This window comes from Acidovorax sp., from assembly GCF_046294525.1.
In the GTDB taxonomy this organism is placed as follows: Bacteria; Pseudomonadota; Gammaproteobacteria; order Burkholderiales; family Burkholderiaceae_C; genus Acidovorax.
The window spans coordinates 108,498-163,441 of the sequence record NZ_JBKBKQ010000007.1; the positions used below are offsets into that span (position 1 = coordinate 108,498).

53 protein-coding genes and 1 riboswitch (2 of these 54 cut by a window edge) are annotated in these 54,944 nt (G+C 65.7%); of the genes, 29 read left to right on the forward strand and 24 right to left on the reverse strand.

Annotated features, from left to right (window positions below; all coding sequences use genetic code 11):
- The 4 genes from ACK4HJ_RS09520 to ACK4HJ_RS09535 all read right to left on the reverse strand — a co-directional run.
- Positions 1 to 1,296, reverse strand: the 5' portion of a protein-coding gene (locus tag ACK4HJ_RS09520; RefSeq protein WP_409830396.1) for a phosphoenolpyruvate carboxykinase (GTP). 576 nt of this gene lie to the left of the window's left edge; the window shows 1,296 of its 1,872 coding nt (coding positions 1-1,296); its start codon is at positions 1,294 to 1,296; its stop codon lies beyond the left edge, outside the window.
- Between the two features lie 270 nt (positions 1,297 to 1,566).
- Positions 1,567 to 2,274: a 7-cyano-7-deazaguanine synthase QueC gene (queC, locus tag ACK4HJ_RS09525; protein WP_409830398.1), complete on the reverse strand. Its 708-nt coding sequence runs from the start codon at positions 2,272 to 2,274 to the stop codon at positions 1,567 to 1,569.
- 104 nt (positions 2,275 to 2,378) lie between these two features.
- Positions 2,379 to 2,525 (reverse strand): hypothetical protein, encoded by a 147-nt coding sequence (locus ACK4HJ_RS09530; RefSeq protein WP_409830401.1) that lies wholly within the window; start codon positions 2,523 to 2,525, stop codon positions 2,379 to 2,381.
- A gap of 127 nt (positions 2,526 to 2,652) precedes the next feature.
- Positions 2,653 to 3,852: a threonine ammonia-lyase gene (locus ACK4HJ_RS09535; protein WP_409830403.1), complete on the reverse strand. Its 1,200-nt coding sequence runs from the start codon at positions 3,850 to 3,852 to the stop codon at positions 2,653 to 2,655.
- Between the two features lie 364 nt (positions 3,853 to 4,216).
- On the opposite strand from ACK4HJ_RS09535, the gene ACK4HJ_RS09540 reads away from it, so the two are divergent.
- Entirely contained in the window at positions 4,217 to 5,422 is a 1,206-nt protein-coding gene (locus ACK4HJ_RS09540) for a serine hydrolase (protein WP_409830405.1), read from the forward strand.
- Positions 5,352 to 6,434, forward strand: a complete 1,083-nt coding sequence (locus tag ACK4HJ_RS09545; RefSeq protein ID WP_409830407.1) for a serine hydrolase — start codon at positions 5,352 to 5,354, stop codon at positions 6,432 to 6,434. The genes ACK4HJ_RS09540 and ACK4HJ_RS09545 overlap by 71 nt, the downstream gene beginning before the upstream one ends.
- A 59-nt stretch (positions 6,435 to 6,493) precedes the next feature.
- On the opposite strand, the gene ACK4HJ_RS09550 is transcribed toward ACK4HJ_RS09545, so the two are convergent.
- From ACK4HJ_RS09550 to ACK4HJ_RS09565, 4 genes are all read right to left on the reverse strand, one after another.
- Positions 6,494 to 7,351 (reverse strand): hypothetical protein, encoded by an 858-nt coding sequence (locus ACK4HJ_RS09550; RefSeq protein ID WP_409830409.1) that lies wholly within the window; start codon positions 7,349 to 7,351, stop codon positions 6,494 to 6,496.
- 115 nt (positions 7,352 to 7,466) lie between these two features.
- Complete coding sequence (gene recQ, locus ACK4HJ_RS09555; RefSeq protein WP_409830412.1) at positions 7,467 to 9,380, reverse strand: DNA helicase RecQ; 1,914 nt, start codon at positions 9,378 to 9,380, stop codon at positions 7,467 to 7,469.
- Between the two features lie 253 nt (positions 9,381 to 9,633).
- Positions 9,634 to 9,984 (reverse strand): RNA recognition motif domain-containing protein, encoded by a 351-nt coding sequence (locus tag ACK4HJ_RS09560; RefSeq protein ID WP_409830414.1) that lies wholly within the window; start codon positions 9,982 to 9,984, stop codon positions 9,634 to 9,636.
- A gap of 133 nt (positions 9,985 to 10,117) precedes the next feature.
- Positions 10,118 to 10,330: a hypothetical protein gene (locus tag ACK4HJ_RS09565; protein WP_409830417.1), complete on the reverse strand. Its 213-nt coding sequence runs from the start codon at positions 10,328 to 10,330 to the stop codon at positions 10,118 to 10,120.
- A gap of 342 nt (positions 10,331 to 10,672) precedes the next feature.
- On the opposite strand from ACK4HJ_RS09565, the gene ACK4HJ_RS09570 reads away from it, so the two are divergent.
- The 4 genes from ACK4HJ_RS09570 to ACK4HJ_RS09585 all read left to right on the forward strand — a co-directional run bounded on the left by ACK4HJ_RS09570 (position 10,673) and on the right by ACK4HJ_RS09585 (position 15,706).
- Entirely contained in the window at positions 10,673 to 11,737 is a 1,065-nt protein-coding gene (locus tag ACK4HJ_RS09570; RefSeq protein ID WP_409830419.1) for a homocysteine S-methyltransferase family protein, read from the forward strand.
- A 186-nt stretch (positions 11,738 to 11,923) separates the two neighbouring features.
- Positions 11,924 to 12,871 (forward strand): tRNA 2-thiocytidine(32) synthetase TtcA, encoded by a 948-nt coding sequence (ttcA, locus tag ACK4HJ_RS09575; protein ID WP_409830423.1) that lies wholly within the window; start codon positions 11,924 to 11,926, stop codon positions 12,869 to 12,871.
- Positions 12,872 to 12,907: 36 nt separating this feature from the next.
- Positions 12,908 to 14,344, forward strand: coding sequence for a tRNA 5-hydroxyuridine modification protein YegQ (gene yegQ / locus ACK4HJ_RS09580; protein WP_409830426.1), 1,437 nt, complete (start codon positions 12,908 to 12,910; stop codon positions 14,342 to 14,344).
- 234 nt (positions 14,345 to 14,578) lie between these two features.
- Positions 14,579 to 15,706, forward strand: a complete 1,128-nt coding sequence (locus ACK4HJ_RS09585) for a hypothetical protein (protein WP_409830429.1) — start codon at positions 14,579 to 14,581, stop codon at positions 15,704 to 15,706.
- 132 nt (positions 15,707 to 15,838) lie between these two features.
- Here the strand turns inward: ACK4HJ_RS09585 and ACK4HJ_RS09590 are convergent, their stop codons facing one another.
- From ACK4HJ_RS09590 to ACK4HJ_RS09605, 4 genes are all read right to left on the reverse strand, one after another.
- Positions 15,839 to 17,158 (reverse strand): Glu/Leu/Phe/Val family dehydrogenase, encoded by a 1,320-nt coding sequence (locus tag ACK4HJ_RS09590; protein WP_409830432.1) that lies wholly within the window; start codon positions 17,156 to 17,158, stop codon positions 15,839 to 15,841.
- A gap of 217 nt (positions 17,159 to 17,375) precedes the next feature.
- Complete coding sequence (locus ACK4HJ_RS09595) at positions 17,376 to 18,221, reverse strand: PPK2 family polyphosphate kinase (RefSeq protein ID WP_252662116.1); 846 nt, start codon at positions 18,219 to 18,221, stop codon at positions 17,376 to 17,378.
- Positions 18,222 to 18,260: 39 nt separating this feature from the next.
- Complete coding sequence (locus tag ACK4HJ_RS09600; RefSeq protein ID WP_409830435.1) at positions 18,261 to 18,662, reverse strand: GFA family protein; 402 nt, start codon at positions 18,660 to 18,662, stop codon at positions 18,261 to 18,263.
- Positions 18,663 to 18,775: 113 nt separating this feature from the next.
- A complete protein-coding gene (locus ACK4HJ_RS09605) occupies positions 18,776 to 19,756 on the reverse strand; it encodes a helix-turn-helix domain-containing protein (protein WP_409830438.1) in 981 nt (326 codons plus the stop codon).
- Between the two features lie 118 nt (positions 19,757 to 19,874).
- Here ACK4HJ_RS09605 and ACK4HJ_RS09610 point away from each other — a divergent pair, with 118 nt between their 5' ends.
- Positions 19,875 to 20,690, forward strand: coding sequence for an MBL fold metallo-hydrolase (locus ACK4HJ_RS09610; protein ID WP_409830441.1), 816 nt, complete (start codon positions 19,875 to 19,877; stop codon positions 20,688 to 20,690).
- Positions 20,691 to 20,761: 71 nt separating this feature from the next.
- On the opposite strand, the gene ACK4HJ_RS09615 is transcribed toward ACK4HJ_RS09610, so the two are convergent.
- On the reverse strand, positions 20,762 to 21,703 hold the full coding sequence (locus ACK4HJ_RS09615) for a LysR family transcriptional regulator (protein WP_409830443.1): 942 nt from the start codon (positions 21,701 to 21,703) through the stop codon (positions 20,762 to 20,764).
- Between the two features lie 74 nt (positions 21,704 to 21,777).
- Here ACK4HJ_RS09615 and ACK4HJ_RS09620 point away from each other — a divergent pair, with 74 nt between their 5' ends.
- From ACK4HJ_RS09620 to metH, 3 genes are all read left to right on the forward strand, one after another.
- Positions 21,778 to 22,233, forward strand: coding sequence for a PACE efflux transporter (locus ACK4HJ_RS09620; protein WP_409830446.1), 456 nt, complete (start codon positions 21,778 to 21,780; stop codon positions 22,231 to 22,233).
- A gap of 163 nt (positions 22,234 to 22,396) precedes the next feature.
- Positions 22,397 to 23,083: a hypothetical protein gene (locus ACK4HJ_RS09625; protein WP_409830533.1), complete on the forward strand. Its 687-nt coding sequence runs from the start codon at positions 22,397 to 22,399 to the stop codon at positions 23,081 to 23,083.
- An 18-nt stretch (positions 23,084 to 23,101) separates the two neighbouring features.
- Positions 23,102 to 23,201: riboswitch (S-adenosyl-L-homocysteine riboswitch) on the forward strand.
- A 29-nt stretch (positions 23,202 to 23,230) separates the two neighbouring features.
- A complete protein-coding gene (gene metH, locus ACK4HJ_RS09630) occupies positions 23,231 to 25,969 on the forward strand; it encodes a methionine synthase (protein ID WP_409830449.1) in 2,739 nt (912 codons plus the stop codon).
- Positions 25,970 to 26,042: 73 nt separating this feature from the next.
- Here metH and ACK4HJ_RS09635 read toward each other — a convergent pair whose 3' ends face one another.
- Positions 26,043 to 26,444, reverse strand: coding sequence for a Rid family hydrolase (locus ACK4HJ_RS09635; protein ID WP_409830452.1), 402 nt, complete (start codon positions 26,442 to 26,444; stop codon positions 26,043 to 26,045).
- 158 nt (positions 26,445 to 26,602) lie between these two features.
- Here ACK4HJ_RS09635 and ACK4HJ_RS09640 point away from each other — a divergent pair, with 158 nt between their 5' ends.
- The 3 genes from ACK4HJ_RS09640 (at position 26,603) to ACK4HJ_RS09650 (ending at position 28,508) form a co-directional block, all read left to right on the forward strand.
- Positions 26,603 to 27,514, forward strand: a complete 912-nt coding sequence (locus ACK4HJ_RS09640; RefSeq protein WP_409830455.1) for a LysR family transcriptional regulator — start codon at positions 26,603 to 26,605, stop codon at positions 27,512 to 27,514.
- Positions 27,515 to 27,596: 82 nt separating this feature from the next.
- Complete coding sequence (locus ACK4HJ_RS09645) at positions 27,597 to 28,067, forward strand: penicillin-insensitive murein endopeptidase (RefSeq protein ID WP_409830457.1); 471 nt, start codon at positions 27,597 to 27,599, stop codon at positions 28,065 to 28,067.
- A 66-nt stretch (positions 28,068 to 28,133) separates the two neighbouring features.
- On the forward strand, positions 28,134 to 28,508 hold the full coding sequence (locus tag ACK4HJ_RS09650) for a hypothetical protein (protein WP_409830460.1): 375 nt from the start codon (positions 28,134 to 28,136) through the stop codon (positions 28,506 to 28,508).
- Positions 28,509 to 28,549: 41 nt separating this feature from the next.
- Here the strand turns inward: ACK4HJ_RS09650 and ACK4HJ_RS09655 are convergent, their stop codons facing one another.
- Positions 28,550 to 28,942, reverse strand: a complete 393-nt coding sequence (locus tag ACK4HJ_RS09655; protein WP_409830462.1) for a VOC family protein — start codon at positions 28,940 to 28,942, stop codon at positions 28,550 to 28,552.
- A gap of 216 nt (positions 28,943 to 29,158) precedes the next feature.
- Between ACK4HJ_RS09655 and ACK4HJ_RS09660 the strand changes: the two genes are divergently transcribed.
- On the forward strand, positions 29,159 to 30,238 hold the full coding sequence (locus tag ACK4HJ_RS09660; RefSeq protein ID WP_409830464.1) for a serine hydrolase domain-containing protein: 1,080 nt from the start codon (positions 29,159 to 29,161) through the stop codon (positions 30,236 to 30,238).
- A gap of 180 nt (positions 30,239 to 30,418) precedes the next feature.
- Here the strand turns inward: ACK4HJ_RS09660 and ACK4HJ_RS09665 are convergent, their stop codons facing one another.
- Together ACK4HJ_RS09665 and ACK4HJ_RS09670 are read right to left on the reverse strand one after the other, a co-directional pair.
- Positions 30,419 to 30,982 carry a shikimate kinase gene (locus tag ACK4HJ_RS09665; RefSeq protein WP_409830536.1) on the reverse strand — a complete coding sequence of 188 codons (564 nt, stop codon included), beginning with the start codon at positions 30,980 to 30,982 and terminating at the stop codon, positions 30,419 to 30,421.
- Between the two features lie 260 nt (positions 30,983 to 31,242).
- On the reverse strand, positions 31,243 to 32,409 hold the full coding sequence (locus ACK4HJ_RS09670; RefSeq protein WP_409830467.1) for a serine hydrolase domain-containing protein: 1,167 nt from the start codon (positions 32,407 to 32,409) through the stop codon (positions 31,243 to 31,245).
- A 424-nt stretch (positions 32,410 to 32,833) separates the two neighbouring features.
- Between ACK4HJ_RS09670 and ACK4HJ_RS09675 the strand changes: the two genes are divergently transcribed.
- The 5 genes from ACK4HJ_RS09675 (at position 32,834) to ACK4HJ_RS09695 (ending at position 37,437) form a co-directional block, all read left to right on the forward strand.
- Positions 32,834 to 33,697, forward strand: coding sequence for a branched-chain amino acid ABC transporter permease (locus tag ACK4HJ_RS09675; RefSeq protein WP_409830469.1), 864 nt, complete (start codon positions 32,834 to 32,836; stop codon positions 33,695 to 33,697).
- The gene (locus tag ACK4HJ_RS09680) at positions 33,697 to 34,740 is read left to right on the forward strand and encodes a branched-chain amino acid ABC transporter permease (protein WP_409830471.1); all 1,044 of its coding nucleotides are present in this window, start codon (positions 33,697 to 33,699) and stop codon (positions 34,738 to 34,740) included. Before ACK4HJ_RS09675 ends, ACK4HJ_RS09680 begins: the two co-directional genes overlap by 1 nt.
- The gene (locus ACK4HJ_RS09685) at positions 34,733 to 35,497 is read left to right on the forward strand and encodes an ABC transporter ATP-binding protein (protein WP_409830472.1); all 765 of its coding nucleotides are present in this window, start codon (positions 34,733 to 34,735) and stop codon (positions 35,495 to 35,497) included. The genes ACK4HJ_RS09680 and ACK4HJ_RS09685 overlap by 8 nt, the downstream gene beginning before the upstream one ends.
- A complete protein-coding gene (locus tag ACK4HJ_RS09690) occupies positions 35,484 to 36,191 on the forward strand; it encodes an ABC transporter ATP-binding protein (protein ID WP_409830475.1) in 708 nt (235 codons plus the stop codon). Before ACK4HJ_RS09685 ends, ACK4HJ_RS09690 begins: the two co-directional genes overlap by 14 nt.
- 67 nt (positions 36,192 to 36,258) lie before the next feature.
- Positions 36,259 to 37,437, forward strand: coding sequence for an ABC transporter substrate-binding protein (locus ACK4HJ_RS09695; protein ID WP_409830477.1), 1,179 nt, complete (start codon positions 36,259 to 36,261; stop codon positions 37,435 to 37,437).
- Positions 37,438 to 37,657: 220 nt separating this feature from the next.
- On the opposite strand, the gene ACK4HJ_RS09700 is transcribed toward ACK4HJ_RS09695, so the two are convergent.
- The 3 genes from ACK4HJ_RS09700 to ACK4HJ_RS09710 all read right to left on the reverse strand — a co-directional run bounded on the left by ACK4HJ_RS09700 (position 37,658) and on the right by ACK4HJ_RS09710 (position 41,218).
- Entirely contained in the window at positions 37,658 to 39,334 is a 1,677-nt protein-coding gene (locus ACK4HJ_RS09700) for a long-chain fatty acid--CoA ligase (protein WP_409830480.1), read from the reverse strand.
- Positions 39,335 to 39,508: 174 nt separating this feature from the next.
- Positions 39,509 to 40,282: an SDR family oxidoreductase gene (locus tag ACK4HJ_RS09705; protein WP_409830483.1), complete on the reverse strand. Its 774-nt coding sequence runs from the start codon at positions 40,280 to 40,282 to the stop codon at positions 39,509 to 39,511.
- A 126-nt stretch (positions 40,283 to 40,408) separates the two neighbouring features.
- Positions 40,409 to 41,218 (reverse strand): IclR family transcriptional regulator, encoded by an 810-nt coding sequence (locus ACK4HJ_RS09710; RefSeq protein ID WP_409830539.1) that lies wholly within the window; start codon positions 41,216 to 41,218, stop codon positions 40,409 to 40,411.
- A gap of 206 nt (positions 41,219 to 41,424) precedes the next feature.
- Here ACK4HJ_RS09710 and ACK4HJ_RS09715 point away from each other — a divergent pair, with 206 nt between their 5' ends.
- Both ACK4HJ_RS09715 and ACK4HJ_RS09720 read left to right on the forward strand, forming a co-directional pair.
- Positions 41,425 to 42,375 carry a YihY/virulence factor BrkB family protein gene (locus tag ACK4HJ_RS09715; RefSeq protein ID WP_409830486.1) on the forward strand — a complete coding sequence of 317 codons (951 nt, stop codon included), beginning with the start codon at positions 41,425 to 41,427 and terminating at the stop codon, positions 42,373 to 42,375.
- Between the two features lie 119 nt (positions 42,376 to 42,494).
- Positions 42,495 to 43,289, forward strand: coding sequence for a glycine zipper 2TM domain-containing protein (locus ACK4HJ_RS09720; protein WP_409830489.1), 795 nt, complete (start codon positions 42,495 to 42,497; stop codon positions 43,287 to 43,289).
- 66 nt (positions 43,290 to 43,355) lie between these two features.
- On the opposite strand, the gene ACK4HJ_RS09725 is transcribed toward ACK4HJ_RS09720, so the two are convergent.
- The 4 genes from ACK4HJ_RS09725 to fdxA form a co-directional block, all read right to left on the reverse strand.
- On the reverse strand, positions 43,356 to 44,543 hold the full coding sequence (locus ACK4HJ_RS09725) for an amidohydrolase family protein (protein ID WP_409830491.1): 1,188 nt from the start codon (positions 44,541 to 44,543) through the stop codon (positions 43,356 to 43,358).
- 68 nt (positions 44,544 to 44,611) lie between these two features.
- Positions 44,612 to 45,331: a TetR/AcrR family transcriptional regulator gene (locus ACK4HJ_RS09730; RefSeq protein WP_409830494.1), complete on the reverse strand. Its 720-nt coding sequence runs from the start codon at positions 45,329 to 45,331 to the stop codon at positions 44,612 to 44,614.
- Between the two features lie 51 nt (positions 45,332 to 45,382).
- Positions 45,383 to 46,159, reverse strand: coding sequence for a ferredoxin--NADP reductase (locus ACK4HJ_RS09735; protein WP_055398734.1), 777 nt, complete (start codon positions 46,157 to 46,159; stop codon positions 45,383 to 45,385).
- 65 nt (positions 46,160 to 46,224) lie between these two features.
- A complete protein-coding gene (fdxA, locus tag ACK4HJ_RS09740; RefSeq protein WP_409830497.1) occupies positions 46,225 to 46,554 on the reverse strand; it encodes a ferredoxin FdxA in 330 nt (109 codons plus the stop codon).
- Between the two features lie 175 nt (positions 46,555 to 46,729).
- Here fdxA and ACK4HJ_RS09745 point away from each other — a divergent pair, with 175 nt between their 5' ends.
- The 8 genes from ACK4HJ_RS09745 to ACK4HJ_RS09780 form a co-directional block, all read left to right on the forward strand.
- Entirely contained in the window at positions 46,730 to 48,349 is a 1,620-nt protein-coding gene (locus ACK4HJ_RS09745) for a 6-hydroxynicotinate reductase (RefSeq protein WP_409830500.1), read from the forward strand.
- An 11-nt stretch (positions 48,350 to 48,360) separates the two neighbouring features.
- Complete coding sequence (locus ACK4HJ_RS09750) at positions 48,361 to 49,281, forward strand: UPF0280 family protein (RefSeq protein WP_409830503.1); 921 nt, start codon at positions 48,361 to 48,363, stop codon at positions 49,279 to 49,281.
- Positions 49,282 to 49,303: 22 nt separating this feature from the next.
- Positions 49,304 to 49,945, forward strand: a complete 642-nt coding sequence (locus tag ACK4HJ_RS09755; RefSeq protein ID WP_110960508.1) for an amino acid synthesis family protein — start codon at positions 49,304 to 49,306, stop codon at positions 49,943 to 49,945.
- 56 nt (positions 49,946 to 50,001) lie between these two features.
- Positions 50,002 to 50,586 carry an amino acid synthesis family protein gene (locus tag ACK4HJ_RS09760; protein WP_409830506.1) on the forward strand — a complete coding sequence of 195 codons (585 nt, stop codon included), beginning with the start codon at positions 50,002 to 50,004 and terminating at the stop codon, positions 50,584 to 50,586.
- Between the two features lie 79 nt (positions 50,587 to 50,665).
- Positions 50,666 to 51,877, forward strand: coding sequence for an ABC transporter substrate-binding protein (locus ACK4HJ_RS09765; RefSeq protein WP_409830509.1), 1,212 nt, complete (start codon positions 50,666 to 50,668; stop codon positions 51,875 to 51,877).
- Positions 51,878 to 52,043: 166 nt separating this feature from the next.
- Positions 52,044 to 53,951, forward strand: coding sequence for an ABC transporter permease (locus tag ACK4HJ_RS09770; protein ID WP_409830510.1), 1,908 nt, complete (start codon positions 52,044 to 52,046; stop codon positions 53,949 to 53,951).
- A complete protein-coding gene (locus tag ACK4HJ_RS09775) occupies positions 53,948 to 54,730 on the forward strand; it encodes an ABC transporter ATP-binding protein (protein ID WP_409830513.1) in 783 nt (260 codons plus the stop codon). Before ACK4HJ_RS09770 ends, ACK4HJ_RS09775 begins: the two co-directional genes overlap by 4 nt.
- A gap of 2 nt (positions 54,731 to 54,732) precedes the next feature.
- Positions 54,733 to 54,944, forward strand: partial view of an ABC transporter ATP-binding protein gene (locus tag ACK4HJ_RS09780; protein ID WP_409830542.1) — the 5' portion only. Its footprint extends 532 nt past the window's final position; the window shows 212 of its 744 coding nt (coding positions 1-212); the start codon lies at positions 54,733 to 54,735; the stop codon falls past the right edge of the window.

Sequence of the window (54,944 nt, forward strand, 5' to 3'; positions counted from 1 at the left end):
GCCGAAGATGAAGGCATCGATCGCCACGCCGTTGGCATCGTCCCACTGGGCATCGAGCGCCGGGTTGTTGGTCGCGGCCACGGTGAAGCGCGAGTTGGGGTGGGCGGCCTTGGCGCCGGTTTCCTTGGCGATCTGGGGCGTCCAGTCCTTGCCTTGCCAATCGATCAAATGGTCGGGCAGCTTGCCGGTGTCTTTTTCCATGCCTTCCCACCACACGTCGCCGTCGTCCGTCAGGGCGACGTTGGTGAAGATCACATCGCGGTCCAGGCTGCGCATGCAGTTGGGGTTGGTGTGCATGTTGGTGCCGGGGGCCACGCCGAAGTAGCCCGCCTCGGGGTTGATGGCGACCATCTTGCCGTCGGCCGTGGGCTTGATCCAGGCGATGTCGTCACCGATGGTGGTGATCTTCCAGCCCGCAAAGCCTGCCTCGGGCGGCACCAGCATCGAGAAGTTGGTCTTGCCGCAGGCGCTGGGGAAGGCAGCGGCCACGTGGTACTTCTTGCCTTGGGGGTTGGTCACGCCCAGGATGAGCATGTGCTCGGCCAGCCAGCCCTGGTCGCGGCCCATGGTGGAGGCGATGCGCAGTGCCAGGCACTTCTTGCCCAGCAGCGCGTTGCCGCCGTAGCCGGAGCCATAGGACCAGATTTCGCGCGTTTCGGGGTAGTGCACGATGTACTTCACCTTGGGGTTACAAGGCCAGCTCGTCGTGTCCTTTTCACCTTCGGCCAGGGGCGCGCCCACGGTGTGCATGCAAGGCACGAACTCGCCTTCCACGCCCAGCACGTCGTACACGGCCTTGCCCATGCGGGTCATCAGGCGCTGGTTCACGGCCACGTAGGCGCTGTCGGTCAGCTCCACGCCGATGTGCGCGATGTGGCTGCCCAGCGGGCCCATGCTGAAGGGCACCACATACATGGTGCGGCCCTTCATGCAGCCGTCAAACAGGGGCTGCAGCGTGGCGCGCATCTCGGCGGGGGCCATCCAATTGTTGGTGGGGCCGGCGTCTTCCTTCTTGGCGGAGCAGATGTAGGTGCGGTCTTCCACGCGGGCCACGTCCGACGGGTCGGACCAGGCCAGGAAGCTACCGGGGCGCTTAGCGGGGTTGAGCTTCTTAAAAGTGCCGGCATCGACCAGCTGCTGGCACAGGCGGTCGTACTCTTCCTTGGTGCCATCGCACCAGTAGATGCTGTCGGGCTTGCACAGGGCGGCCATGTCGGCCACCCAGGCGAGCAGCTTGGCGTTTTTGACGTACGACGGGGCGTTGAGATTCAGGCCCTGCATGGTGGGTGCGTTCATCGGGGAGCTTCCTAAGTTGAAAAAACGTTTTTTCAAAAGAAGCAGACAGATCCCGGTGGATCGCGGCGAGGCCTGGCGCAGATGCGGTGCTGAGCGCTGCCTTTGAAAAAACGGCTTTCGTGCTCAGTCGGCGGGCGGACGCGTGTCTCAGCCCACGGGTGGAGGGCTAGTTCCACGGATTCCGCGGGTCGGCTGGGATGGCAATTTTATGAATCCACCGTCCGCTTGTCTGTCAGACGCGGGGAAAATCTATGCAAACAAAGCATGACTTTATGCTTGCATGTCACCCACCCAGCACTCGTATCCCGTCTTGCGCAATTCGCACGCGGGGCAGGTGCCGCATCCATAGCCCCAGGCATGGAGCGTGTCGCGCACGCCGTGGTAACAGGTGTGGGAGTCTTTGACGATCAGCTCCACCAGCGGCTGGCCACCCAGGTTGCGGGCCAGCTCCCAGGTGGCCGCCTTGTCCAGCCACATCAGCGGCGTTTCTATCGTAAAGCGCTGGCCCATGCCCAGCGATACGGCCACCTGCAGGGCCTTGAGCGTGTCGTCCCGGCAGTCGGGGTAGCCCGAGAAATCGGTCTCGCACATGCCACCCACCAGCGTGTGCAGCCCGCGCCGGTAGCCCACGGCGGCAGCCAGCTGAAAAAACAGCAGGTTGCGGCCCGGTACGAAGGTGTTGGGCAGGCCGGCGGCCGTCATCTGGATTTCGGTGTCGCTGGTCAGCGCGGTGTCGCTGATGCGCCCCAGCACGCCCAGGTCCAGCATGTGGTCGGGGCCCAGGCGGTCGCTCCAGGCAGGAAAACGGGCGCGCAGCGCGGCCAGCACGGTGTCGCGCGCTTGCAGCTCGACATGGTGCCGCTGGCCGTAGTCAAAGCCGATGGTCTCCACGTGCGCAAAGTGCGTGAGCGCCCAGGCGAGGCAGGTGGTGGAGTCCTGGCCGCCGGAGAAAAGAACGAGGGCATGTCCGGATCGCATGGGGAGAGTCCTTGGAACGTGACGGAAGTGGGCAAACGAAAAAGCCCCGCAGTGCGGGGCTTTGGAGGCGAAGCGTACCGGGTGGGGCCGCCTGCTCGGGCCGGTCAGGCCATGTACACGGCAATGAATGCCAGCAGGAACATCATGATGCAGCCCACCACGGGCAGCACGATGGGCATGAGGGGCACCACGTTTTCCACGGCGTCGGGGACGTGGGTTTCGGAGGTGTGAGAGGTGCTGTGGTCGGACATGGGTGGCTCCAGAAGCTCAAAACTTGCGCGATTCTAGCTGCGGCCGGTGTTGGGCACCACCAATGGCCCCAGCCGTGGGGACCTTTGGTGTGCAGGGGAGGCGCAGGTAAAGCCGCTGCGGAGCCGCTCAGATCAGCACCGTCTCCATGCCGGCCGCGCGCAGCTGCTGCAGCACTTCGTCCACATGCGCCTTGCTGCGCGTTTGCAGCACCAGTTCGATCTCCACGTTCTGCGCGGCCAGCATGGTGAAGGCGCGCTGGTGGTGCACCTCTTCGATGTTGGCACCCGCGTCGGCCACGGTGGCCGTGATGCGCGCCAGCACGCCAGGCACATCGCGTGCGCTGACCTTGATGCGCGCCAGGCGTCCCGAGCGCACCATGCCCCGCTCGATGATCGCGGCCAGCAGCAGCGGGTCGATGTTGCCGCCGCACAGCACAAGCCCCACGCGCTTGCCCTTGAAGCGTTCGGGGTAGCGCACCAGCGCCGCCAGGCCAGCAGCCCCTGCGCCTTCGACCAGTGTCTTTTCAATTTCCAGCAGCATCAGCACGGCCTGCTCGATGTCGCCCTCGTCCACCAGAACCAGGTCGTCCACCAGGCGCTTGATGACTTCCTGCGTGATTTTGCCGGGCGTGCCCACGGCAATGCCCTCGGCTATTGTTGATGTGCCCTGCGGGTGGTGCGTGCCCTTCACCGCATTGACCATGGCCGGAAAGCGCGCGGTTTGCACGCCCACGATCTCGATGCCGGGCTGAAGCGCCTTGGCGGCGGTGGCCACGCCCGAGATCAACCCGCCGCCGCCCACGGCGATCACCAGCGTGTCCAGGTCGGGTACGGCCTGCAGCATCTCAAGGCCAAGCGTGCCCTGGCCTGCGGCCACACCTTCGTCGTCATACGGGTGCACAAAGGTCAGGCCCTGCGCGTCGGCAAGCGCGTACGCGTGGGCGCGGGCTTCTTCCAGAGTGTCGCCATGCAGCACCACTTCGGCGCCAAAGCCGCGGGTGCGCTCCACCTTCACGGCGGGGGTGAAGCGCGGCATCACGATCACCGCGCGCAGGCCCAGGCGCTGCGCGTGGTAGGCCACGCCCTGGGCATGGTTGCCCGCGCTCATGGCCACCACGCCCCGGGCGCGCTCCTCGTCCGACAGCAGCGCGAGCCGGTTGCAGGCGCCGCGCTCCTTAAAAGACGCGGTGAATTGCAGGTTCTCGAATTTGAGAAACACCTGCGCGCCCACGATTTGCGAAAGCGTTTTGGATTCAACGCACGGAGTGTCCAGCACGTGGCCTTGTAGGCGGGTGGCGGCGTCGCGGATGTCTTGGAGGGTCAGCATGGCGCGATTGTGGCGCAGCCCCGGTTCGGTCGGGTTCTCTGCAAGGGCATTCAGCATCAAATATAGCTCCTGCGCTTATCTGCTAAGCGCTGGCAGCTATCACACTAGGAGCAATAGGCATCTTTCCTCTACCGTAGCGCCGCACAGCCAGTCCTTCGGGGTGGCGCGTTGGAGGCGACTTCATGCGGGCAGCCGTGGCACTCTGATCCCGCAGCGTGCCTCTGTCCTACGCACCGCTAGCCATCGCGGCGCTACGGTGATGGGCGTGCTGTATGTCTCCATACCTTCTCTTTCGCTCAGCCCCCACAGGGCCGGCCCTGCATCTGTACAGCCCGTACGACGAGCGCTTCTCGGCCCCTCGCGCGTGAAACGCGCAGGCGTCGCGCTGGCGCTGGGCTTGTCCCTGGGCTGGGCCAGCGGCCCGGGCAGTGCCCGCACGCAAGGCCCTGCGGGGCCCACTGCGCCAGAGGCCATGGCCTTGCCGCCGGGCTCTGTCACACCACCGCCCACCTCGCCCGTGTGGGCCGAGCTGCTGCAGGTCGAATTGGCCCGGCTGGCCACGCGGCACACCGCTGGCGTGGGCGTCTTCGTGCGCGACCTGGACACCGGCGCCACCGTGTCCCACCGCGCGGAAGAACGCTGGTACCTGGCCTCCATGGTGAAAGTGCCGGTGGCCCTGACCGTGCTGCGCGCGGTGGAGCGGGGAGATTTCACGCTCAACACCACGCTGCGCCTGCGCGCGGCCGACTACGTGGACGGCGCCGGGCCCACCAACGCGCGGCCCGTGGGAGCGGCGCTGAGCGTGGGCTTCCTGCTGGAGCAGATGATCGTCCACAGCGACAACACCGCCAGTGACATGCTCATCGACCTGGTGGGCGTGCGCGCCGTCAACGCGCTGGTGCAAGAGCTGGTGCCGCAGGGACTGGAGCGCATCACTACGCTGGCCGATGTGCGCCGGCAGGCCTATGGCTACCTCACGCCCGAGGCCGCGCACCTGTCGGGGCAGGACTTTCTGGTGATCAAGCAGCAGCGCAGCGACGCAGACCGGCTGCGCGCACTGTCGCGCCTGCTGCGTGTGCCTGCTTCAGCCTTCCAGCGCGCCAGCGTGGCCGATGCGTTCGAGGCCTACTACGCCAGCGGGCTCAACTCCGGCCGGCTCGATGCCTATGCCGATCTGCTGCAGGCGCTGGTGGACGGCCGCGTGCTGAACGCCGAGCACACCCGCTACCTGTTGCAGGTGATGGAACGCGTGCAGACCGGCCAGGCCCGTATCCGCGCCGGGCTGCCCCCGCACGCCCGGTTTGCGCACAAGACCGGCACCCAGCGCGCGCGCACCTGCGACGCGGGCCTCGTCACCGTGCCACGCCTGGGGCGCGACCAGCGTGTGCTGGTGGTGGCCTGCACGCGCGGCGAACTCTCCACCACGCGTTCTGACGCCGCCCTGCGCGACGTGGGCACGGCCTTGTGTACCTCCGGTTTGCTCACCCACGGAAACCCCCATGACCCCCAGTGCCACCCTCCACCTGATGCTGCGCACGGTCTGCCTCGCGCTGTGCCTGGCGACCGCTAGCTTTGCCGTCCGGGCCGACACCCAATGGCGCGACACGCTGCGCAGCCAGATCGAGCGCATCGACCAGGCCACGCCCGGCCAGCTGGGCGTTTACGTCAAGCGCCTGGACAGCGGCGAGGCGCTGGCCTACCAGGCCGACCGGTCCTGGTACCTGGGCTCGTCGGCCAAACTGCCCATCGCCATTGCCGTGTTGCAGGAGGTGGAAGCCGGCAAGCTCCGCCTGACGCAAAAGGTCAGCGTGCAGGACACGGACAAGATCGACGGGTCGGGCAACGTGGTGTGGCAGCAGAGCGGCACGGCCTACGGCGTGGACGACCTGCTCAAACGCATGCTGATGGAAAGTGACAACACTGCCGCCAACATGCTCATCCGCACGATCGGCGAAGACACCCTGAACCACCGTGCCCGCCACTACCTGGGCCCCAAAGATTTTACGCGGATCACCAGCTTTGTGCAGGTGCGCAAGGAGGTGTACGGCGAGCTGCACCCTGCAGCCCGCACACTCAGCAACCAGCAGCTGGTGGAGCTGGCGGCCGCCCCGCTGGGGCCCCAGCGCGTGGACAAACTTGTGCGCATGCTCGACATCGACAAAACCGCACTGCGCGTCAAAACGATGGAAGACGCCTACGCCCGCTACTACGCGCGCCAGCTCAACAGCGCCCCGCTGACTGCTTACGGGGACATGCTGGAGCGCCTGGTCACCGGCCGCATGGTGACGCCGCAGCACCTGCAACGACTGTTCAAAGACCTCAAGTACGACAGCTACGACGCCTACCGCCTCGAAAAAGGCCTGCCCCGCAGCGCACGCTTCATCCACAAGACCGGCACCCAGCTCGGCCGCGCCTGCCACATGGGAGTCATCAACCCCCAGGACGGCGGTCGCGCTGCCATCGTGGTGGCAGTGTGTGCAGAAGACCTGGACGAGCACGGCGATGCGCCAAGGGCATTCGAGCAGGTGGGGCGGGCGATTGCGCAGACGGCGCTGCAGAACGTGGCCGGAAGCCCCAAATAGGCAAACTGCAGCCCGCGCCCAGCGGGCTGCGAAGCTTCGCTCGGGCGAGGCGGTCTAACTTATTGGGCCGCTGCGGCCTCGCGGGCGATCGCGTCCAAAGTCTGCTCCAGCAAGCTCAGATTGGTGGCGGCCTGCTCTCCTTCCTTGAACACAATGCCCGTACCCACCGTCGCAGGCGTCGTCAACCGCCGTACTGTCACTAGTTGGTTGGTGTACGAGCCGTTCGCGTTCAGCAGATAGCCTTCGCCCTCATTGACGCTGTAGACAAACTGGTATCCGCGCTGCACCTGGCCTTGGGAGTTGATCCTGACGCAGAGCACGGTACCGGCAAGACCGCCGCTAACCTGGTGCTCGCATCCAAACAAACCGTCCGAAGTGGCCATCAGCCCATTGCCGGTGCTGGTTGAGCCTCCACTCTGTGTCAGGTTGATGACCTCCGAAGTGAGCCCCAGTGAGCCCATCGATGTGAGGTTCCAGATCCCGCGCAGGCTGGACGCTACGAAGGCGTAGCCGAAGTTGAACCGCGAAATTGCCTTCTCAGATTCGCCCGGCAGAGTCACAAAGCCGGTGACACCGCTGGTGAACCGGAACCTGGCGATGCCTGCATTGCCGGCCTCCTGGCCCGACTGCGCACCACTCCCCAAAAAGCGCCCGCCCGCATAGCGGATCAGCGGGGCAGAAACCTGGTCGTTGGCCAACCTGCCGGTGGCCAGATAAAACGTCGGGTGCCCATTGCTTTCGTACGCATACATCTGCATGACGAAGACATCGTTCTGCACATCAATGGCGAGGCCGCGGCCGGGTTTGCCATCCAGTTCCGAGGTAACCACCCACGTTCCGGTCTGGGGCACGAACGCATGGGCCACACCGGCCGCCGCGAACGCGAAAGCCGTTACCAATAACTTCTGAAAACGCATTTGAAATACCTCCCTCATGAATGGTCCGCGGAATGTATCCGAGGCCTCGTGGGATGTAACCATTTATTTCGCACCCAATGTTGATTTACAGACTTGCGTGCGCTGCACAAGATCGTCATTTGGCGTCGCCCGATCGCGTGCACACCCTCAGCACCTCGGTCCCGTACGCTTCCAATTTCTTGGCGCCCATGCCAGTAATGCCCTGCAGGTCGTCCAGCGACTGTGGCGCGCGCTCGGCAATGGCGGCCAGCGTGGCGTCGTGAAAGATCACGTAGGCCGGCAGGTTGTGCTCGCGTGCCACCTCTGCGCGCCAGGCCTTGAGGTTAATAAAGCGCACCTGCGCATCCGGGCCCAGATTGGCAGCGGCTGCCGGCGGGGCGCTGCCGGTGCCCTTGCGGGTGCGGGCGCGCTTGGCCGGTGCAGCGGCGGTCGATTCGCGCAGCTGCACCGGCGCTTCGCCGCGCAGCACGGGGCGTGAGCCTTCGGTGAGGCTCAGCGTGTCAAAGCTGTGGCCGCTTTCCAGCATCACCTTGTGCAGGCCGACCGCGCCGGTGGCCAGCAGCTGGCGCAGCACACCCCGCAGCTGCGCTTCGGAATAGTCCTTGCCCACGCCAAAGGTGGAGATCTTGTCGTGGCCGAACTGCTTGACCTTCTCTGTGTCCTTGCCGCGCACGATGTCCATGATGTGGCCCGTGCCAAAGCTCAGCCCGCTGGCCTGCTGCACGCGGTAGATGGTGGACAGCAGCTTGCGTGCAGCGTCCGTGCCGTCCCATACGGCGGGCGGGTTGATGCAGTTGTCGCAGTTGCCGCAGGGGGTGGACTGTTCGCCAAAGTAGGCCAGCAGCCGCACGCGCCGGCAATCGGTGGCCTCGGCCAGGGCCAGCAGCGCGTCGAGCTTGCCGCGCAGCGCAGCCTTGAACTCCTCGCCCGCGGGGCTCTCGTCGATCATGCGGCGCTGGTTCACCACGTCGGCCAGGCCGTAGGCCATCCAGGCATCGGCGTTCAGCCCGTCGCGGCCCGCGCGGCCCGTCTCCTGGTAGTAGCCCTCGATGTTCTTGGGCATGTCCACATGCGCCACAAAGCGCACATCGGGCTTGTCGATGCCCATGCCGAACGCGATGGTGGCCACCATCACGATGCCTTCCTCGCGCAGGAAGCGGTCCTGGTTGTGCTGCCGCACCTTGGTGTCCAGCCCCGCGTGGTAGGGCAGGGCGGTGAGGCCCGCGTCGCACAAGGTGGCGGCAAGTTCCTCCACCCGCTTGCGCGACTGGCAGTACACCACGCCCGCCTCGCCCGCGTGCTCACGTTCGATGAAGCGCAGCAGCTGCGTAGTCACATCCTTCTTTTCTTCGATGTGGTAGCGAATGTTGGGCCGGTCGAAGCTGCTGATGAACAGCCGCGCGTCTTCCAGCTGCAGCCGCTCGATGATGTCTGCGCGCGTCAGTGCATCGGCCGTGGCCGTCAGCGCGATGCGCGGCACGCCTGCATAACGCTCGTGCAGCACGGTGAGGGCGCGGTACTCGGGGCGAAAGTCGTGGCCCCACTGGCTCACGCAATGCGCTTCGTCGATGGCAAACAGCGACAGGTGGCCGCCTTGGTACAGGCTGTCGAGCAGACCTAAAAAACGCGGCGTGTTCAGCCGCTCGGGCGCGGCGTACAGCAGGGTGATGGCCCCCGTCTGGAGCCGAAACTCCACATCCTGCGCCTCGTCAAAGCTCAGCGTCGAGTTGAGGAATGCCGCATCCACACCGGCCTCGTGCAGGGCGCCCACCTGGTCGTGCATCAGCGCAATCAGTGGCGAAATCACGATGGTCACCCCGCGCCCCTGTTGCTGGCGCACGATGGCCGGCACCTGGTAGCACAGCGATTTGCCGCCGCCCGTGGGCATCAGCACCAGCGCATCGCTGCCGGCAATCACATGCTCGACGATGGCCTGCTGCGGACCGCGGAACTGCTCGTAGCCGAAGACGTCCTGCAGGACGGCGTGGGCGGGGGATGAGGGCGAGGCGGGGGACAGGCGGGGCAACAAGCGGGTACTCTGAATTTAATAGCTGCTAGCGCTTATCCATCAAGCGCTAGAGGCCAATTTAATCAATATTTTCGCGGCAGGAATGCCTGTCGGCGAGGGGCTTATTGTGCGCCGGGCCCGTCCCCACTGATCGGCACGCACCACGGGCCGCGGGCGAAGTCGCTCTGGCCATCATTGGCTCTCACGCAGGTAGCCCACTTAGTGCAAAAAAAAGCCGGCTCCGCAGAGCCGGCTTTTTGGGGAAGCCCCGATGTCAGTAGTGGCCACCACCGTAGCCACCGTTGCCATAGCCCACGTCGGAACGTGTGCTGGCGCGGTAACCCTGTGCGCCGTTGCCTGCGGCAGCACGGCTGTCTTCGCGCGGGCGGGCCAGGTTGACCACGATCGTGCGGCCATCCACGGAGACGCCGTGCAGCGCTTTGATGGCGGCCTGCGCCACTTCGGCGTTTGCCATTTCGACGAAACCGAAGCCTTTGGAGCGGCCCGTTTCGCGGTCCATCATGACCTTGGCCGACGAAACGCCGCCGAATTCGGAGAAGTTGCTTTCCAGGCTGGAATCAGTCACGGAATAGGGCAGGTTGCCCACGTAGATCTTGGAGCTCATGGAGGAGCCTTTCTAAAAATGGTGGCACGCCAGCAAGTGCGAAGTGCGCGCCGTGGGATGGCGGCTGTGCGAATCAGGAATCCGCTGCAACCGGGGAGGGTTCAGGATGCTTATCGTGCTCTGGGATGCTTATTCAGCACACAGGCGGGTGCGCCATGCTCGCTTGCAGCCAGCCTTGGGTGATGGCAAAGAGTCGGGCGGCTTCGCGCGAGGCAAAGGTTTTGTCAAAGCGGAACACGCGGCTATAGCTGCCGTTGCCGTGTGATCGGTGGACGGAGAACGAGGCGCGAAAGAAGCGTCCGCAATCGGTCGGGTGTGTCGCGGGCGAAACGACGAACGGGCCCATGGTGATGGCTGTCTGTGAAATGGGGTGCGATCAGTCTGGAACGCAGGCTGAAAAAAGCCACCTGCGTGAGCACGGAAGAAAGGACTCGGTGGGCTGCAGCTCGACAGATCCACTGGGGCGACAAACAAGGTCGCAAAGGCGGCCTGCGGGAGGGCGGCTGGTAGAGCCGCCGGGCAGGCGTTGCGGTGACGGCATCAGCGGCGGGCGTGACTGCAACAGCGCACAGTATATTGCAATCCGTAATTTGACTGAAATTTTTTATTTCTGAGGGTTTTAAAGCAACAGGCGCATGCAAAGCACCCTTCCAGGCCTTTGAAGCCCGGCTTCCTACAATACAAGGCTATGCAAGCCCTCCACTACACGCGCGCCGCGCAACTGCCCGACATCCTCGCCCAACGCATCGTCATACTCGACGGCGCCATGGGCACCATGATCCAGCGCTTCAAGCTGGGCGAGGCGCAGTACCGGGGCGAGGGCTACAACGGGCCCGATGGCGCGGGCGACCGGTTCAAGGACTTTGCGTACGACGTGAAGGGCAACAACGAGTTGCTCAGCATCACTCGGCCCGATGTGATCCGCGACATCCACGAGCGTTACTTGGCGGCCGGGGCCGACCTGATTGAGACCAACACCTTCGGCGCCACCACCGTGGCGCAGGAGGACTACCACATGGCCCATCTGGCACGCGAGATGAACCTGCGCTCGGCCCAACTGGCCCGTGCGGCTTGTGACAAGTATTCGACGCCCGACAAGCCCCGGTTCGTCGCCGGTGCCCTGGGCCCCACGCCCAAGACGGCCAGCATCAGCCCCGACGTGAACGACCCCGGCGCGCGCAACATCGACTTTGAAACCCTGCGCGCTGCGTACTACGAGCAGACCGAGGCGCTGGTCGAAGGCGGCGCCGACGTGCTGCTGGTCGAGACCATCTTCGACACGCTCAATGCCAAAGCCGCGCTGTTCGCGATTGATGAGTTCTTTGAAAAGAGCGGCGAGCGCCTGCCCCTCATCATCAGCGGCACCGTGACCGACGCATCGGGCCGCATCCTGTCGGGCCAGACCGTCACCGCCTTCTGGCACTGCGTGCGCCACTCGCGCCCCCTGGCCATTGGCCTCAATTGCGCCCTGGGCGCCACGCTGATGCGCCCCTACATCCAGGAGCTGAACCGCGTGGCCGAGGACACCTTCATCAGCTGCTATCCCAACGCCGGCCTGCCCAACCCCATGAGCGACACCGGCTTTGACGAAACGCCCGAGATCACCAGCCGCCTGGTGCACGAGTTCGCGGCCGAGGGGCTGGTCAACATCCTGGGCGGCTGCTGCGGCACCACGCCCGACCACATTGGCGCCATTGCCAAGGCGGTGGCCGATGTGCCCACGCGCAAGATGTTCTACCCTGCCGAAGCCTGAATTTGACTCAAATTGGCCTCTAGCGCTTATCTACCAAGCGCAAGCAGCTATAAAAATAATAGTGATTGCCGTGCCAGCGCAGTGCGGTCATCCCTCGTAACCCATTGCAGGGCGGCGCCGGGTGCGGCAACCTTGCAATCCCCCTGCATTGCGCATCCCCGTTTCGCCCTCTGGTCCGCCCCCTCCATGCTTGATACCGCCACCCCGCCCGCACCCTCCTCTGTGGAGGGCGACGACGCAGCCGCAGCGGCCGCCAAAGCCGCCGCCCACGCCGCGCTCAAGCTCGAAAAGCGCCTAGTGCGCCAGGTCGCCCAGGCCATTGGCGACTTTGGCCTGATCGAAGACGGCGACAAGGTGATGGTGTGCGTGTCGGGCGGCAAAGACAGCTACGGCATGCTCGACGTGCTGCGCATGCTGCAGCAGCGCAATGGCAACCGTTTTGAGCTGATCGCCGTCAACCTCGACCAGAAGCAGCCCGGCTTTCCGGCCCATGTGCTGCCCGAATATCTGACCCGAGTGGGCGTGCCCTTCCACATCGAAACGCAGGACACCTACAGCGTCGTCAAGGAGCACATCCCCGAGGGCAAGACCATGTGCAGCCTGTGCAGCCGCCTGCGCCGGGGCATCCTCTACCGCGTGGCCGACGAGCTGGGCTGCACCAAGATCGCCCTGGGCCACCACCGCGATGACATGCTGCAGACCTTCTTTTTGAATATGTTCTTCGGCGGCAAGCTCAAGGGCATGCCACCCAAGGTGCAAAGCGACCGGGGTGACCACCTCATCATCCGCCCCTTGGCCTATGTGGCCGAAAGCGACCTCACCCGCTGGGCCGAGATCCGCAACTTCCCCATCATCCCCTGCACCCTGTGCGGCAGCCAGGAGAACCTGCAGCGCAAGCAGATCGGCCAGATGCTGCGCGACTGGCAGCAGCTCTACCCCGGCCGCATCGAGAACATGGCCGTGGCGCTGCGCAACCTGGTGCCCTCGCACTTCATGGACCCGCGCCAGTTCGACTTCAAGGGCCTGGTGCCTAACGGCGTGCAGGACGCGGATGGCGACAAGGCGTTTGATGCCGAAGAGTTCCCCGCACAGGCCGTGGGCATGCTCGGCGGCCTGCCCCTGATGCCGCGCTGAACCCGACCCCCGACGATTTTTAGATTGGGCCACCCCATGACCACGCTCAAAGCCCCCGAACTGCTCCTGCCCGCCGGCTCGCTCGACAAGATGCGCGCCGCCTACGACTTTGGCGCCGACGCGGTGTACGCAGGCCAGCCGCGCTACTCCTTGCGCGCGCGCAACAACGAGTTCCGTCTGGAGCAGATCAAGCAAGGCATTGACGAGGCCCATGCACGCGGCAAGAAGTTCTTTGTGACCAGCAACCTGATTGCCCACAACGACAAAATCCGCACCTACCTGCGCGACATCGAGCCCGTGATCGGCTGCAAGCCGGATGCCCTCATCATGGCCGACGCGGGCCTGATCATGATGGTCAAGGAAAAGTGGCCCGAGCAGGTGGTGCACCTCTCGGTGCAGGCCAACACCACCAACTGGGCGGCCGTGAAGTTCTGGCAAAAGATGGGCGTGGAGCGCATCATCCTCTCGCGTGAACTCAGCCTGGACGAGATTGAAAAGATCCGCCAAGAATGCCCCGACATGGAGCTGGAAGTCTTCGTGCACGGCGCGCTGTGCATCGCTTACTCAGGCCGCTGCCTGCTCAGCGGCTACTTCAACCACCGCGACCCCAACCAGGGCACCTGCACCAACGCCTGCCGCTGGAACTACGCCACGCACGACGCCGACATCGACCCCACCACGGGCGAAGCCATCGCGCAGAAGATGGAGGGCGACTTCAACTTCGAGGCCGCGCAGCAGAAGGCCGAGCAATCGTTCTCCACCACCGGCAGCGGCCAGCGCCACCCCAAGGCCGACAAGGTCTACCTGATCGAAGAAGCCGGCCGCCCCGGCCAGCTCATGCCCATCATGGAAGACGAGCACGGCACTTACATCATGAACAGCAAGGACCTGCGCGCGGTGGAGCATGTGGCGCGCCTGGCGCAGATCGGTGTCGATTCGCTCAAGATCGAAGGCCGCACCAAGAGCCTGTACTACGTGGCCCGCACCGCCCAGGTCTACCGCCGCGCGATTGACGATGCCGTGGCCGGCCGCCCCTTCAACCCCGAGCTGCTGATCGAGCTGGAAGGCCTGTCCAACCGCGGCTACACCGGCGGCCTGCTGGAGCGCCGCCCCAGCAACGACTACCAGAACTACCTCAGCGGCCACTCGGCCACGCAGCGCAGCCAGTTTGTGGGCGAGGTGCTGGGTGCAGAGGGTCAGGCCGATGTGGGCCTGCAAGGCGACTGGGTGCAGGTCGAAACCAAGAACCACTTTGCCGTGGGAGACCTGATCGAAGTAGTACACCCCAGTGGCAACACTACGGTGCGCCTGCAAGAGATGCGCAACGTGGAAGGCCAGCCCGTGCAGGTCGCCCAGGGCAGCCCGGTGCGCGTGTGGATTCCGCTGCCTGCGCGCTACAGCGGCGCGCTGCTGGCGCGGGTGGTTGAATCGCAGCCGCCGGCCGCGACGCCGGAGCCCGCGCTGGCGGTGTGAGTGGGGTGGGCAGGTGAGGCGGGCCTACACCGCCCACCGTGCACGATAAGTGTGGCGATATCTCGCACGGTCGGTGGCATAAATACAGGCCAAATTGGCCTCTAGCGCTTATCTGGCAAGCGCTAACAGCTATCAGTATGATAGTTTCCCGGAAGGCATTTCGCGGCCTGCGCTGCGCTCTGGTCATGCCCTCCAAATCGCTCCAGAATCCGGCATTGATCCGTCATACAACCCATGGCCGGCCCCATCGATTCCTCCCGCAGCGCGCCCCTTCCTCCTGTAGCCCAGTTTCTGGCCGAGGCGGCGCTGCAGCGGCAATCTTCATTGTTGGGTCTGGAAAAGCCAGCGCCAGTGCTGTCCCGGCCTGGTGCGGACCCTGCAGGGCCGCCGCCCACGCCCACATCTCCGCCTGCCGGGGCCCCGCCGCTGCCCCCAACTGCTCCGGCCGACAAGGCCAGCATCTCGGCCCAGGCGCGCGAGTTGGGCGCTGGGTTTGATCCGCGGCGTGCGGGGGCGGACGGTGCAGGTGCGTCCGGGGCCGGCCGTGCTGCAGGTGCGCAGCGTTCGCCGCCGGTGCCCTTGCCCTCTGCTGGACCGCCGCGCGCAGCAGCACCCGCCTCGACGGCGGTGGGCGGAGCCGCGGCGGCCTGGCCTGCGTCGGGCCTCAGCGCGCCGCTGATGCGCCTGGTAAGCGCGCTGGTGCAGCAGGTGACCGCCGGCAGCGGTGCGCCGCAGCGCGTGGTGTCGGCCCAGCCCTGGCCCATGGGCTTGGCGCAGGCGTTGGAAAGCGGCACGCTGGACGCCGACCAGCCGCCGCTGCAGACCTGGCTGGTGCGCCAGGGCACGGCCCAGACGCCCGAGGGGCCGCGCGGCTTTTCGCTCACGCTGCGGGTGCCGGTGCCCTGGCTGGCTGCGCAAGCTCCCCAGGCGCCGGCCGCCGGGCTTCCGCCTTCAACTGCCGTGCCGACGGGCGCAGCACTGCAGGTGCCGTTCGCAGGCAACGTCCCAGCGCTGCAGTCGGGTGTGACGGCCCTGGTGCTGCAGGGGATGGAGCCCTCGGCGCCGCGCACCAGCGCGTTGCTGGTGCTCGACTTTCAGCCGCAGCTGGCCGCCACGGTGTACGGCCGCGAGATGTTGCAGCAAGCCACGGCGGGCCGCCTGGATCCCTGGACGCAGATGGCCGTGATGCAGGCCAGCGGCCAGGTGCCGCGCGAGGAAGACAGAGCGCGCAATGGCGCGTCAGGCCTGTGCGAGACGGTGGGCTGCCCCTACGCTGCGCGGGCCGCGTGTGTGCAGCCGTTCTGCATGGCGATGCGCGGGGTGCTGCCGCCTGATCCTGTGGGGCCTGTGCCGCTGGCCTGACCAGCGGTACAAATCTCTTCGCCATGCAAAAAACCGCCAGAGCCGGGTCGCGGCATCTGGCGGTTTTGAGATACAGGCCACCAGCGCGATGTGGCTGGTGACTGCAAGGCTTTGCCGCGTGTGGCGCAGAGCTTATGGATACAGCCCGCGCATTTCGCGAGCGTGCAGGATGCGCTGGCAGGCCACGATAAAGGTGGCAGTGCGCAAGCTCACCTTGTGCTCTTGGGCCACTTGCCACACGCCCGCAAAGGCCTCTTGCATGATGCGCACCAGGCGGGCGTTGATCTCGTCTTCACTCCAGAAGAAGCTGGAGAAATCCTGCACCCATTCGAAGTAGCTCACCGTCACGCCACCGGCGTTGGCGATCACGTCGGGCAGCACCAGCACGCCCTTGTCGTGCAGGATGTCGTCCGCTTCAGGGGTAGTGGGGCCGTTGGCGCCCTCGATCACGAGCTTGGCCTTGATCTGGCCCGCGTTGTCCTTCGTGATCTGGCCTTCCAGCGCGGCGGGGATCAGGATCTCGCACTGAACGCCCCAGAACTCCTCGGGCTTCATCACGTCGGCGCCGCCAAAGCCACCCACGCCGCCGCGGGTCTTGACATGGGCCAGCAGGGCGGGCACATCCAGACCGTTGCTGTTGAAGATGGTGCCGGTGTGGTCCTGCACGGCCACCACCTTGGCGCCCGCCTCGGCAAACAGCTTGGCAGCGATGCCGCCCACGTTGCCAAAGCCCTGCACGGCTACGCGGGCACCGTCCAGTGCCAGACCGGTGAGCTTGGCGGCTTCGACACCCACGGTGAACACACCGCGGCCAGTGGCTTCGACACGGCCCAGCGAGCCGCCCAGGTCCACCGGCTTGCCGGTGACCACGCCGGTGGCGGTGGCGCCGGTGTTCATGGAATACGTGTCCATCATCCAGGCCATGATCTGGCCGTTGGTGTTCACGTCGGGTGCCGGGATGTCCTTGCTGGGGCCGATGATGATGCCGATCTCGCTGGTGTAGCGGCGCGTCAGGCGCTCCAGTTCACCCATCGACAGCTTCTTGGGGTCCACGCGGATGCCACCCTTGGCGCCGCCGTAGGGCACGTTCACGGCCGCGTTCTTGATGCTCATCCAGGCCGACAAGGCCATCACTTCCGACAGCGTCACGTCCTGGTGGAAGCGCACACCGCCCTTGCCCGGGCCGCGCGAGGTGTTGTGCTGCACGCGGTAGCCCTCGAAGTGGGCGATGGTGCCGTTGTCCAGCTCGATCGGCACGTCCACGATCAGCGCGCGCTTGGGACGCTTGAGCGTCTCGACCCAGCGGGCCAGGTGGCCCAGGTAGGGGGTGACGCGGTCCACCTGTTGCAGGTAGATGCCCCAGGGGCCGAGGTTGTCGGCCTGCAGGTAAGACGGCAGGGTGTGGACGGCGCCCAGCGGGGTGGCGGCGGGAGCGCCGGTGGATGAAGACATGGTGAATTCCTTGTGGGATCAGTTCAAGCCGCGAAGCTTATGCCTGTGTCCGCACGCTGTCTAAGGCCGGAGTGTTTCAGTGCTATGCAAATTGTGCATAACCATCGGAAAGCGCCTGTTTATGCGGCACTGCAGCAAGAATGAGGGCTGCAGCGCAGGCTCAAAAGCGCGTTTCGCGACCTGCTGTCTGTATCTGCCCGGGCCCCGGCGCGCAGGGCTACTCGACGGTGAAATGCGCCAGCGCCGGGTCGCCCGTCGGGTAGCGCAGGTCCAGGTTCTGCAGCACCGCACGCAGCACCGTGGCAACCATCAGGTTGCGGTGCGTCTTGGAGTCGGCGGGCACGATGGTCCAGGGCGCCCAGGGCGTGTGGGTGGCGGCCAGCAGCGTGTTGTAGGCACGGCGGTAGTCGGCCCACTGCTTGCGTGCGTCGATGTCGCCCATGCTGAACTTCCAGTGCTTGGCGGGGTCGTCCAGCCGCTCCTGCAGGCGCTCGCGCTGCTCGTCCTTGCCGATGTGCAGCAAGAACTTCAGCACGATGGTGCCCGTCTCGCTGAGCATGCGCTCGAAGTCGTTGATGTGCGCCAGCCGCTGCTGGTGCTGTTCGGGCGTGATCCAGCCATTGACCACAGGCACCAGCACATCTTCGTAATGGCTGCGGTTGAACACGGTGATGTCGCCCGCCTGCGGCACCTGCTGGTGGATGCGCCAGAGGTAGTCGTGGGCGCGCTCGGTCTCGGTGGGCGCCTTCCAGCCCACGGCGTGCACGCCCAGGGCGCTCATGCGGCCGAACACACCCCGGATGGTGCCGTCCTTGCCCGAGGTGTCTGTGCCCTGCAGCACCACCAGCAGCTTGTAGCGCTTGTCGGCGTAGAACAGGTTCTGCAGCGCATCCAGCTCCACCGCCAGTTCTTCCACCGCGGCCTTGTCGCGGGCCTTGTCGCCCAGCGAGAACGGTTTGGCGCCGGGGTCGATGTCGTCCAGCGACATGTGCTTGCCCGGCGGTTGCCAGGGCTGCAGGCGCTGCAAGAGGGAGGACGGGGCGGCGGCAAAAGGTGAAGGCATGGGCGGGCTCCTGGCAGGGCGGCGCAATGCGCCGGAATGTCAAAGATACCCGCTGTGCGCCGGGGCCTGCTGCCACTGGTCGTGCAGGCCGTCCACCCGCACCACCGCCAGGCGCGCGAGGTCTTCGTCCGTCAGGCCATCGATGCAGCCCACATTCACGCCATACATCTCGCCCATGGGCGTGTCGGTGCCGTGGCCAAACACGCGCACGCCGCAGTGGCGGCAGAAGTAGTGGTGGTTCTTGTGGGTGCCGAAGGTGTAGCGCGTGAGGTCGTCCTGCCCCCGCACGATGCGAAAGCCACCCGGCAAGGCCACGGCAGGCCAGAAGCGGGTGCGGCGGCAGATGCTGCAGTTGCAACGGTAGGTGGGCTGGGCCAGGTCCAGCGTGGCTTCGATGGCAACGGCGCCGCAGTGGCAGGTGGCGGTGTGGGTGGTGGGCATGGGTTCACTCCTGGCCGTGGTGGCCGGTAGACATGATCGCAAAGGATGGCCCGGCGGTCATCGTTGGGATGAACGATGCAGGGTGCCCTCGTATTCACCGACCCCTTTGGCGTTCAACCATGCGCCATGCGGTAGGCCAGCGGTGTCTGCCCCGTGGCCTGCTGGAACGCGCGGTGCAGGCCCGCCTCGCTGGCAAAGCCCAAGTCTTCGGCAATGCGCTTGACCGGCAGGGGCGTGTCGCACAGCGCCTCGCCCACCTGGCGCAGCTTGATGCGCCGCATCCACAGCGCGGCCGACAGCCCCGTGTGAGCTTGCACCCGGCGTGCCAGCGTGCGGGGCGACAGGGCCAGTGCATCGGCCAGCGCGGGCAGGCGCAGCGCGGTGGCGGGGCAACGCTGCACCCACAGCAGCGCGCGGCGCAGGGTGGGATCGGTCACAGCCATCAGGTCATGGCCTGCGAACGCGGGGTGGGTGGTGCGGGGGCGCGGCAGCATCAGCAGCGACTGCAGATCGCCCAGTGCGGCGGCATCGAGCCGCTGGGCCAGCGCGTGCAGCATCAGCGGCAGGTGGCCGTTGGCACCTGCGGCGGTGGTGGCGGGGCCGTCTTCCACCAGCGGCTCGTCAAAGCGCCAGTGCACGGCGCCAAACTGCTGCTCCAGCGCCGCGCGCAGCCACCAGGTGGCTGTGGCGCCGCGCCCGCGCAAGCGGCCACTGGCGGCGGCCAGCGCCACACCGGCGCAGTAGCTCCATACCCGGGTGCGGCGGGGCAGGGCGCGCAACGCCGCCACGGCGGGTGCCAACTGCTGCTGCAGCGCAGGGACCTGCCAACCGTCGGGTGACGACAACCACAGGCCAGGCACCAGCACCGCATCCACCTCGGCCTGCGCCAGCGTCACGCCGGGCGTGAGGGCCGGGCCCTGCCAGGTGGGCACGGGCTGCAGATCCACCCCCGCCCAGCAGGTGGTGACCACGGCGCGCTGCGCGCGCAGGTTGGCGGCACGTGCCAGGTCGGCCGTGGCAAACAGGCCAGCGGGCATGCAGCCGGGGTAGAGCAGCAGCGCCAGGCGCAGGGGTGGTGGGGGGGATGAGGGCATGGAAGTAGCTTCAGCGCAGGTGGCCTGAAATGGAAAGAAGTTGTCAAAGCCAGCCATTTTCTCTGCACCCCAGAATCCCAACAATCCATGGCATTCCCACCGCCCCTGGAGCCCCGCCATGCAGATCACCCAGTTGCGCAACGCCACCGTGTTGCTTGAATTCACTCCCGCCGAGGGCCGCCCCGTGGGCCTGCTGGTGGACCCCATGCTCGCGCCCCGGGGCAGCCTGCCTGCGCTGCGCTACCTGGGCGCGGGGCGCCAGCGCAACCCCATCGTGGAACTGCCCGCAGGCACGGACGCGTTGCTGCAGCGCGTGACCCACGCCCTCATCACCCATTGCCAGCGTGGCCACTTCGACCACCTGGACCGCGTGGGCAAGCGCTTTCTGCGCGAGCGGCAGATCCCCGTGCTGTGCATGCCGCGCGACGCGGGCTACCTCGCGCAGCGGGGCCTGCAGGTGCACCCGCTGGCGGGGCCGGGGCGCCAGCCGCTGGTGCTGGGCGGCCACATCACGCCCATCCCCTGTGTGCACGGCACCGGCTGGGTGGGCCGCCTGATGGAGCATGGCCACGGCTACCTGCTGGAGTTGCCGGGCGAGCCCAGCGTCTACTTGGCGGGCGACACCATGCTCACTCCTACCGTGCGCGACTGCCTGGCACGCCTGCAGCCTGATGTGGCCGTGCTGCCCGCCGGTGGCGCGCGTTTTGACCTGGGGGCAGAAATCCTCATGGACGCGGCCGACATGGCCGAGGCCGCGCAACACACCCGGGGCGCCATCGTGGTGAACCACCTGGAGGCGCTGGACCACTGCCCCACCACCCGCACCGCCGTGCGCCAGCGGGCGCTGGACGGCGGCTGGGCCCACCGCCTGTGGGTGCCGGAGGACGGCGAGTGCCGGGAGTACCAGGCTGTGACGGCGCAAGTTGCTATGTAAGTAATAGCTTACGAGGCAATATGGACGGGCGGAAAGGCCGTTTTTGACACCAGTTTATTGCCCTGACCGCCTCACCGGGCCGCGCCCTGCGGCGTGGCGCTGTCGCGCATCAGCGCCACAAACCGCGCCGCGCCCAGGCCCAGGGGCCGCTCCTTGGACCACACCACATCTACCCACAGCGCCGTGCCGTTGCTGAGGTTTTCAAACGGCATCTCCACCAGCGTGCCCGCTGCAATGCGCGGCTGCACCAGCGCGCGCGGTTGCCAGCCCCAGCCCAGGCCAGCCTCGATCAGGCCCAGCGCGGCCAGGTGGTTGTCGGTGCGCCAGTGGTGGCGAGCAAACACAAAACGCGGGTCGGTCTGCCCCAGGTCGCGGCTGGCCACCACGATCTGGCGCGTGGTGGTGAGGTGCTCCTCGCGCAGCATGGCGCCCTCGGGTGGCTCGCCGCGTGCCTGGGCGGCCGCACGGGCCCCGGCCAGCACGGGGTGATCGGGAGCGATCACGGCCACCAGGGTTTCGGTGCCCACCTCCTGAAACCCCTCGCGCCCGTCGATGCTGGGCCGTTCAAACACCAGCGCCAACTGGGCTCGCCCGCTGTGCAGCAGCGCCAGCGCGTCCACCTGCGGCGCGGCCAGCACCTCGACCTGCAGCAGCGGGTATTCGTGCGCCAGCGCCGCCAGCGGCCCCCCCCAGCGCGCGGCCAGCAGCTCGGGGGCAATGGCCAGGGTCAGGCGCTCTTCCAGCCCCTGGGTCAGCGCCAGTGCCTGGGCGTTGAGCTGCTGCAGCTGCTGGGCCAGCAGCCGCGCCTGGGGCTCCAGCGCGCGTGCCGCCGCCGTGGGCCGGGGCTCGCGGCCGCTGCGGTCAAACAGCTGCACATCCAGCTCGGCCTCCAGGTGGGCAATGGTCATGCTCACGGCCGACGGCACGCGCGACAGCGCCCGCGCGGCGGCCGAGAACGAGCCCTGGTCGAGCACGGTCAGAAACACCTGCACGCTGTCGGAGTTGAACGCCATGGGGTATCAATCTATCACTAAAACTGAAATAAGCTGACTTTATGTGTCAGTGCGGCGAATATAAAGTACCCACCATGGACAAGACACCCACTCTTTTTGGCCTGCAAGGCGTCAAGCGCCGCGTGGTCTACGTGACCCTGTACGAACTGATCGCCATCGGCGCCGCCACGGTGGGCCTGGCGCTGCTCACGGGCCAGGGCGCGGGGCATTCGAGCGTGGTGGCGGTGGCGGCGTCGGTGATCGCCATCGTCTGGAACATCGTCTTCAACTGGGCGTTCGAGCGCTGGGAGGCGCGCCAGCCCGTGCGCGGCCGCAGCGTGGCGCGGCGCGTGGCGCACGCCATCGGGTTCGAGGGCGGCCTGGTTTTCACGCTGGTGCCGCTGTTTGCCTGGTGGTTCGGCGTGAGCCTGTGGCACGCGTTTGTGATGGACCTGGGACTCATCGTGTTCTTCCTTTGCTACACCTTTGTCTTCAACTGGGTGTTTGACCACCTGTTCGGCCTGCCCGCATCGGCCATGGCGGCGTCATAGCAAGAGTTCAAGACGCGCTTCTTCAAACAATGTCAACCGCCGTGCGCCGGCGGGCAGGGGCTCTCAGCCGCCACCCATAATCGGCCCCATGAGAGGGCCGTTTTTGTTGCTGCTGCTGCGGGGATTGCCGGGTCGGTGGGCTGGCGTGGCAGTGTTCTGCTGCATGTTGGCAGGCTGTGCCAGCAACGCTCCCACGCCGCGCGGCGAGGTGAAGGGGGCGCCCACCCATGCGGCCGAGTTGGCCCAGTCCGACGCCAACCGCATGGCCACCCTGGCCATGCACGAGAACCTGGACGGCCTGCTGCGCCTGGCCGACAAGCTCTACCGCCGCAACCCCGCCGAATGGCGCAAGGGCAGCGCCACCAGCCGCGAACAGGCGCTGGAGCAGCTGCGCACCGCCGTGCTGCAGCGCCAGCCCTGGGCCCCACTGCAGGGCCGCCGCGACATCGCCGCCATGGCGCTGGTCCTGGCGCCCGAGTTCGCAGGCGACCGCGTGGCGGCCTTCATCCATGCCACGGCCGACATGGTCATCACGGCCCACGGCGGCAAAACGGAGTTCTTCTTGCTTGATGGCGTGGACGCCCAGCACCTCTACAACGCCGCGCGCAACGTCGAGACCGCCGCCTGGCTGCTCGCGCAGCGCCGCAACGCCCAGGGCCAGCCCTTGCTGCTGGCCGACGAGATCGGCGCACAGGGCCGCAATCTGAGCTTCGAGCGCGAGTTCGGCAAGATCATTGCGCGGCTGGATCTGCTGGCCGCATTCACCACCGAAAAGTACCGCCGCGCGGCCATCAGCTATGTGCAGGGCGTTGTGGGCGGTACCTTTTTGCAATTCCTGCCGGTGCGCTGACCCGGTAAAATCTCCCGTCTGTCCAAGGAGCGTTGCAGCGGCCCCTCACTACATCGAGGCCGTCAGGCTTGGACGCGCGAGACCACGTTCTCAGCCCCCGCAACGACGCTCACCTGTATGTCCGCTGCCCCTGCACAGGTGAGTCCTATGTCTTCCGCTGTATCCCTGCCCCCCATGAAGCTGTCCGGCCTGGAGCCCGTCTCCATTGGCGAGGGCACGCTGTTCGTCAACATCGGCGAGCGCACCAACGTCACCGGCTCCAAGGCGTTCGCGCGCATGATCCTGAACGGCCAGTACGAAGAGGCCCTGGCCGTGGCGCGCCAGCAGGTGGAGAACGGCGCGCAGGTCATCGACATCAACATGGACGAGGCCATGCTCGACAGCAAGGCCGCCATGGTGCGGTTTCTGCAGCTCATCGCGTCCGAGCCCGACATCGCCCGGGTGCCCATCATGGTGGACAGCTCCAAGTGGGAGGTGATCGAAGCCGGGCTGCGCTGCATCCAGGGCAAGGGCATCGTCAACTCCATCAGCATGAAAGAAGGGGTGGACGAGTTCAAGCGACAGGCGCGGCTGGTCAAGCGCTACGGCGCTGCGGCCGTGGTGATGGCGTTCGACGAAAAAGGCCAGGCCGACACCTACGCCCGCAAGATCGAGATCTGCGAACGCGCCTACCGCGTGCTGGTGGATGAGGTGGGCTTCCCGCCCGAAGACATCATATTCGACCCCAACATCTTTGCCGTGGCCACGGGCATTGAAGAGCACAACAACTACGCGGTCGATTTCATCGAAGCCACGCGCTGGATCAAGCAGAACCTGCCGGGCGCCAAGGTCTCGGGCGGTGTGTCCAACGTGTCGTTCAGCTTCCGCGGCAACGACCCGGTGCGCGAGGCCATCCACACCGTGTTCCTTTACCACGCCATCAAGGCGGGCATGGACATGGGCATCGTCAACGCGGGCATGGTGGGCGTGTACGACGACCTGGAGCCCACGCTGCGCGAGCGCGTGGAGGACGTGGTGCTCAACCGCCGCCCGGACGCGGGCGAGCGCCTGGTCGAGATTGCCGAAACGGCCAAGAGCGGCGCCAAGGACGAGAGCAAGAAGCTTGAATGGCGCGGCACGCCCGAGCACCCCAAGACCGTGGGCGAGCGCCTGAGCCATGCGCTGGTGCATGGCATCACCGACTTCATCACCGAAGACACCGAAGAGGCCTACCGCGAAATCCTGGCCAAGGGTGGCCGCCCGCTGCACGTGATCGAAGGCCCGCTCATGGACGGCATGAACGTGGTGGGCGACCTGTTCGGCGCGGGCAAGATGTTCCTGCCCCAGGTGGTGAAAAGCGCGCGCGTGATGAAGCAGGCTGTGGCCCACCTGATCCCCTACATCGAGGAAGAAAAGCGCCAGGACGAGGCCGCCGGCCGCGACGTGCGCAGCAAGGGCAAGATCGTGATCGCCACCGTGAAGGGCGACGTGCACGACATCGGCAAGAACATCGTCACCGTGGTCCTGCAGTGCAACAACTTCGAGGTGGTGAACATGGGCGTGATGGTCCCCTGCCACGAGATTTTGGCCAAGGCCAAGGTCGAGGGCGCGGACATCGTGGGCCTGTCGGGCCTGATCACGCCCAGCCTGGAAGAGATGCAGTACGTGGCCGGCGAGATGCAGAAGGACGACCACTTCCGCATCAAGAAGATCCCGCTGCTGATCGGCGGCGCCACCACCAGCCGCGTGCACACCGCCGTCAAGATCGCGCCGCACTACGAAGGCCCCGTGGTCTATGTGCCCGACGCCTCGCGCAGCGTGAGCGTGGCGCAAAGCCTGCTGGGCGACGGCGTGCAGAGCTACGTGGATGAGCTGAACGCCGACTACGAAAAAGTGCGCACCCAGCATGCCAACAAGAAGGCCACGCCCCTGTGGCCCCTGGCCAAGATCCGCGCCAACAGGACGCCGATCGACTGGTCGGCCTACCAGCCTGCCGTGCCCCGCGCGCTGGGCCGCCGCGTGTTCAAGAACTTCGACCTGGCGGAACTGGCCAAGTACATCGACTGGGGCCCGTTCTTCCAGACCTGGGACCTGGCCGGCCCCTACCCCGCCATCCTCATCGACGAAGTGGTGGGCGTGGAAGCCACGCGCGTGTTTGCCGATGGTCAGGCCATGCTGAAAAAGATCATCGAGGGCCGTTGGCTCAGCGCCAGTGGCGTGATGGCCCTGCTGCCCGCCAACAGCGTGGGCGACGACATCGAGTTCTACACGGACGACACCCGCACCGAGGTGGCCATGACCTGGTACGGCCTGCGCCAGCAGGCCGAAAAACACACCATCGACGGCGTGACCCGCCCCAGCCGCTGCCTGGCCGACTTTGTGGCGCCCAAGGAAAGCGGCATTGCCGACTACGCGGGCCTGTTCGCCGTCACCGCCGGGCTGGGTGTGGAGAAGAAGGAAAAGGCCTTCATCGACGCGCTGGACGACTACTCCGCCATCATGTTCAAGAGCCTGGCCGACCGACTGGCCGAAGCCTTTGCCGAATGCCTGCACCACCGCGTGCGCACCGACCTGTGGGGCTACGCAGCGGGCGAGCAGTTGAGCAATGAGGACATGATTGCCGAGAAGTACCGCGGCATCCGCCCCGCGCCCGGTTACCCCGCCTGCCCGGACCACAGCGCCAAGACCGACCTGTTCCGCGTGCTGAACGCCGAAGAGATCGGCATGGGCCTGACCGAAAGCCTGGCCATGACCCCTGCGGCCAGCGTGAGCGGCTTCTACATCGGCCACCCCGACGCGGTGTACTTCAACGTCGGCAAGATCGGCGAAGACCAGCTGCACGACATGGCCCAGCGCCGGGGCATGGACGAGAAGGTGCTGGAGCGGCTGCTGGCGCCGAATCTGTGATGCTATGAATAAAATAGCTGCTGGCGCTTTATCAATAAGCGCTAGTAGCCTATTTGATTCAAAGAGTCGACCATCAACCTGCGCTGTCTGGCAGCTTGGCAATCACCTTGATCTCGAAATCAAATCCATAGAGCCAGGTCACGCCGATACCGGTCAACGTGGGAAAGGGTGCCTGCCCCCAGAACTCCGGCACGATGCCCCAGATGGTTTCGAAATTCGCTTCAGGGTTCACCACAAACACCGTCACGTCCACCACGTCGTCAAACGTGCAGCCGGCGGCCTGCAGCACGGCATTCAGATTGGCGAACGCCCGGCGCACCTGGGCTGTCAAGTCCGGCTCGGGCGAGCCATCTTCACGGCTGCCCACCTGGCCTGAGACAAACAGAAAGCCGTTGGCCCGCACCGCGGGCGAATAGCGGTTGCGCTCATACAAGGCCTGCCGGCCGGCTGGAAACACGACATCGCGCTGGTTCATGGAAAAACTCCCGGGGATGAATGTTGAATGGATGGATCGCTCGCTTGGATGCGATGAAGGAACTGTAGAAGCGCCCGCCACACCGATAAACAGGCAACTGCACGCACCACTGTTCTTAGAATCCAAACAATCCGTCAACGACCAACCCGGGGCCCACCATGGACCGCTTTGATGCCATGCTGGCCTTTGCCCGCGTGGTGGAGACCGGCAGCTTCACCAAAGCCGCCCTCACGCTGCACATGAGCCGCACCACCGCCACGCAGCTGGTGCAGCAGCTTGAAGCCCGCCTGCGCGTGAAGCTTTTGCACCGCACCACCCGGCGCGTGCAGGTCACGGCCGATGGCGCCGCCTACTACGAGCGCGTGGTGCGCCTGCTGGCCGAGCTGGACGACGCCGAAACCAGCCTCGCCAGCGCATCCACCGCGCCCCGCGGCCGCCTGCGCGTGGACGTGCCCAGCCCGCTGGCGCGCCTGGTTCTCATCCCCGCGCTGCCCGCGTTCCACGCGCAGTACCCCGAAATCCTCCTGCACCTGGGCGTGAGCGACCGACCTGTGGACCTGATCGGCGACAACGTGGACTGCGTGGTGCGCGGCGGCACCCTGACCAACCCCGCCCTGGTCGCGCGCCACGTGGGCGACCTGGCGCTGCGGGTGTACGCCGCCCCCAGCTACCTGCAGCGCGCCGGCACCCCCGACCACCCCAGCGCGCTGCAGGGCCCGCACCACCGCACGGTGGGGTTCCTGTGGGCACGCACCGGCCGGTCCCTACCGTTTGACATGCGCCGCGGCACAGAACGCGTGCAGGCCCAGGGCCACGACATCTGCGCGGTGGACGACGGCAATGCCTACCTGACGGCAGGCCTGGCGGGCCTGGGCGTGCTCTGGCTGCCCGATTACATGGCCCGGCCCCACGTAGCGGCCGGCGAACTGGTCCCGCTGCTGCAGGACTGGACGCTGGACCCCATGCCCCTGTACGTGGCCTATCCGCCCCACCGCCACGTCAGTGCGAAGGTCCGGGTGTTCATCGACTGGGTGGTGGGGCTGATGGCGGTGCATGCGCCGATGAAATAGTCGGGTCTGAAACTGTAATATTTCGAAACGCTCTCTTTTTGCCTTGTTTAATTTATAAAATTTGCAAAAAAGGAGCGAAATAATGGCAACATCTTCGCCGCTACCTCAAGACGGGCGCGGATATTTCATGCTTCCGCAGATGCCGGAAGAATCGGGCTACTACACTTACGGCACTCCTCCTGGTGGTCGTGCACAGTATGCTCACCCGCAGATGCTTAATTTTATATTTAAACTGGAGCATACTTGGGCAATGACTGAGGAGCGGAAAATCGGCATTGGAAACATTAGTTTGGCCGAAGGGGTGGCGTTCCCGCCCCATAAAAGTCATCGAAATGGTTTGCAGGTTGATATTCGGCCGATTCGGAAAGATGGTTCCAAGCAACCGGTGCGCTGGTCTAGCAAAGACTATGACCAAGCGGCAACGCAAAAGCTTGTTGACTTGATCTGGCAAACAGGGATGGTAAAAAAGGTCGGTTTCAACGATCCAAAGATTGCTAATGCTACCTATATGAATGGTCATGATGACCATTTGCATGTGGAAATCAGGCTTTAGAAGGCGATTTGCAGCAGATTTTGGAGCGCTTAATAAAATATATAAATCGAGTGCCGGGAGTGATCGATGAATATTTGCGAATTTGGTAAAAAAGCTATTTTTTCGGCGTTACTTGTCATGTGCTCGGTAGCGGTCGCTAATTGGATTTTTGTGTATAGGCCAATTAATGGGCAGATGGCACTCTACGCCGGCGGATTGGGAGATCCAACAGCTCCGAATGCTGAGGATGCCAAGGTTTCTTTTCATTTGCAGGGGAAAAGCGCTCGCGATTTGTTTGACCGAATGGGGCCAGATGTTAAAAGCGAATGCATTAATGACCCTAAGACTCGGGTGCGGACAAAGGATCGGTTGGAATGCATCCGGTACTCAGCTACTGACTACAGCTGCTACTTCGGTTTTGACCTGAAAACCGGCAAGAGCATCGGCGGCAGCATCTGCTGATGTGACGGCCGATGGTCGATCGGGTGGACTCCCCGGGCGAGCTACGCCCCGCGCACCGCCGCCTCTATCGCCGAGATGTCGATCTTGCGCATGGTTATCATCGCGTCAAAGGCCCGCTTGGCCGCAGCGCGGTCGGCCCCCTGGATGGCCTCGGTCAGCACCGGGGGCGTGATTTGCCAAGATACGCCCCAGCGGTGTTTGCACCAGCCGCAAGCGCTCTCCTGCCCGCCGTTGCCTACGATGGCATTCCACAGCCGGTCCGTTTCGAGTTGGTCGTCTGTCGCCACCTGAAACGAAAACGCCTCGGTCTGCGCGAAGGTGGGGCCGCCGTTCAGCCCCAAACACGGGATGCCAAGTACGGTGAACTCCACCGTCAGCTCATCGCCCTGCTGGCCTGCGGGGTAGTCGCCCGGCGCATGCATGACGCGGCCCACGGCGGCCTACAGCGCGGTGCCGTTGAACCACAGGCAGATGGTGTTCTTGGGGGACATGGTGGCCTGTTCCTTTCGGGTTGAGAGTCTGGCTTTCTTGGGGCGAGCCGGTATTCTGGGAAGCGCGCGAGGGCCTGGCAAGAGGCTCGGAGGCCGGCTTCATCGCGCGAAATGAACGCTCCGAATTGGCACCGCCACCGCGTGAACCTAGGAGACCGTATGCAAACAAGAGCTCGTCGGCGCGCGGCGTTGCGCTGGATCGTTACATCCCTTACCGGGCTGGTAGCGGGGGCTGCAATGGCGTTGACGGCGGATGCGCCAACGGTGCCCGGGGTCGAGTGGGAGCGCGTTGCATCGCCGGAAGCGGCCGGGTGGTCCAGCGAGAAGCTTGCGCGGGTACGCGAACATGCCAGAAAACTCGACACGGCAGCCGTCATGCTCGTGGTCCAGGGCCGGATCTTGGACGAGTGGGGTGCGACCCATGAGCGCTTCAACATCCACTCGATCCGCAAGAGCATCTTGAGCAGTCTGGTCGGCATGGCCGCCGCAGAGGGCCGACTGCCGCTGGATGCCACGCTGGCGGCGCTGGGCGTGGACGACAACGCGCCCACGCTCACCGACGCGGAAAAGCAGGCCACCGTACGGCACTTGCTGCAGTCCCGTTCCGGGGTCTACCACCCAGCGCTGTATGAAACGCCGGCCATGGCAGCCGCCCGGCCCGCGCGCGGCAGCCACGGGCCAGGCACGTTCTGGTACTACAACAACTGGGACTTCAACGCGCTGAACACCATCTACGAAGCCAGCACGCGCACCAGCATCTATGCCGCGTTTGCCACACGGCTGGTGCAGCCGCTGCAGATGCAGGACTGGCGAGCCCAGGATGGCGCTTACTTCACGGGCGCAGAGTCAATCCACGCCGCCTATCCCATGCGCATGTCGGCACGGGATCTGGCCCGTTTCGGGCTGCTGTACCTTCGTGGCGGCGTGTGGGCTGGCAAGCAGGTGGTGCCGACAGCCTGGGTGCAGCAGAGCCTGCAACCCTATTCGGATACCGGGGCGGATGGTGGCTACGGCTACATGTGGTGGGTTGCGATGGACGGGCGCCATCTGCCATCCATCAAGGTGCCCGCCGGCACTTTCTCGGCGCAAGGCTACGGTGGGCACATGGTGGTCGTGGTGCCTGCCTACGACCTGGTGGTGGTGCACCGTGTGAACACCGAAAACCCGCGCCACGCGGTCAGCGATCAGCAGTTCGCTGAACTGTTGCAACGGATTCTCGACGCGCGGCTTGCCCCTTAGGGCCTGTTCACACTATTTTTGCCAGATGTGTTGCGACGCCCAAGGGCCTGGCGCTAGGCGTCAAACGAAGCTGGGGTGCGGCCCCAGCGAGGCTTGGCAACGCCGCGGATGGCCCCTGGGCATCGCAATCCGAAGGGAAGCCTTCGCACTGGCAAAAATAGTGTGAACAGGCCCTAGGGCTTACCCCTGCTGATCCCTGCTCGGTTCAGGCTCGGAGCTTTCCACCCCACCGGCCATCTCCAGCTGCATCAGGATCATGTTCACCAGCGTGCTCACCGTGGGCCGCCCGGTCTCGATCACGAAGTGCGCGGTCTCGCGGTACAGCGGGTCGCGCTGGGCGTACAGCTCGCGCAGCTTGTCCAGGGGGTTGCCCACCTGCAGCAGGGGGCGGCTGCGGTCGTGCTTGATGCGCTTGTAGATCTCTTCGGCCGAGGCGCGCAAGTACAGCACATGGCCGAAGCGGCGCAGCACGCTGCGGTTGTCGGGCCGCAGCACGGCGCCGCCGCCGGTGGACAAGACCATGCCCCCCGGCTGCTGGGCCAGGTGCGACAGCAGGGCGGCCTCCTCGTCGCGAAAGCGGGCCTCGCCCTCGGCTTCAAAGAACTGGCGGATGCTCATGCCCAGGTGCTGTTCCAGGCGGTGGTCCACGTCGATGAAAGGCACGCCCACGCGGTGGGCCAGCTGGCGGCCGATGGTGGATTTGCCGGAGCCGGGCATGCCGACCAGGGCGCAGCGGATCTGCATAAATAGGAAAAAGAGGTCTGACTGATTGACGGTCTGCGCGTGCGGCGGTGGGGTCACTGCGGGCATGCCGCGCTGGACGCCGAGTGTAAGCCGCAGGGGTGCGCGGCGCGCCAGCGCAGGCTCCATCAGCGTCGGTAGAAACTGGCGCGGCCCAAGCGCGCGGCCGCCGCGCAAGGGCCGCCCGCCGCTGGCGGCGTGCCCCTCTCACGCGCAGCATGAGAGAGGGGGAAGCGGCGCAGCCGCTCAGGGGGTGCCCCCACTTACAGCGCTGCGTACACCAGCGCCGGGTACAGCTCGGTCAGGTAGTGCAGCTGGCCCGGCGCTTGGGTGAGCAGGATGGCGAACATGTCCTCGGCCGGGTCCACGAAGAAGAAAGTGCCGGCCATGCCGCTCCAGCTGTAGGTGCCGGCCGATGCGGGGCTGGTGGCCACGCCGGTGGCCCGGCGCACGGCCACGCCCAGGCCAAAGCCGTAGCCGGGGGGCAGGATGTCGCCGGCAGTGCCGATGTGGGCTCCCAGGTGGTCGGCGGTCATGAAGTCCACCGTGGCGCGGCTGACCAAGCGCACGGTGTGTTGCGGAACATCCGGTCCGGGCGCGGTGCCGCGGCCCAGCATCACCTGCAAGAAGCGCGCGTAGTCGTTGGCGGTGGAGACCAGCCCACCGCCAGCGGACTCGAATGTGGGCGGGGCCGACACGTCGTTCAGCGCCACTTCGGCGCCCGTCTGCGGGTCGCGGGCAAAGGGTTCGGCCAGGCGGTGCAGCTGCGCGGGCGGCACGCTGAAGCCGGTGTCGCGCATGCCCAGCGGGTCGAACACGCGGCGCTGCAGAATGGTCGACAGGGGCACACCCTCCACTGCCTCCAGCACGGCGCCCAGCACGTCGGTGGCGCGGCTGTATTCCCAGGTAGTGCCGGGCTCGTGCACCAGCGGCAACGGGCCCAGCGCGGCGGCCAGTGCTGCGTTGTCGTGCTTGCGCGATCCGATGCGCGCGGCGCGGTAAGCCTGGTCCACGGGGCCCTCGCCCCAGGCATAGCTCAGGCCGGCGGTGTGGCGCAGCAAATCGTGCACCGTGGCCTCGCGCCGCACGGGGCGCGAGCCGCCGGTGGCAGGGTCAAACACCTGTTGCTTCGCAAACGCGGGCAGGTAGTGCGCAACAGGCAATGACAGCAACAGGCGCCCTTCTTCCATCAGCATCAGCGCCACCAGCGATGCAATCGGCTTGGTCATGGAATAGATGCGGAACAGGCTGTCGGGCGCCAGAGTGGGGCCGGGGGCAGCATCGGGTGTGCCGGGGCGCAGCGCGCCCACGGCTTCATGCAGCACGGTTCGGCCGCGGTGGTGCACCAGGGCCACTGCGCCGGGCAGCAGACCTTGGTCCACGTGGTGTTGAAGGCAAAGGCGGAGGCGGGTGAGGGCAGGGGTGTGCATGGCGGATGGGTTTCCGTGGATTGGGGGGGGCCGGCGGACGGGAGGCAAAGCTGCCCAAGCCGTGTTTGTACCAGCCTGTTTCTGCCGGGGGCTGATCCTAGTCACGCAGATGACTGGCGCACCCGTGATTCGCTGGGTGATTACCCTCAATTGTTCTGCACTGCAGAACTGCCGGTTGGGCCCGTGGGCCATCGTTATTAAGCTGAAACAGCCCTGACCAGCGGCGGGCGTGTCGCAGCCAAAGTTGCATTCACGCACGCCAACCGGGGCTCGCTGGGCCACTGGCAATGCGTGGCCCGTCTGCAACCTTTCTCAGGAGCAAGACGATGGACAGACGCCCCCAAGGGGACGCCCCCGGCACCCGGCCGCAGGCCGCCGCGCACTGTAGCGGCCGCAACGCGCAATCCGTGGAAAGGGCTGGCTGATGGAATTGTTCCTGCAGCAAGTGCTCAACGGCCTGACGCTGGGCGGCATCTACAGCCTGGTCGCGCTGGGGCTCACGCTGGTGTACGGCATCCTGCACGTGCCCAACTTTGCGCACGGCGCGTTCTACATGGCCGGTGCCTTTGTCTCCTGGCACCTGATGGCCGCATGGGGCTTCAACTACTGGGTGGCCATGGCGGGGTCGGCGGCGGCGGTGGCGCTGCTCAGCGTGCTGGCCGAGCGGCTGGTGTTCCATCCGCTGCGCAAGGCGTCGGGCCTGCACCCCATGATCGCGGCCATCGGCGTTCTGCTGTTCCTGGAAGCGGGCGCGCAGGCGCTGTGGGGCGCGGACTTCCATCGCATGCAGACGCCTTACACCGGCATCATCGAACTGGGTGGCGTCACGGCACCGGTGCAGCGGCTGTTGATCATTGCGGCGGCGCTGGTGCTGATGGTGGTGCTGCACCTGTTCCTCACGCGCACCGTCACCGGCTCCACCATCATCGCCATGGCGCAGAACCGCGACGGCGCATCGCTGGTGGGCATCGACGCCAACCGGGTCGCCATGCTCACGTTTGCCATCTCGGGCGTGCTGGCGGCGGTGGCGGCCACGCTGTATGCGCCCATCAACCTGGTGTACCCGGCCATGGGGCACCTAGTGATCACCAAGGCCTTCGTCATCATCATCCTGGGCGGCATGGGCAGCGTGCCCGGGGCCATCATCGGCGGGCTCATCATCGGCTTTGCCGAGAGCTTCGGCGCGTTCTACATCTCCACTGACTACAAGGACATCATCGCCTTCGTGCTGCTGGTGGTCATCCTTTCCGTACGCCCTCAGGGCCTGTTCACCAAGGGGGCGCACTGATGATGAAAGCCTTGGCATACCTGGAAGGCAAATGGGGCTGGGCGCTGCTGTTTGCGGCGGGGCTGGCTTTTCCGCTCATGGCCGGCAACGACTACCACCTCACGGTGATGGGCACGGCCTACATCTTTGCTATTGCGACGATCGGGCTCAACCTCATCACCGGCTACACGGGCCAGTTCAACCTGGCGCACAGCGGCTTCATGGCCGTGGGGGCCTATACCGTGGGCATCCTCACGGTGGACCACCAGGTGCCGTTCTGGATCGCGTTCGCGCTGTCGGGCGTGGTCACCACGGTGTTGGGGTTCTTTATCGGCATTCTGTCGCTGCGGCTCAAGGGGCACTACTTCTCGATCTTCACGCTGTGCGTGGGCTACATCATGTTTTTGGTGATCGAGAAGTGGGAAAGTCTCACCCACGGCACGGTGGGCATCATCGGCATACCGGCGCCATCGCCGATAGGTGGCATCACCTTCGATACCCCGCTGTCGCTGTACTACCTGGCGTTCTTCTGGCTGGTGGTGGGCCTGTGGGCCATGCGGCGCATCGTCAATTCGCTGCTGGGCCGCACCTTCATGGCCATCCGCAACAGCGACGAGCTGGCCGAGTCGCTGGGCATCAACCTCATGCGCAACAAGGTGCTGGCGTTCATGCTGTCGGTGTTTTACGCGGGGATCGCAGGCGGTCTGTATGCCGGGTACGTGCGCTTCATCGGGCCCGGTGTGGCGGGGGTGGAGCACACCTTCGACATGACCATGTACATGCTCATTGGCGGCCTGGGCACGCTGCTGGGGCCGCTGCTGGGCGCGTTGGCCATGCCGTGGCTCACGCAGTACCTGCAGTTCCTGCAGGAGTACCGCTTCCTGGTGTTCGGGCCCATCCTGGTGCTCCTGGTCATCTTTGTGCCGCACGGCATCGTGGGCACCTACCTGGGCTGGCGCGCGCGGCGGGCGGCACAGGCGCAGCAGCCTCCACCGCAGCCCCCCCAGCCGCAGCCGGCAGCCGTGGCCCCCATGACGCCGGCCGCAGGAGGTGAGCGTGCTTAAGATCGACCACTTGACCAAGACCTTTGGCGGACTGGCGGCGGTGAACAACGTGAGCACCACCATCGAGACCGGCAAGATCAACGCCATCATCGGCCCCAACGGCGCGGGCAAGACCACCTTCTTCAACCTCATCAGCGGCGTGCACCGGCCCAGCTCCGGCACCATCACGCTGCAGGGGCGCGACGTGACCGCGCTGCGCACCGACGAGGTGGCCCGGCTGGGCGTGGCCCGCACCTTCCAGACCACGGCGCTCTTCGACATGGCCACGGTGCTGGACAACCTCATCGTGGGCCACCGGCTGCGTACGCGTTCGGGCCTGCTCGACGTGCTGCGCAACTCCAGCCGCCTGCGCGAGGAAGAGCGCATCTGCCGCGAGAAGGCACGCGACGCGCTCGACTTTGTGGGCCTGTCGCACCTGGCGCATCGCATGGCCGGCGATATCTCGCAGGAGGAACGCAAGCGCGTGGCCTTTGCGCTGGCCCTGTCCACCGGGCCCAGCCTAGTGCTGCTGGACGAACCCGCCGGCGGCGTCAACCCCGACGAGACCGAGGGCCTCGCCCAGCTCATCCGCAAGATGGTCGCCAGCGGCCTCACCGTGTGCCTGATCGAACACAAGATGAACATGATCATGAGCCTGGCCGACAAGATCATGGTGCTGAACTACGGCGAGAAGATTGCCGAGGGCACACCCGCCGAGATCCGCGCCAACCCGGCCGTGATCGACGCCTACCTGGGGAGCGAGCATGCTGCGGCTTGACAACCTGTCGCTCAAATACGGCAGCTTCCAGGCGCTCAATGGCGTGAGCCTGCGCGCGGAGCAGGGCGAGTTGGTGGTGCTGTTAGGCGCCAACGGCGCGGGCAAAAGCTCGATCTTCCTCACCATCAGCGGCATCCACCGCGCGGCCGGCGGCAGCGTGCGCTATGGGGACAAGGAGCTGGTGGGCATGAAGCCCTCGCAGATCGTGCAGCAGGGCGTGGTGCAGTGTCCCGAAGGGCGCAAGCTGTTCCCCGGCATGTCGGTACTCAAGAACCTGATGCTGGGTGCCTACGTGCACCGCGGCGACACAGCCGGCAGCAAGAAGGTGTTGGACGAAGTATTCGCGCTGTTCCCCATCCTGGCCGACAAGAAGGACGACCCGGCCGGGTCGCTCAGCGGCGGGCAGCAGCAGATGGTGGCCATCGGCCGCGCCATGATGGGGCGGCCCAAGGTGCTGCTGCTGGACGAGCCGTCGCTGGGCCTGGCGCCGCTGGTCATCAAACAGACCTTCGAGGTCATCCAGCGCATCAACCAGGCCGGCACCACCGTGCTGCTGGCAGAGCAGAACGCGTTTGCCGCGCTCAAGATCGCGCACCGTGCGTACGTCATCGAAAGCGGCCGCATCGTGATGGAGGGTGAGCCGCAAACCTTGATGAACAACGAAGAGGTCCGCCGCGCCTACATCGGCGCGTGACTGTTCCCGGCGTCCTCATCCACGAATCCATTTGACCCCTGAGACCAACCCCAAGGAGACAGACACCATGTTCACGAAACGCAAGACCCTTCTTCGCCTCGGTGCCAGCGCCCTCGCCGTGGCTGCGCTGCTGGGCGCCGGCCACACCGCCTTCGCGCAGCAGGTCGTCAAGATCGGCTATTCGGGGCCGCTCAGCGGCGGCGCCGCGCTGTACGGCAAGAACGTGCTCAGCGGCATGGAGATGGCGGTGCAGGAGATCAACGCCAAGGGCCTGGAAGTGGGCGGCCAGAAGGTCAAGCTGGAGATCGTGGCGCTGGACGACAAGTACAACCCCAGCGAGACCGCCATAAACACCCAGCGCCTGGTGCAGGAGCACAAGGCCCCCGCCGTGCTGGTGCCGCATTCCGGTGGCAGCTTTGCGGTAATGGCCACCAACGAAGCGCAGAAGGTGCTGCTGCTGTCGTACACCAGCGTGCCCCAGATCACAGAGCGCAACAACAAGCTCACGCTGCGCATCCCGCCCGAGTTCACCTCGTACATCAAGCCCTTCGTCAACCACGCCATGGCCAAGTACGGCAAGAACGTGGCCATTGCCAACGCCGACCACGATTACGCCAAGGCGTGGACGGCCGCCTTCAAGCCCGCGTGGGAAGCCGCGGGTGGCAAGGTGGTGGCCGAGAACCCCATGTCCTACAACCGCGCCACCGACTTCTACAGCGGCGTGAGCCGCGTGCTGGCCTCTAAGCCCGACGTGCTGTTCATCGGCGGTGCATCCGAGCCCACAGGCCTGGTCGTCAAGCAGGCGCGCGAACTGGGCTTCAAGGGCGGCTTCGTGATCATCGACCAGGCCAAGATGGACGAGATCGGCAAGATCACCGGTGGCTACGGCCCGCTGGAGGGCTCCATCGGCGTGCTGCCGGTGGTGGAAGACAGTTCGCCCGTGACCAAGGCGTTTGTGGAGCGCTTCCGCAAGGCCAACCCCGGCCGCGACCCGAGCAGCGAGGTGTCGCTGAACTACACGGCCGTGCACGCCACCGCCATGGCCATGAAGCTTGCCGGCACCACCACCGACGCCGCTGCCATCCGCGCACAGCTGGACAAGGCCTTCAAGTCGCTGCCCAGCGAACACAACCCGCACGAGATGAACGGCGTGGACGAGCGCGGCGGCTCCACCGCCAACACCCGCGTGGCCGTGGTGGACGGCGGCAAGGTGAAGGAAACGCGGCTGGATGCGTTGGCGAAGTGAGGGGTGTGCGCGGGGGGTGTCGGGTTACGCCCGTTGGGCTAACCCGACCTACGCATCAGCAGGTGCGGGCGCTAAGGCACAAGGAGGTCGGGTTAGCCCGCAGGGCGTAACCCGACAACCTTCGCACTACAGATTTTGAATCAAATCGGCCTGCAGCGCTTATCTAGAAAGCGCTAGCAGCTATCAAAATAAAAGCAAGCAGCTCTAGTGGAGCGGCCTCTCACCGCCCTCCACGCTCCCGCTCCTGCAGTTCCCGCCACTGCACCTTGCCGGTGCCGGACTTGGGCAGGCTGTCCACCATCTGCACGATGCGCGGGCTCTTGTACGCGGCCATGTGGTCGTGGGCCCAGTCGATGATGGCCTGCTCGGTGACCTGGCCTTTGAACGCATCGCGCAGCACCACCACCGCCTTCACGGTCTCCCCGCGGCGTTCGTCTTGGGCGGCGATCACGCACACCTCCTGGATGGCCGGGTGCGCGTACATCATGGCCTCCACCTCGGCGGGCCAGACCTTGTAGCCCGACGCGTTGATCATCCGCTTCAGGCGATCCACCATGAAGAAGTAGCCGTCCTCGTCCACCTGGGCCAAGTCGCCGGTGCGCAGAAAACGCTTGCCATCCAACGTGACAAAGCTCTCGGCCGTGGCAGCGGGGTTGTTCCAGTAGCCTTGCATCACCTGCGGGCCGTGCACCACGATCTCGCCAATCGCGCCCGGGGGCAGCTCGGCAAACGTGACCGGGTCGACCACGCGAGCGTCCACGTCGAACACAGGGATGCCCAGGCACTGCGGCTTGGGCCGGTGCGGCGGATTGATGTGGGTGGCGGCCATGGTCTCGGACATGCCGTAGCCCTCCACGTAGTCCAGTCCCGTGAGGTCTTTCAGCCGCTGCGCCACCGCCTTGGGCATGGCCGCGCCGCCGCCGCGAATCGCCTGCAGGCTGCTGATGTCGTACTCGGCAATGCGCGGGTTGGCCAGGAAGTCCACCACCATGGTGGAGATGGCCTGCCAGATGCTGATGCGATAGCGCTGCATCAAGAGCGCCGTGGCGTCGCGGTCCCATCGCGGCAGCACGACCACCGTGGCGCCGATGAACAGTGGCCCATTCATGCTGCCCGACATGCCCGTGACGTGGAACAGCGGCAGCACCGCGAGGTAGGTGGCATCCTGCGTGCGCGCAAACCACTGCACCCCGCCCACCAGGGTGCTCATCGCGCTGCGGTGCGTGTGCATGCAACCTTTGGGGTGACCGGTGGTGCCCGAGGTGTAGGGCATCACGCACAGGTCGTCCGGTCCCGCTGTCAGCGGCCCTGGCGTGCGCTGCTGCGCCAGCATATCGCTCCACAACGTGACGCCCGGCGCATCAATGGCCTGGCGTGGCGCGCTGACGAAAGCGGGCACGGGCAGGTCGGTGGGCACCTGAAGGTAGTCACTGTAGGCCGCCACGATGAGGTGCTGCAGCGTGCCTTCGCCGCCTGCAGGGTCCACCAGCGGCTGCGCCTGCGCATGCAAATCCTGCGGCACGAAGGCCACGGTGGCGCCGCTGTCGGCCACGTAGTGGCGCAGCTCGTCGGTCAGGTTCATCGGGTTCACCGGCACTACCACGGCATTGGCCCGCAGGATGCCGTAGAACGCGAGGATCCACTGCGGGCTGTTCTGCATGTACAGCAGCACCCGGTCGCCCGCCTTCACCCCACACACCTGCTGCAAGAAGCCCGCGATGTGCTCCGCTTGATCGCGGAACTGCCGAAACGTCACCAGCGTGTCGTAGAACACCAGAAACGGCTTGTCCGGATACCGCGCCGCCGACACCTCGGCGTTGTGGAACAGGTTGGTCTGCGGCAGCGTGAGATGCCGCGACAGGCCGGGCGGCCAATGGGCGAGGTGGCGGTCGGACATGGGTGGGCCAATCTTCTCAGTGGGTCGGATTCGGGCATCGCGCGATGCAACTGGCGCGGCCCAGGCGCGGGACGCCAAGCAAGGGCCGCCCCACAGCGAGGGCGTCGTCCCCCTGCCCGCAAGCGCAGCGCAGCGAGAGCGGGGGGAAGCCGCGAAGCGGCTCAGGGGGGTGTCTCAAATCAGGCTGGCGCCCCCATCCACCACGATGCTCTCGCCCGTGATGTGGCGCGACGCGTTGGAGGCCAGGAACACCACCGCACCCTTGAGGTCCTCGTCTCCGCCGATGCGGCGCAGCGGCGTGCGCTCGATCATGGCCGGGCCCAGTTTTTCAATCAGTCCGCTGGCCATCTTGCTGGGGAAAAATCCTGGGCAGATGGCGTTGACGCGAATCCCGTAGTGCCCCCATTCCGAAGCCAGGGTGCGCGCAAAGTGGATGGCTGCGGCCTTGGACGTGTTGTAGGCAATCGTGTTCATGCCCGGCGGCGTGCCCTTGAGGCCTGCCACTGAAGCCGTGACGATGATGCTGCCCTTGCCGCGCGGGATCATGCAGCGTTTGCCCACCTCGCGCGACAGGAAGAACGGCGCGCTCACGTTCAGGTCCATCACCTTGTGCCAGGCCGCGTCGGGGTACTCCTCGGCCTTGGCGCCCCAGGTGGCGCCTGCGTTGTTGACCAGGATGTCGATGGTGCCGAAGCGCTCCACCACCTGGTCCACCAGGCCCGGAATGTCCTCGGTCTTCTGCAGATCGTTGACGACGGTGAGCACCTCGTAGCCCAGGCCTTCCAGGTGCTGCCGGGCCTCGGCCAGTTCGTCGGCCTTGCGCGCCGAGATGGCGAGCTTGGCGCCCATCTCGCCCAGGGCCTCGGCCATCTGCAGGCCCAGCCCGCGCGATCCGCCGGTCACCAGGGCCACCTGGCCCGTCAGGTCAAAAAGTTGTCGCACGCTCATGGTGTTTGTCTCCTGTGAGCGGGCATGCTAGCGGCCCTGGCGTCTCCGGGCTGTCACGTTGGACACTCTGCGCAATCGCGCGGTGCACTGGACGGTGTGGACACGGGGCGACACGCCCGGCCGGGCCTACCGGTACAGCGCGGTCTCAATGCGCGCCACGATCTCGATGAGCCGCGGGCGCACCTCGCCCAGAAGCAGCTCTTGCGACACCTGGGATGCGCGGCCGCCGCAGTTGATGACCATGGGCGGCAGGCCCCCGCCGGGCTGGAAGCTGCGTGCAATGGCATTGACCTTCTTCTGCCACTCGCCAAATGAGGTGGCCACGCCCAGGCTGCGGTAGTCCTGCAAGGCCTGATCCAAACCCTGCTGCAGCGCGGGCCAGCGCGTTTCATTGCGCTGCTGGATCTGCGCCAGCAGCTCGGTGCGTTCCCGTGCAGGTGCTGCCGCCAGCCAGGCCCGGCCCATGGCCGATGTGGTGAGCGAAATGCGCGATCCCACGTCCAGGCTCAGGGCGTGGGGCGCCTGGCTGCGGCAGTTCTCTACGTAGATCATGGAGAAGCGGTCGCGGGTACCCAGCGAGACCTCGGCGCGGGCAAAGTCCGCCAGCTCCTGCATCAGCGGGCGCGCCACCTGGCGCACGTCCAGCCGCGCCAGCATCGCGCTGCCCAGCGACAGCGTGGCCGTGCCCAGCCGGTATTTGCTGCTTTCGCGCACGTGGATCAGGTAACCCATGCGCGTGAGCGTGGCTGTCAGGCGCGACACGGTGGACTTGGGAAGCCCGCAGCGCTGGGCGATGTCCTGGTTGCCCAGCAAGGCGTCGCCGCTGCGAAAACACGCCAGTACCTCCAGGCCGCGCGCAAGCGCGGTCACGAAATGGCGGTCATTCTGCTCGGCCGCCACTTGGCCCGCACGGCGGTCCGTCGCAGATGTCGTCATCAGGTCGCGCGCGCTGGGGCTGCGCGGGGCGGAGGGCTGGGGCGGCATGCGCGCATTATGTCCAGCGCTCTGCGCGATCCTGTCGCTTGAGGGTCTTGCGCCGCAGAGCCCTCTCAACGCGGTGTATGCGTGTGTCAGAAAACGCCTACTTGTATTGCCGCCGTGCCGGTCTGGGCGCGCCGCGCTGCTCCCGTTACCCTCGCCGCATGACCGCCAGCTCAAGCCCTGCGTCCCACGCAGAAACCTCACCATCGTCCCCAACGGTGCCGTCGCCCTTGGAGCGTGCCTTGCAGTGGGCCAAGCCCGTGTGGCGTCCGTTCGTACCTTTCGGACGGGCGGCGCAAATGTGGCTGGACGCCGAGGGCCTGCGCATGAGTGCCGCCATGTCGTTCTACGGCATGCTCAGCCTGGCGCCCCTGCTGCTGTTGCTGGTGGGCGTGCTGGGCTGGTGGATGGACCGCAGTTACCTGGAGACCAACCTGATCGCCCAGGTGCAGGCCGTGATGGGCCCCCAGGTGGCCGAGGTGGTGCGTGGGGCGCTGGTCAGCGCACAGGCCCCGTCGGAGGGGCGGCTGGCTTCGCTTGTGGGCTTTGTGGTGTTGATGTCAGGCGCCACCGGCGTGTTTGTGGAACTGCAGTCGGCCCTGTCGCAGCTGTGGCGCGGCGACGGGCCCGGTGAGCAGCGCGCAGCGTGGTGGCGCATGGCATCGCTGCGGCTGCGCGGCCTGGCCTATGTGTTGGCGCTGGGCTTTTTGCTGCTGGTGTCGCTGGCCATGTCCACCGTTATCAACCTGCTGGCCAACTGGGCCGGAGCCCACCTGTCCATCGTGCCGCTGGCGCCTGCGCTGCAATTGGTCAACGAAGCCGTGGCCTTCGGCTTTGCGGTAGCGCTGTTTGTGGGGCTCATGCGCATTGGCGTCGGCCCCAAGCCGCCGCTGCGCTGCATTGTGGGCGGCGCTGTGGTGGGGGCCACCTTGTTCACGGTGGGCAAGCAGTTGCTGGCGTGGTATCTGGCCACGGCGGCCGTGGTGTCGGCCTATGGGGCCGCCGGCTCGCTGGTGGTGCTGCTGATGTGGATCTTCTTCTCGTCGGCCGTGCTGCTGTTCTCTGCCAGCTGCGCGCGTGCTTTCCAGGAAGTACGCGAGCGGCGCTCCTGACCTTTGCCGATAAAAACAGCTTCTTACGTCCTTTACAGGCCGGACAGCGGCTATCGGGAGTACTGCGGGTACGCTGCCACGCAGTCGTTCACTGGGCCTCGGGCCCTGGAGGAAAGTCCATGCCACTCATCGTCTCCCCATCCGCATCTTCACACCCGCTCGCCGCCGGCCCTGTGGCCACCGCCCCCCACGTGACCACACTGCGGTGGATGTGGGCCGCCATGGCCGCGCTGGCTGTGTGTGTGCTCGCGCTTGGCGCTGCGCTGTGGGCCCAGACCCGGCCACCCGCATCGGCAGCTGCCGACAGCGGGGGTCATCCCGTGGCTGCCGCGGCGCGCACCCCAGAAGCTGAAATTATTGATGAAAAAATGCCGCCAGCGCTTATGAGTAAAGCGCCAACAGCTCCTAAAAACGTAGCTAACCTGTCCGCACCCCCTGCGGCATATGCCGCTCCCTCGCAGCCAGTGCGTGCCCAGCCGCCGCTCTACGCTGCGGACCGCGCCCCGGTGGTCTGCGCCACTTGTGGCCGGGTGGAGTCTGTGCAGGCCGTGCAACAAGCGGCCCCTGCCACGGGCGTGGGGGCAGTCGCCGGCGGTGTGTTGGGGGCCGTGGTGGGCAACCAGGTCGGCAAGGGCTCGGGCCGCACCGCCGCCACGGTGCTGGGTGCCGTGGGCGGCGGCTATGTCGGCCACAAGGTGGAAGAGCGCACGCGCACGCAAACGGTCTACCAGATCGCGGTGCGCATGGAGGACGGCTCGCTGCGGCGCTTTACGCGCGCCCAACCCACTGCCGTCGGCACGCCCGTGGTGCTGCAGGGCAAGGGCTTCCGCGTGGACGACGGCGCCGCCGCCCGCGCGGCAGAGCCTTATCCGCGTGCGCAGCCCGGTGCGGTGCGTGTGGCGGACACGTATTGATTCGACCGCACCTCCCCAAACAAAGAGCCCGCTGATCGCGGGCTTTTCCTGTGGGCAGAGCGAGGGCTATAGCACCACGGGAATCTCGGTCGCAGGCGGCGTGTTGCGGCTGCGGCCACAGCGCACCAGGCCGTCGATCATCACCATGCCAATGCCTGGGATGTCGCCCAGCTGAACGCTCTCTAGCAGGGTGGCGCCAGCGGTGTGCTGGGCGCGGTCCATGAAGACGAAGTCCGCCGCGCGGCCCACTTCGATCAGGCCGCAGTTCAGGTTGCGGATGCGCGCCGTGTTGCCTGTGGCAAAGCAGAACACCAACTCGGCAGGGATGTCGGCAAAGCTCGATATCAGCGCAATCATGCGCAGCATGCCCAGCGGTTGTACGCCCGAGCCCGCAGGGCCGTCCGTGCCCAAAATCACGCGGTGCGGGCACTTTAACTCCATGGCCGCGCGCGCGGCCTGGATGGCGATCTTCTCGTTGCCGTTGTGCACCAGTTCGATCGCGCGGGACGACTTCTCGCACAGCTCGCACACATGCTTCCAGGGCAGGGCAGTGTGACCGCCGTTGATGTGGCCGATCACGTCGGCATCGGCCTCCAGCACCACGTCCTTGTCGATCAGGCCCGATCCGGGGATGGACGGGCCGCCCGTGTGGATGGTGCTCTGGATACCGTGCTTGCGCGCCCAGGCCACCATCTGTTGGGCCTCGTAGCCCGCCTTGACGGAGCCCAGGCCCACTTCGCCCAGCAGCGTCACGCCCGCATCGGCCATGTCCTTGAAGTCCTGCTCGGTCATGCCTTTTTCGATCACAGGGGCGCCAGCAATCACCTTCACGCCACCGGGGCGGAAGTTGTCGAACGCGCGCTGCGCGGTGATGGCCAGGGCCTTGAGGCCCACGATGTCCTTAGGCCGGCCGGGCAGGTGCACTTCACCGGCTGACACCATGGTGGTGACGCCGCCGTTCATGGTGGAGTCGATCCACCCGATCTGGTTCTGGCGCGGTGTCCAGTCGCCAAACACGGGGTGCACATGGCTGTCGATCAGGCCCGGCGCCACACAGGTCTGGCGTGCGTCGATCACGGTGTTGGCGTGGTCGGTGTCGCAGTCCTTGTAACGGCCTACGGCCACGATGAGGCCGTCATTCACCACGATGGTGTCGGCGTTCAGAATTGGGTGGTCCAGGTCGCCCGACAACAAGAGACCGATGTTCTGGATGACGACCTTGCCCGATTTGCCGCCTGCTGCTGCTTCTGCCATGGATTCTCCTCGTGGGGTGGTGGGCGGGGCGCCACGCGGCACTCCGCAGGGAAAAATCTCTTGTCGATTCAGTCCGCTGCTGCCTTGCCCTTGGGTAGGTGCGGGCCGGGCGCCACGGTGCGCAGCACGGTGTCGATGACGAACGCCTCCCAGTGCGCCAGCGCGTCGGGCGTTTCGAGGTCTTCGCCCAGAAAGGCCGACAGCGTGTGCCGGTTGGACATGTAGAAGTAGCCCGTGGCGGCGATCAGCAGGTACACATCGCGCGCCGACACGTCCTTGCGAAACAGCCCCTGCGCCTGGCCGCTGTCGAGCACGCGGCGGATCACCTCGATGGCGGGTGACGAGTATTCGCGGGCGCGCATCGACTTGGAGATGTGCTTGCCCTTGTGCAGGTTCTCGGTGTTGAGCAGCGTGATGAACTCGGGGTTCTTGCGGTAGTAGCCCACCACAAAGCGGATCACGGCCTGCAGTGCTTCGACGGGCTTGGCGGTGTCCAGGTCCAGTTTGGATTCCGCATCGTTCATGCGCCGGTAGGTTTCCTCCAGCACCTCGATGAACAGGCCTTCCTTGCTGCCGAAGTAGTAGTAGATCATCCGGTCGAAGGACTTGGCCGCTTTTGAGATTTTCTCGACGCTGCCGCCTTCGTAGCCGTAGCGGGCGAACACCTTGGTCGCCGCCTTCAGGATGTTGTCGCGCGTGGTCTGTGCGGCCTGCTCGCGCACGCCCGTCTTGCGGGCAGAGGCGGCGCGGGGGGACGCGGTCCGGGTCTTGGTGGGAGTGGCAGACATGGCGGGTCCTGGTGGATGAGGCGGTCCCCCGGTGCGGGGGCCGCCGGGGGATCACTGCTCTGCGAACGCGCGTTCGATCACGAAGTCGCCAGGCTTCGTGGTGTTGCCTTCCTTGAAGCCACGCTCTTCCATCATGTGCTTGAGGTCGCGCAGCATCTCGGGGCTGCCGCAGATCATCACGCGGTCTTCCACGGGATTGAGCGCGGGCAGGCCCAGGTCGCGCGCGAGTTGGCCGTTTTCGATGACGGTGGTCACACGGCCCTGGTGCTTGAAGGGCTCGCGCGTCACGGTGGGGTAGTACTTGAGCTGCTTGGTGACCATCTCGCCCAGGAACTCGTGCTGCGGCAGCTCCTGTGTGATGTAGTCATGGTAGGCCAGCTCCTTCACCTCGCGCACGCCGTGCACAAGGATGACTTCCTCGAACTTCTCATACGTCTCCGGGTCGCGGATCAGGCTCAGGAACGGGGCCACGCCCGTGCCGGTGGACAGCATGTACAGGCGCTTGGCGGGCAGCAGGTAGTCGATCAGCAGGGTGCCTGTGGGCTTCTTGCCCACCACGATGGTGTCGCCCACCTTGATGTGCTGCAGGCGCGATGTCAGCGGGCCATCGGGCACCTTGATGGAGAGGAACTCCAGGTGCTCTTCGTAGTTGGGGCTCACGATGCTGTAGGCGCGCAGCAGGGGTTTGCCGTTCTCGCCGCGCAGGCCAATCATCGTGAAATGGCCGTTGGAAAAGCGCAGCGCGGTGTCGCGCGTCGTGGTGAAGGAGAAAAGGCGGTCCGTCCAGTGGTGGACCGTCAGGACGCGTTCGTCAAGAAAGGCGCTCATGGTGCGTTAGATGGAAAAGTTGGAAGCAAATAAGGAATTTGGCTGAAGAGCGGGGCCCGTGCGCTCTACAGCGCAATGTTCAGGCCTGAAAGCTTGTGGCTCACAACCCTCCATTGTTCCGCATCTGGCAAAGCCGCTTTTCTTTTGGTGATTGTGGGGAGCGTGGACGCCAGCTTTTTGTTGAACTGCAGAAAGATTTCCATGCCTTTGGGCAGGTCGTCTTCGGCATAGATGGCGTTGGCCGGGCACTCCGGAATGCACACCGCGCAATCGATGCATTCGTCGGGGTCAATGACCAGGTACTCCGGCCCTTCCTTGAAGCAATCGACCGGGCACACATCGACGCAGTCGGTGTACTTGCACCGAATGCATGCGTCCGTCACAACGTGCGTCATTTTGGGGCTCCTCATGCACCACTTCTGGGGGCGCAAAAACACCATTGCAGAGTCTGGTTGATTCCGCTACATTGACATCGAATGTAGTGTTCACAACATTTAAGTTAAGTGAATGCTACACAAAATGCAATGCGCGTACAAGCACTTGCCACAACGCAATGAATGGGTCGCCACGATGACTGAACACACCAAGACCGACGGGCTACCTGGCATGGATGCGCCGGATCTGCCGCAGGTGCTCGAGCGCGCCCGGCCCCGCAACGAGCGCATGAACGCTGCCAAGGTCGAGTGCAATGCGTGTCCGGTGCTGTGCCAGATTTCCGAAGGCCGCGCAGGGGCTTGCGACCGTTATGCCAACCAGGCGGGCGTGCTCGTGCGGCTGGACCCGGTGGTGCTGCTGCGCAAGACCCTGGAGGCTGGTGAGGCCACGCTGGTGTCGTTTGCGGGCCGCGCCCCGGTTGCAGAAGACGCTGATACCGCAGTGGCTCCAGCACCCGCATGGAACGGCGACCTGCTGCTGTCGGAAGAGGTGTTCGTGACGGGCGTGGGCTCGTCCACCACCTACCCCGACTACAAGCCGGCGCCCTTCATCGTGGGTTCCCAGACCGATGGCGTGGACATGGTCACGGTGGTCACCGAGGGCATCTTCAGCTACTGCAGCTTCAAGGTGAAGATCGACACCGACCGCTTCCTCGGCTCCGAGCAGGCCAACGTGCGCTGCAAGGGCGAGGTGGTGGGGCATGTGACCACGGCCGAATACGGCTCGCAGATGCTGTCGCTGGGTGGTGTGCACCACCTCACGGGCGGCACCAAGAAGGAGGGCCGCATCACCGCCGAGATGATGCAAGCCCTGGGCAACAAGCAGGCGGTGGAGTTCACCATCGACGGTGGCTCGCAGCTCGTGATCCAGGCGGGGCGTGCGCCCATCGTCAATGGTGTGGCTGAGCAGCGTATGCGCGTGGGCTGCGGTTCTGCGGCGATTGGCATTTTTGCGCGCCAGTTCTACGGCCATGCGGACGAGGTGGTGGTGGTGGACGACCACATCACCGGTGTGCTCACCGAGCACCAGGCCGGCCGCTGCCTGGACATGAAACCCTCGGGCATCCAGATGCGCGGGCGCAAGTCCACGCCGGGCCGCTACTTTCAGGTGGCCAACCCGGGCACCGGCTGGGGTGGCACCGACATTGCCGACCCGCTGTCCATCATCGAGGGATGGGACGAATCCGTCGCCTGGCCGGGGCTGCGCCTGTTGATGACCTCCACCACCGGGGAGCATGCCTCCTGGTACGTGCTGGACGCGCAGCTCCATCCGGTCGAGGCCGAGATGCCTGCCGAGGTGCGCCGCATCGTGGACCGCATCGGCGAAAACTGCGAGCCCTCATTGGCCTCCGTGCTGTTCCTCGGCGGTGCAGGCGGCAGCCTGCGCGCAGGGGTCACCGAAAACCCGGTGCTGCTCACGCGCTCCATCAAGAACGCGCTGGTCAATGTGACCTGTGGCGGTGCCCCGGCCTATGTGTGGCCGGGCGGCGGTATCACCGTGATGGCCGATGTGCTGCGCATGCCGGACAACAGCTTTGGCACTGTGCCCACGCCCGCCATCGTGGCACCCATCGAGTTCAGCATGCGCCGCGCGGACTACGAAGCGCTGGGAGGGCACTCCGAACAAATTCGCAGCCTGCGCGAAGTGCTGGAGCGCGGTGCGTGGCACAACGATGGTGCACCCCAGGCGCGCGTATGGCAAACACTGCCCGCTGCCAACCCGTGGCCGCTGGGTCGGCCACCCCTGCTAGGCTGAGTGAGCCGCGCATGAACGCTTGCCGCAAGCTCCTGTCCGATGGCCGCTGGCATTTCCAGCATGGGCCGATGGACCTCATCCTCCAGGCCGAAGGGGCGCGTGACGCCGTGGCCCTGGCGCATGAGCGCGCCTGGCAGCGTTTTGAAGGGCTGCTGCAGGAGCTGGTAAATGAACTCCCCGGTCTGCGGGCACCGGTGGGTGCGCACTGCGCGTTGCAGGGCATAGTGGCGCGCCGCATGTGGGCCGCCTGCAGCCCTTATCGCGCAGGCTTCATCACATCGATGGCGGCGGTGGCGGGGGCGGTGGCGCAGGAGATTCTGGCCTGCTACGAACAGCCGGGCATAGACCGCGCCTGGGTCAACAACGGCGGCGACATTGCGCTGCACCTTGCGCCCGCCCAGTCGGTCACGGTGGGGGTGTACGCTGACATCGCTGCCCTCAACGCCGCACAGTTGCGCAGCGGCCTGGTGCTGGATGGACAGATCCGCATCGACAGCGCCATGCCGGTGCGGGGTGTGGCCACCAGTGGCTGGCGCGGGCGCAGCCAGTCGCTGGGCATTGCGGACAGCGTCACGGTGCTGGCGCGTACGGCCGCGCAGGCCGATGCGGCAGCGACCATCGTGGCCAATGCGGTCAATGTGCAGGACGCGCGCATTGGTCGCATGCCCGCGTGGCTGGTGCGGGACGACAGTGACCTGGGTGCCATTCCTGTCACCGTGGATGTGCCTGACTTGCCCGAAGAGCAGGTTCGCCGGGCTTTGCAGCAGGGGTTGCAAAAAGCGCAAGAATTGCAGTCCAACGGCCTGCTGTGGTTTGCGCTGCTGGCGTGCCAGGGGCAGTTTCTGGCGACCGCAGCACCGCAAGCCCTGGCCGGTGCTGTGTGGCCCCCACAAGCGGTGATGAAATCGGAAGTTGGTTCAGTATTTGCTTAACGAATTGCACAGGTCTCCAAAAATGATCCAGATACGACGCGTTTTCACCCATCTTGAGGAAATCCGGCACGAATTCGGGCCGGTGGCCGATGTGCCGCTGCTGCGTGGTGCCATCGGCGCGGTGCTGACCAACCCGTTTGCGGGGCGGTACGAGCCCGACATCCTCCCCATGATGGACGCGCTGCAGGACGTGGGGCTGGACATGGCCCAGCGCCTCCTGAAGGCCATGGGCGTGCCCGCCGAGCGCATCGAGACCTACGGCAAAGGCGCCATCGTGGGCGCGGCTGGCGAGCTGGAACACGGCGCGCTGTGGCATGTGCCCGGTGGCTACGCCATGCGCGAGTTGCTGGGCTGGAAGGGCGACCGCAACGCCTACGCGAAGGGCCAGGCCGAAGAGAAGACAGGGCAGCCCGCCAACGCACTGTCCATCGTACCCTCCACCAAGAAAGTTGGCGGCCCCGGCGCGGCGTTGGATGTGCCGCTGACCCACATCAACGCCAGCTATGTGCGCAGCCATTTCGACGCGATCGAAGTGCGTGTTCCGGGCGCGCCCTCCGCTGATGAGATCGTGTTCATACTTGCCATGACCACGGGCCCCCGCATCCACGCCCGCGTCGGTGGGCTCAAGGCGGCAGACATCAGCCAGTGGAACGGCCTGCGCTAAGCCGCACGCCAGCCCGCACACCATCGAACAAGACAAGACCCCAAGGAGCCAAAAAAATGCCAGCCAAGATTCGAAAGATCATCGTCCAGACCGACGAAGTACGCGTGGAAATGGGGCGTGATGTTCAGCCCCCGGTGCGCAAGGCGCTGGCCGTGGCCGTGATCGAGAACCCCTGCGCAGGCCGCTATGTGGAGAACCTCGACGAACTCATCGCCATCGGTGAGGAGCTGGGCGGCCTTCTGGGCGCTCGCTGCGTGCAGGCCTTGGGCATTGAACCCGGCCACGCCCAGAGCTACGGCAAGGCCGCCATTGTGGGCGAGGCGGGCGAGCTGGAGCACGCCGCCGCCATTCTGCACCCCAAGCTGGGCGCACCCCTGCGTGTGGCGGTCGAGAAGGGCGCCGCTCTGGTGCCATCCAGCAAAAAAATGGGCGGCCTCGGCACGGCTATCGACGTGCCCCTGGGCCACAAGGATGCAGCCTATGTGCGCAGCCATTTCGACGCCATGGAAGCCCGTGTGGCCGATGCCCCGCGGGCCAATGAAATCGTGGTGGCCGTTGTCGTGACGGACAACGGGCGGCCGTTGCCACGTGTCGGCGGCCTCACGGCCTCTGAAATCAAGGGTGTTGACGGCCTGCGCTGAGCCGGCGCGCGCACAACACACACCTGTCCTGTCTCACCCCCGTTCGATCTCTCTCCAACCATCCTTCAGGAGTCTCCCCATGACGATGCGACGAAACCTCATGCGTGCCACGGCTGCGGCTGCATTGGCCCTCACCCTGGCCCCAGTTTTTGCCCAGGGCGTGATAAAGATTGGCGAGGTCAACAGCTACAAGGCGCAACCTGCTTTCCTGGAGCCCTACAAGAAGGGCATGGAGCTGGCGGTCGATGAGATCAACGCTGCGGGCGGCGTCAATGGCAAGAAGATCGAACTGATCACGCGCGACGACAACGCCAACCCCGGCGACGCTGTTCGCGTGGCCGAAGAGCTGGTGTCGCGCGAGAAGGTCGATGTGTTGGCCGGCACCTTCCTGTCGAACACCGGCCTGGCGGTGGCCGACTTCGCCAAGCAGAAGAAGTTCTTCTTTCTCGCTGGTGAGCCGCTGACCGACAAGATGACCTGGCAAGGCGGCAACCAGTACACCTTCCGCTTGCGTCCTGGCACCTATATGCAGGCCGCCATGCTGGTGCCCGAGGCCGCCAAGATGAAAAAAAAGCGCTGGGCCGTGGTCTACCCCAACTACGAATACGGGCAGTCTGCGGTGGCGGCGTTCAAGCAACTGCTCAAGGCCGCCCAGCCCGACGTGGAGTTCGTGGCCGAACAAGCCGCGCCGCTGGGCCGGGTGGACGCGGGCAGCGTCGTGCAGGCGCTGTCGGATGCCAAGCCCGACGCCATCTTCAACGTGCTGTTTGGTGCGGACTTGTCGAAGTTTGTGCGCGAAGGCAACACGCGCGGCCTGTTCAAGGGCATCGAGGTGGTCAGCGTGCTGACGGGCGAACCCGAGTATCTGGACCCCCTGAAAGACGAGGCCCCCAACGGCTGGCTGGTGACCGGGTATCCGTGGTACGGCATCAACACCCCCGCACACAAGGCGTTCGAGCAGGCGTACCAGGCCAAGTTCAAGGACTACCCGCGCCTGGGTTCAGTGGTGGGCTACAGCATGATCAAGTCGGCCGCAGCCGGTATTGCCAAAGCCAAGAGCACCGAAACCGACAAGCTGGTCGCAGCCTTCAAGGGCCTGCAGGTAGACACCCCGTTCGGCAAGATCACCTACCGGCCTGAAGACCACCAGGCAACGATGGGCGCGTTTGTCGGTCGCACCAAGAACGAGGGCGGCAAGGGCGTGATGGTGGACTATGTGTACATGGATGGCGCCGACGCCAAGTACCAGCCGTCCGCTGCCGACGTGAAAAAGTCGCGAAGCGCTGATTGATTTCCTTTGAGGTCTGAGGCGCCTGTCGCGCCTCGGTCCCGGCAGACGCTACCGGCGGTCCGGCACAGCCGGATTTCTGGTAGCGCTGGATGGGCGTGCCCGGCTTCTTTCATGTGCTGCGAGTGATGCGCAACACGGGTGGTGATGACTTGAGGGTTTATCGAACATGAGTTTTTCGGGTTTCATCGTCCAGCTCATCAACGGGTTGGCGAGCGCGTCGTCGCTGTTCCTCGTGGCGGCGGGTCTGTCGCTGATCTTTGGCGTGACCCGCATCGTGAACTTTGCCCATGGCTCGTTCTTCATGGTGGGCATCTACGTCGCGTACTCGCTGGTCGAGCGCCTGAGCGGCGCCCTGGGCTTCTGGGTGGCCTTGCCGCTGGCCGCGCTGATCGTCGGCGTGCTCGGGGCGCTGATCGAAGTGGTGCTGCTGCGCCGCATCTACAAGGCGCCCGAGCTGTTCCAGTTGCTGGCCACGTTTGCGCTGGTGCTGGTCATCAAGGACGCGGTGCTGTGGCTCTGGGGCCCCGACGAACTGCTGGGCCCACGCGCGCCGGGCCTTTCGGGTTCCGTCAGCCTGCTGGGGCGGCAGTTCCCCAGCTACGACCTGTTCCTCATCGTGGTCGGTCCGCTGGTGCTGGGCGCAGTCTGGCTGCTGCTCACGCGCACCCGGTTTGGCACGCTGGTGCGTGCCGCCACGCAAGACCGCGAGATGGTGAGCGCCCTGGGCGTCAACCAGGCCTGGTTGTTCACGGCCGTGTTTGCGCTGGGCGCGATGCTGGCCGGGCTGGGTGGCGCACTGCAACTGCCGCGCGAGCCTGCCACGCTGGAGATGGACCTGCACACCATCGGTGCCGCCTTCGTGGTGGTGGTGGTGGGTGGCATGGGCTCCATCCCAGGCGCGTACGCCGCAGCCCTGCTGATATCCGAGATCAAGGCCATCTGCATCTGGCTGGGTGTGGTCGATGTGTTCGGCCTGAGTGTTTCTTTTTCCAAGCTGACCCTGGTGGTGGATTTTCTGGTGATGGCGGTGGTGCTGGTCTGGCGCCCGTGGGGCCTGTTTGGCCGTCCGCAGGCGCCCAGCCGCTATGTGGGCATGCAGGAAGAGCCGCTGCGCCGGCCGGGCAAGACCTACCTGGTAGCGGCTGCGGTGCTGGGCCTGCTGCTGGCAGCAGCTCCGGTGCTCACCGCGCAGTCGCCGTACACCACGGTGCTGCTGATCGACCTGCTGATCGCGGCGCTGTTTGCTGCCAGCCTTCACTTCATCATGGGGCCTGCGGGCATGCACTCCTTCGGCCATGCCGCCTATTTCGGGCTGGGCGCCTATGGTGCGGCCCTGCTGGTGCGCTCACTCGGGCTGCCCATGGAGGTCGCACTGGTGGTGGCGCCGCTGGTAGCGGCGGCTGGGGCGGTTGTCTTCGGGTGGTTTGCGGTGCGATTGTCGGGTGTATACCTCGCCATGCTGACGCTGGCCTTCGCCCAGATCACCTGGGCCATCACCTACCAGTGGGACAGTTTCACGGGCGGCAGCAACGGCCTCACCGGCGTGTGGCCTGCGGCCTGGCTGGCAGACAAGCGCATGTATTACTGGCTCACATTGGTGCTGGTGGGGGCAGGGGTGTGGTGGCTGCGCCGCGTGCTGTTCTCGCCCTTCGGCTACGCGCTGCGCGCGGGGCGCGACTCAGTGCTGCGGGCCGATGCCATCGGCATCGACGTCAAGCGCATGCAGTGGGCGGCCTTTGTGGTGGCCGGCACCGTTGCCGGGCTGGCGGGCGCTCTGTTTGCGTTCTCCAAGGGCAGCATTTCGCCGGAGTCGATGGCTGTGGGCAAATCGGTGGACGGGCTGGTCATGGTGCTGCTCGGTGGCATTCAGACACTGGCAGGCCCGGTGGTGGGCGCGGTCACCTTCACCTGGCTGCACGACACCGTGGCGCGCAACACCGACTACTGGCGAGCCATGCTGGGCGCCATCATCCTGATCCTGGTGCTGCTGTTTCCGCAAGGCATCGCGGGCACCATCAAACAGATCTTTGACAACATGCGCGACGCCAAGAACACCAAGGAGGGCACGGCATGAGCCTCCTCAAAGTCACCGGTCTGGGCAAATCGTTTGGCGGCGTCAAGGCGGTGGATGGCATCCACTTCGAACTCGCTGCGGGTGAGCTGCTGGCACTCATCGGCCCCAACGGCGCGGGCAAGTCCACCACCTTTAACATGGTCAACGGCCAGCTGCCTGCCGACGCAGGCTCCATCCAGCTCAATGGCGAGGAGCTGGTGGGCCGCAGGCCCCGCGACATCTGGCGCATGGGCGTGGGCCGTACCTTTCAGATCGCCGAAACTTTTGCATCGCTCACGGTGGTGGAGAACGTGCAGATGGCACTGATCTCCAACGACAGTCTGCTGTTCTCCATGTGGCGCAGGGCTGCCGACCACAAACGCGAAGAAGCCCTGGCGCTGCTGGACCAGGTGGGCATGAAGTCGCAGGCCGACCGGCCCTGCAGCGTGCTGGCCTACGGGGACGTCAAGCGGGTTGAGCTGGCCATCGCCATGGCCAACAGCCCCAAGCTGCTGCTCATGGACGAACCCACCGCCGGCATGGCGCCCAAGGAGCGCAACGAACTCATGGCTCTGACCAAGCAGTTGGTGATCGACCGCAATATGGCGGTGTTGTTCACCGAGCACAGCATGGACGTGGTCTTTGCCTATGCCGACCGCATGATCGTGCTGGCGCGCGGGCGACTGATTGCCGAGGGCAAGCCGCTGGAGCTGCGCGACCATCCGAAGGTGCAGGAGGTCTACTTCGGCACCGGCAAGACGTTTGAGAAGAAAGCCGCAGCCAATGCGGAGGCTGCATGACCATGACGACCCACAACCCCAAAGAACTGCTGCTCCAGGCTAAGGGCCTGCAGGCCTGGTACGGTGCCGCGCAAATCCTTTACGACGTTGATCTTGACGTGCGCCGTGGCGAGGTGGTGGCGCTGATGGGCCGCAACGGCGCAGGCAAGTCCACCACGCTCAAGACGCTGATGGGCATGCTGGCCAAGCGCAAGGGCAGCATCCAGTTCATGGG

Bases quoted from the DNA above. Each gene is read 5' to 3' on its own strand.
- ACK4HJ_RS09610 (WP_409830441.1), top strand. From the start codon at position 19,875: ATGCAGATCACCCAGTTGCGCAACGCCACCGTGTTGCTTGAATTCACT.
- ACK4HJ_RS09565 (WP_409830417.1), bottom strand. From the start codon at position 10,330: ATGGGCCCGTTCGTCGTTTCGCCCGCGACACACCCGACCGATTGCGGA.
- ACK4HJ_RS09755 (WP_110960508.1), top strand. From the start codon at position 49,304: ATGATCCAGATACGACGCGTTTTCACCCATCTTGAGGAAATCCGGCAC.
- ACK4HJ_RS09715 (WP_409830486.1), top strand. From the start codon at position 41,425: ATGACCGCCAGCTCAAGCCCTGCGTCCCACGCAGAAACCTCACCATCG.
- ACK4HJ_RS09620 (WP_409830446.1), top strand. From the start codon at position 21,778: ATGGACAAGACACCCACTCTTTTTGGCCTGCAAGGCGTCAAGCGCCGC.
- ACK4HJ_RS09745 (WP_409830500.1), top strand. From the start codon at position 46,730: ATGACTGAACACACCAAGACCGACGGGCTACCTGGCATGGATGCGCCG.
- fdxA (WP_409830497.1), bottom strand. From the start codon at position 46,554: ATGACGCACGTTGTGACGGACGCATGCATTCGGTGCAAGTACACCGAC.
- ACK4HJ_RS09695 (WP_409830477.1), top strand. From the start codon at position 36,259: ATGTTCACGAAACGCAAGACCCTTCTTCGCCTCGGTGCCAGCGCCCTC.
- ttcA (WP_409830423.1), top strand. From the start codon at position 11,924: ATGCTTGATACCGCCACCCCGCCCGCACCCTCCTCTGTGGAGGGCGAC.
- ACK4HJ_RS09615 (WP_409830443.1), bottom strand. From the start codon at position 21,703: ATGGCGTTCAACTCCGACAGCGTGCAGGTGTTTCTGACCGTGCTCGAC.
- metH (WP_409830449.1), top strand. From the start codon at position 23,231: ATGTCTTCCGCTGTATCCCTGCCCCCCATGAAGCTGTCCGGCCTGGAG.
- ACK4HJ_RS09735 (WP_055398734.1), bottom strand. From the start codon at position 46,159: ATGAGCGCCTTTCTTGACGAACGCGTCCTGACGGTCCACCACTGGACG.
- ACK4HJ_RS09535 (WP_409830403.1), bottom strand. From the start codon at position 3,852: ATGCTGACCCTCCAAGACATCCGCGACGCCGCCACCCGCCTACAAGGC.
- ACK4HJ_RS09605 (WP_409830438.1), bottom strand. From the start codon at position 19,756: ATGCCCTCATCCCCCCCACCACCCCTGCGCCTGGCGCTGCTGCTCTAC.
- ACK4HJ_RS09660 (WP_409830464.1), top strand. From the start codon at position 29,159: ATGCAAACAAGAGCTCGTCGGCGCGCGGCGTTGCGCTGGATCGTTACA.
- ACK4HJ_RS09775 (WP_409830513.1), top strand. From the start codon at position 53,948: ATGAGCCTCCTCAAAGTCACCGGTCTGGGCAAATCGTTTGGCGGCGTC.
- ACK4HJ_RS09720 (WP_409830489.1), top strand. From the start codon at position 42,495: ATGCCACTCATCGTCTCCCCATCCGCATCTTCACACCCGCTCGCCGCC.
- ACK4HJ_RS09705 (WP_409830483.1), bottom strand. From the start codon at position 40,282: ATGAGCGTGCGACAACTTTTTGACCTGACGGGCCAGGTGGCCCTGGTG.
- ACK4HJ_RS09645 (WP_409830457.1), top strand. From the start codon at position 27,597: ATGGCAACATCTTCGCCGCTACCTCAAGACGGGCGCGGATATTTCATG.
- queC (WP_409830398.1), bottom strand. From the start codon at position 2,274: ATGCGATCCGGACATGCCCTCGTTCTTTTCTCCGGCGGCCAGGACTCC.
- ACK4HJ_RS09550 (WP_409830409.1), bottom strand. From the start codon at position 7,351: ATGCGTTTTCAGAAGTTATTGGTAACGGCTTTCGCGTTCGCGGCGGCC.
- ACK4HJ_RS09765 (WP_409830509.1), top strand. From the start codon at position 50,666: ATGACGATGCGACGAAACCTCATGCGTGCCACGGCTGCGGCTGCATTG.
- ACK4HJ_RS09635 (WP_409830452.1), bottom strand. From the start codon at position 26,444: ATGAACCAGCGCGATGTCGTGTTTCCAGCCGGCCGGCAGGCCTTGTAT.
- ACK4HJ_RS09750 (WP_409830503.1), top strand. From the start codon at position 48,361: ATGAACGCTTGCCGCAAGCTCCTGTCCGATGGCCGCTGGCATTTCCAG.
- ACK4HJ_RS09585 (WP_409830429.1), top strand. From the start codon at position 14,579: ATGGCCGGCCCCATCGATTCCTCCCGCAGCGCGCCCCTTCCTCCTGTA.
- ACK4HJ_RS09640 (WP_409830455.1), top strand. From the start codon at position 26,603: ATGGACCGCTTTGATGCCATGCTGGCCTTTGCCCGCGTGGTGGAGACC.
- ACK4HJ_RS09625 (WP_409830533.1), top strand. From the start codon at position 22,397: ATGTTGGCAGGCTGTGCCAGCAACGCTCCCACGCCGCGCGGCGAGGTG.
- ACK4HJ_RS09725 (WP_409830491.1), bottom strand. From the start codon at position 44,543: ATGGCAGAAGCAGCAGCAGGCGGCAAATCGGGCAAGGTCGTCATCCAG.
- ACK4HJ_RS09760 (WP_409830506.1), top strand. From the start codon at position 50,002: ATGCCAGCCAAGATTCGAAAGATCATCGTCCAGACCGACGAAGTACGC.
- ACK4HJ_RS09600 (WP_409830435.1), bottom strand. From the start codon at position 18,662: ATGCCCACCACCCACACCGCCACCTGCCACTGCGGCGCCGTTGCCATC.
- ACK4HJ_RS09665 (WP_409830536.1), bottom strand. From the start codon at position 30,982: ATGCAGATCCGCTGCGCCCTGGTCGGCATGCCCGGCTCCGGCAAATCC.
- ACK4HJ_RS09710 (WP_409830539.1), bottom strand. From the start codon at position 41,218: ATGACGACATCTGCGACGGACCGCCGTGCGGGCCAAGTGGCGGCCGAG.
- ACK4HJ_RS09545 (WP_409830407.1), top strand. From the start codon at position 5,352: ATGACCCCCAGTGCCACCCTCCACCTGATGCTGCGCACGGTCTGCCTC.
- ACK4HJ_RS09690 (WP_409830475.1), top strand. From the start codon at position 35,484: ATGCTGCGGCTTGACAACCTGTCGCTCAAATACGGCAGCTTCCAGGCG.
- ACK4HJ_RS09670 (WP_409830467.1), bottom strand. From the start codon at position 32,409: ATGCACACCCCTGCCCTCACCCGCCTCCGCCTTTGCCTTCAACACCAC.
- ACK4HJ_RS09675 (WP_409830469.1), top strand. From the start codon at position 32,834: ATGGAATTGTTCCTGCAGCAAGTGCTCAACGGCCTGACGCTGGGCGGC.
- ACK4HJ_RS09570 (WP_409830419.1), top strand. From the start codon at position 10,673: ATGCAAGCCCTCCACTACACGCGCGCCGCGCAACTGCCCGACATCCTC.
- ACK4HJ_RS09590 (WP_409830432.1), bottom strand. From the start codon at position 17,158: ATGTCTTCATCCACCGGCGCTCCCGCCGCCACCCCGCTGGGCGCCGTC.
- ACK4HJ_RS09770 (WP_409830510.1), top strand. From the start codon at position 52,044: ATGAGTTTTTCGGGTTTCATCGTCCAGCTCATCAACGGGTTGGCGAGC.
- ACK4HJ_RS09680 (WP_409830471.1), top strand. From the start codon at position 33,697: ATGATGAAAGCCTTGGCATACCTGGAAGGCAAATGGGGCTGGGCGCTG.
- yegQ (WP_409830426.1), top strand. From the start codon at position 12,908: ATGACCACGCTCAAAGCCCCCGAACTGCTCCTGCCCGCCGGCTCGCTC.
- ACK4HJ_RS09650 (WP_409830460.1), top strand. From the start codon at position 28,134: ATGAATATTTGCGAATTTGGTAAAAAAGCTATTTTTTCGGCGTTACTT.
- ACK4HJ_RS09700 (WP_409830480.1), bottom strand. From the start codon at position 39,334: ATGTCCGACCGCCACCTCGCCCATTGGCCGCCCGGCCTGTCGCGGCAT.
- ACK4HJ_RS09530 (WP_409830401.1), bottom strand. From the start codon at position 2,525: ATGTCCGACCACAGCACCTCTCACACCTCCGAAACCCACGTCCCCGAC.
- ACK4HJ_RS09560 (WP_409830414.1), bottom strand. From the start codon at position 9,984: ATGAGCTCCAAGATCTACGTGGGCAACCTGCCCTATTCCGTGACTGAT.
- ACK4HJ_RS09730 (WP_409830494.1), bottom strand. From the start codon at position 45,331: ATGTCTGCCACTCCCACCAAGACCCGGACCGCGTCCCCCCGCGCCGCC.
- ACK4HJ_RS09595 (WP_252662116.1), bottom strand. From the start codon at position 18,221: ATGCCTTCACCTTTTGCCGCCGCCCCGTCCTCCCTCTTGCAGCGCCTG.